Below are 57,093 nucleotides of genomic sequence, written 5' to 3'. Positions count from 1 at the left end.
CGGCGGCGTGCTGGGCTTTTCGATCATGCTGGCCGTAATGGTCGCCATCGTCTGCGTGCTCATCGCGTTTCCGTTCACGTGGATGCTGACGCGCGCGTCGCGTCGCGTGCAAGTGGTGTGGCTGGTCGCGATCCTGTCGGTCCTCTCGCTGTCGGAAGTCATCATCGGCTTCGCGTGGTCGACGCTGTTTTCGCGCACCGCGGGCATCACGAACCTGCTCGTCGCGGTCGGGCTGATGAGCGAGGCGCGCGCGCTTCTGCCGGGCTTCGGTGCGGTCTTGACGGGCATGGTCTATCAGGCGCTGCCCTATACGATCCTCGTGCTCTACCCCGCCATCGTGCGGCTCGACCCGACCCTGATCGAGGCCGCGCGGACACTGGGCGCGTCGCCGGTGCGGGCCTTCGCAAATGTGGTCGTGCCCGCACTGCGCAATACGATCGTCGCGACGCTGATCATGGTCTTCGTCTTCGCGCTGGGGTCGTATCTCCTGCCGCAAATCCTCGGGCGGCCGCAGCACTGGACGCTGTCGGTGCTGATCACCGACCAGGCGATCTACCAGTCGAACATGCCGTTCGCGGCTGCGATGGCGGTGTTCCTGGTGCTGATGTCGCTGGCGCTGGTCGGGCTGACGCTGCTCGTCGGCGGCAGGCGGGAGGCGCAGGCATGAGCGGCACGGTGTTCCGGCGCGTCCTGTTTACCGTGGTGGGGATATTCCTGGCCGCGCCGCTCGTCGTCGTGGCGGGTGTTTCGGTCAATGAGAGGCAGTCGCTGACGTTTCCGCCGCAGGGCTTTTCGCTGTCCTGGTACGCGCAGATCTTCACCGATCAGAGCTGGCGGGCGGCGCTGGTGAATTCGCTGACGCTGGCCGCGACGTCGGCAGCGCTCGCCGTCATCATCGCGCTTCCGCTGGCGTGGTTCCTGTGGCGGCGGATCGCGCCATGGGCGAATATCTTTCAGCTTCTGGGCGTTGCGCCGTTCATCCTTCCGCCGGTCATCACGGCGCTGGGCTTCCTGACCTTCTGGGCGACCGTCGGCGCCTACGGGCAGGCATGGACGGCGGCGATCAGCCACGCGATCTTCTTCGTCACGCTGCCGTTGGTGACCCTGTCGCTGGGCTTCAACTCGATCGACCGGAGCCTCGTCGAGGCGGCCTCGACCATGGGCGCGAACGACCGGACCGTGCTGCGCACGGTCGTGCTGCCGCTGATCCTGCCTTATCTCGTCTCGGGCTACGCCTTCGTCTTCGTGCTGTCGCTCAACGAGTACATCGTCGCCTACATGACCGTCGGATTCACGATGGAGACGCTGCCGATCAAAATCTTCAACGCGCTGCGCTACGGCTATACGCCGACGATGGCGTCGGTGACGATCTTCTTCGTCGCGGTCGCAGCACTGGTGTTCGGGCTGATCGCGCGGTTCGGCGATCTGCCGAAGCTGCTTGGCGCGCTGTCTGGAGACGAAAAATGAAGATCGCAGCACTCCAGATGCAGGCCGTGGCGGGCGACGTCGCTGCCAATCTGGCGCGGATCGAAGACGCCGCAGGCGAAGCATCGCGGCTGGGCGCGCGGCTGCTGGTCGCGCCGGAGCTGGCGGTGACGGGTTACGGCGCCGGCGACGCGATGACGGCGCTGGCCGAGCCTGCCGATGGACCGATCGTGCAAAGGCTTCAGTCGATCTCCGCGCAAACCGGTGTCGCCATCGTCGCCGGTTTCGCGGAGGCGGGCAGTGGTGCCGTCTGGAACAGCGCGGTCTTGGTGGACGGGCAGGACGCGCCGCTGGTCTATCGCAAATCGCATCTCTACGGCCCTTACGAGCGCGGCTTGTTCAGGCCGGAGCGGCCCGCCGCCGTGACCTTCGATCTCGACGGTATCTCGTGCGGCATGCTGATCTGCTACGATGTCGAGTTTCCTGAAAACGTGCGCCGCCTCGCGCAGGCCGGCTGTTCGTTGGTGCTGGTGCCGACCGCGCTACCCGCAAGCGACCATGCGGCCTTCATCGCGCGCCAGATGGTGCCTGTGCGCGCCTTCGAGAACCAGGTGTTCGTGGCGTATGTGAACCATTGCGGCGCGGATCCGTGCTACGTCTATGCGGGATTGTCGACGGTTGCCGCGCCCGATGGCAGCGTGCTTGCCGCAGCGGGCGACACGGACGAAGCGCTGCTGATCGCGGAGATCGATCCGACCGCTTATGCGGCATCCGTCGGGCAGAATCCGTATCTGCGCGATCTCGTCATCTGAAACGCGCGGTTTCTTCGGCCGTCACCACACCCATCTTCAGGATCAAATTGGCGTAGAGCGCCTGTTCGCCGGTCGCGACGATGAAGGCCGCCTTGGCCGCACGCTCGTAGAAGGCGAAGCGCTCCAGTTGCGCGATGGCGAAGTTGCCGGCGCGGCGCGTCACGATCTCCTGAAAGGATTGGCAGATCGGCGGCACGATGTCGGGCGTGTCCACCATCGCCATACGCCATGCGGAGACCGGCGCGAACGTATCGAGCGGCATGTGGGTCAGGATCGCCTCGGCGATGGCTTCGGCGCCCATGCCGTCGGCGCGGATGACCTCCGGCCCGAGCGTCGATGCGGGAAAGTTCGCGTCGGCAATGACGATCTCGTCGCCGTGGCCCATCGTGCGCAGCGCGAACAGGAGATCGGGGCCGAGCAGGGGATGGATGTGGCGCAGCATGTCGTTCCTCCGGATGCCCCACCGGCGGTTTTCGCATGCGGCGGGCTTGGTCGATGCGCGCAAAGTGGCTTATCTGGGGCCTGAGGACAATCGCGCTGGGAGGACAGCTTGCCGGAAACAGCCATCATCGACACCCACGTCCATCTGTGGGACCCCGCACGCCCGCATTATCCCTGGCTGGCCGGCAACGAAATCCTGGACAGGTCCTATCTGCCGGGGGACTACCACGAGGCTGCCGGGGGCAACGAGGTCGATGGGTTCGTGTTCGTCGAGTGCAACGCGGTGCCTTCGGCGTCGCTTCTGGAAGCCGAATGGGTATCCGGGCTTGCGTCGAGCGAGCCGCGGATCAAGGCGATCGTCGCGGCGGCGCAGCTCGAAAAGGGTGGTACCGTCGAGGCCGATCTTGCGGCGCTTGCGAAACTGCCGCTGGTTCGTGGCGTGCGGCGCATCCTGCAGGCCGAAGAGCCGGATTTCTGCCTGCGGCCGGACTTCATCGACGGGGTGCGGCGGCTTGCCGATTTCGGTTTCTCCTTCGACATCTGCGTCAACTATCGCCAGATGGCGAGTGTGCTGAAGCTTGTCGAGGCGGTGCCGGATGTGCCGATGATCCTCGACCATATCGGCAAGCCCGCGATCGCGGATGGCATGATGGAACCGTGGGCGAGCCAGATGCGGGCGCTTGCCGCGTTCCCGAACGTCTCTTGCAAGATTTCGGGCGTGGCGAACGAGGCGGGGCCGGACTGGAAGCCCGACGATCTGATACCGTATCTCGACGTCGCCTTCGATGCGTTCGGGTTCGGTCGCACAATGTTCGGCGGCGACTGGCCGGTCGCCCTTCTGGCGACGCGGCTGGGCGACTGGATCGCGCTGCTCGATGAGCGGCTGGAGGGTGTTCCGGCGGCCGATCGACAGCGCTTCTGGCGCGACAATGCGATCCGGGTCTATCGGCTCTAGAGCGGTTCCGGATGAGGTGGAATCGCTTTTCGCGAAACACCCCCTCCACCACTTCGTGGTCCCCCTCCCTCATGAAAATGGGGGAGGATCCAGGTCGCGATTGTCGGCGGCCTCGGTGGAGGGGGTGTTTCGGTGAAAACCTGAAACGCTCTAATCGGGTGCCTTGAGCCTGGCCGCACGCGCAGCCTTCTGCTCCCGCACGAAGATGAACAGGCCGGCCGCGACGATGATCGCGGCGCCGGCGAGCATTGCGGGGCGTGGAACATCGCCGAAGACCAGCCAGCCGAAGATGACCGCCCAGAACAGGAGCGTGTACTGGAACGGCGCGACGGTCGCGGCATCGGCGAGCTTGAGCGCACGGTTGACCAGCATGTGCGCGGCCATCGCGACGACGCCGAGCGTGGCGAGCAGCGCGAAGTCGAACGGGGTTGGCGTGACCCAGCCGAAGGGCGCGGTGACGAGGCCGATGAGGCCGGCGCCGACGATCTGCCAGAAGACGAGCGTGCGATCGGGCGTGCCACGCAGGGCGCGGCCGGACAGCATCATGAAGGCGAAGCAGAACGAGCCGCCGATCGAGATGAGGGCGGGAAGCGTCAGGGTCGCGGCAGACGGTTCGAGTGCGATGACGACGCCGGCGAAGCCGATGAAGATCGCCGTCCAGCGCCGCCATCCGACGTGCTCCCCGAGCAGGAACGGTGATAGAGCCGCGACGTAGATCGGCGCTGCGAGCCAATAGGTCATGACATCGGCCAGCGGCATCGAGATCACGGCGAAATAGAAGCAGTAGACCTCCACCGACGACAGGACGACGCGCAGGATTTGCATGCCCGGCCGCTCGACCGCGATCAGCGGGCGGATGCCGCCGCGCCACAGGAACGGCGCGAGGATGACGAGGGCCGCCACGCTGCGGATCAGCAGAACCTGCCCGACCGAATAGGTCGCGACCAGCCATTTGCCCATCACGTCGTTGAGCGTGAACATGAAGATGGCGAGCAGCATCACGAGGATGCCCAGACGGTTGGCCGAACTGCTTGCGGTGAAGCGGGACGCCATTGTCGCGACCGTCATGGCAATTTCCTATGTCGTGTCAGTCTGGCGGCCGACCGCGGTTGCGCGATCTAGAGGCCGATACTAGCTCCAAGCGCAGACGGCACGCGCGGGCAAGGCTTATCTCGCCGATCGGGAGCTGTGGCAGAGCGGTTAGCGGCTCCGTGTACCAGCACGACCACACAGCCGCCGCGTTCCCACCGTCTGGCTTATGGATAACATGATGTTACGGATTCAGGGTCCTTTGGTAATTGCGTTATGAAGTGCTTTGCGCATTGTGCCCGTTGCGCGCATGGCATCTGATCGATTTCTTCGCATGATGTATGCAGAACAAGGATTGCCGACATGAAGACGTCCATCGCCACCGTTTCGATCAGCGGTGATCTGCGCGAAAAGCTGGCGGCGATCGCGGCGGCCGGGTTCGACGGCGTCGAAATCTTCGAAAATGATTTCCTCGCTTTCGACGGCAGTCCGGCCGAGGTCGGCCAGATGGTGCGCGACCACGGGCTGGAGATCACGCTGTTCCAGCCGTTCCGCGATTTCGAAGGCATGCCGGAGCCGCAGCGGGCGCGCGGCTTCGACCGGGCCGAACGCAAGTTCGATGTCATGGCGGAACTCGGCACCGACCTGATGCTGGTGTGCTCGAACGTCTCGCCGATTTCGCTCGGCGGCATCGACCGGGCAGCCGCCGATTTTCGCGAGCTCGGCGAGCGGGCGGCCAAGCGGGGCATTCGCGTCGGCTACGAGGCGCTCGCATGGGGACGGCATATCAACGACCATCGCGACGCCTGGGAGATCGTGCGCCGCGCCGATCATGACAATATCGGCCTGATCCTCGACTCGTTCCACACGCTGGCGCGCAAGACCGACGTGGACACCATTCGCTCGATACCGGGCGACCGCATCTTCATCGTGCAACTGGCCGATGCGCCGCAGATCGACATGGATCTCCTCTATTGGAGCCGCCACTTTCGGAACATGCCGGGCGAAGGCGACCTGCCGGTCGTCGATTTCATGCGCGCGGTGGCGGCAACCGGCTATGCAGGGCCGCTCTCGCTCGAAATCTTCAACGACCAGTTTCGCGGCGGTTCGCCGAAGTCGATCTCGATCGACGGGCGCCGGTCGCTGGTCAATCTGATGGATCAGGTCTCGCGCTCCGAGCCGGGGATTGCGATCGACGTTCCGCCCATGCCGGACCGGATCGCCGTCAGCGGCGTCGAGTTCGTCGAGTTCGCCGCCGACGAGACGGAGGCCGACGACCTCTCGGCCATGCTCGCCTCGATGGGGTTCGGGCTAGCCGCGCGCCACAAGACCAAGGACGTGACGCTCTATCGCCAGGGCGGCATCAACATCGTGGTCAATACGGAGAAGGAGGGTTTCGCGCACTCGTCCTATCTGGTGCACGGCATCTCGGCCTATGCGATCGGTCTGCGCGTGGACGACGCGAAGGCGACGGTCGAGCGCGCCAAGGCGCTGGGAGCGGAGGTCTTCGAGCAGCGCCACGGACCGGGCGAGCTCGCGGTGCCGGCCATTCGCGGCGTCGGCGGCGGGGTGATCTATTTCATCGACGGCCGGAGCGAATTGTCCCGGGTCTGGGAGATCGAGTTCGACCAGCTTGAGAGCGTGTCGTCAGGTGGGGCGGGACTGGTGTCGATCGATCACGTCGCGCAGACGATGAACTATGAGGAGATGCTCACATGGCTTCTCTTCTACACCTCGATTTTCCGGGCGCGGAAATCGCCGATGGTGGACGTGATCGATCCGGCGGGTATCGTGCGCAGCCAGGTGATCGAGAGCGAGGATGGAGGCCTGCGCCTGACGCTGAACGGCGCCGAAAACCGCAAGACGCTGGCCGGACACTTCATCGCCGAGAGTTTCGGCTCGTCGGTGCAGCATCTGGCCTTTGCGAGCTCGGACATCTTCGCCACGGTGGCCGCTCTCAAGGCGCGTGGGTTCCAGACACTGGAGATATCGCGGAACTACTACGACGATCTGGAAGCGCGGTTTGGATTGGAACCGGACTTCGCGGATCGATTGCGCGAGGCGCACATCCTCTACGATCGCGACGGCGACGGGGAGTATTTCCAGCTCTACAGCCCGAATTTCGGCGAGGGCTTCTTCTTCGAGATCGTCGAGCGGCGCGGCGGCTATAAGGGATATGGCGCGCCGAACGCGCAGTTCCGCATCGCGGCCCAGAAGCGCACGATCCGCCCGACGGGCATGCCGCGCCACTGATGGCGTCGCGCTATCGCGTCGCGATGTCGTCCCCGACCGCAGGTTTCCACGGCAGGCCTTCGAGACTGCACGGCTGTGCCGCCAGGATCGCCCAGACCGGCTCCTCCGCGGCGCGGATGCCGAGATAGCGCATCAGGCGGAAGTGGAAGAAGGCCAGCGACGTCTCCAGCACGTCCTGCTGCGGGGTCAGTTCGTCGCGAAATGCGTATGACAGGGTCTGGTTGGCGGATTCATAACGCTCGAACAGGCTGCGGTGCCAGCCGAGCGGCGAGGCGCGGGCGACGAGCAGACGACAGTCGTCGCGTGTGGCCGGGACGAGGGGCGGATCGGTATCTGCCAGCGACGCTTCGACATCGAAGCCAGCTTCGGCAAGCGCTCGCCCGAGGGCCAGCGACGGGTCGGTATCGATCTGGGACGCGCTGGCGGTCGCTGCCCACAGCTTGACGGACAGCGTCGCCATGAGGGCAAGCGCGAGCGTCCATTCAAGCCGCCGAGACATCGTGCCGTCCCCTCGCGGTGGTGCGCTGCGCGCTCTTCATGCCGGCGAACAGGATGCCGACCATGGCGGCGAGCGTGACGACATCGAAGACGACATTTCCCAACGCGCCGTGGACCAGTTCGTAATGCGCGCGCGAAATGCCGGTCAGGGCCATGCGGCCGACATTGATCGCGATCACCGCCAGCACGGCTGCGATGCAATACCGGAACTTGACGGGTCTTTGCGGCGCACCGGTCTGCGTGACGATGACCCAGCACAGCAGCGCAAGCGATATGTTGGCGAGCGACGAGCATTCGGGGGCGATCCAGAAATATCCCCAGCCATCCGCGAAGGCGATGGTGTTGCCCACCCGGTCGGCGGTCAGGATCGCACTGACGAGGATCGCGTCCACCGTGAGGATCAGATCGCTCATGGTGGACATCAGAATACGGCTCCAGAACATGGGGACAGTCAGCGCGACCAGGACGATGCCGCCTCTGCGGGACGACGAGCCGGGTGTTTCGCCCAGCGCCAGATAGGCGCCGAGAAGCGTCAGTCCCAGCCAACTGGCAGGGGCCGCGGGAAACAGGAACAGCAGGAACAATGCACCGGCCACCGCGAGATCGGCGCGCGTCGCGGGGCGTGCAGGCGAACGTCCGACGAGGGCGAACGCCACCGCCAGGGCCACCCACGCCACGATGCTGACGCCCAGCATCCGGCCGAGCGCGGAGCCTGCGTCCTGAATCGCAAGCTGGATCGCGCGGTTGATCGACCCATTCGCGAACCCGATCGCGATCAGGCCCGCAAACAGCACGTTTCGCGGAACGGCGACTGCGTTGCCGGCGCCTCGGACGGAGATGTGATCGGCCACGTGTGTGGGCTCTGCTGATGTGGATGACAGACGGACCTCACGCTGCCTGTTCGGCGGGCGTGAGTCGCGTTCGTCTAGCGCTGTCTGAAGCGCCGAACGAGCATATAAATGCCGCCGACCGCGACCACACCCAGCCACACGATTCCGCCGCCGGCGATCGGGCCGGGAGTGGGCGCCGAACCGGGACCGCCCGGAGGCGTCGGGAACGAGCCGAGTGCGAATGCATGGTTCAGCAGCGATCCCTCGATGCATGCCAAAGCGATCAGTATGAGTGCGAAGCCGGTTGCTCTGTTCATGACACACCCCTTGCCCAGTTGAAGCGGGCGATTGCCCGGATACCAAACAGTACGCGCGCCGCTTTTTTTCCCAACTCGGCGGAATGGTCGCCGCATTCGCCTATTTGGCTAAGGGGCGTACGTCCTTGCGGGCGACGCAATGCGATATAGGTTGGTGAGCACGTTCAGGCAGGCAGCATTCGGATGATGGTCACGATGCCATATCGGCCGCCGACAGGGGATTGCCCGACGTTGCCGACCGACAAGATTATGCCGCGGTCCGAGTGTCCAATCGATGCCGGTATGCCGCAACGTTGGAGGATGGCGCAGCTTATCCAAGCTTCGCCACCAAAAACTTGTTGGTTCACCATGAGATCAAGAAGACGATGCGCGTTCGTTATATGTTCAAAGATGACTGATATAAGAGTGGATAGAAAAGCGAATTGCTCGTGGCGACAGCCATTTGAGGTTTTTCGTCCGCGAAGAGAGCAATCGTTTCTCTGCTTCGTTACATCGGAGATGATGGCATTTTTTCAACCACGAGATGCATAATTTGTGTAGTATAGCTCGTAGAGGAAGTGGGGGCTTAGTCGAATGATCGCGAGCGCTCATCTGCATGGCTTGCTGTTGGAGAATCCGCTGTTTGCGGGTTTGACGTTGAAGGAAAGCGACAAGGCGGCACTGCAGTCACTGGGCTTCATACCGAAGCGATTTCAAGCACGAACGGAGCTTACCCGCGAACTCGATACCGGCGGTCACCGCACGCTGATCATCCATTCGGGCTGGACATGCGTGCAACGCTTCATGGCCGACGGCGAACGCCAGATCATCGACTTCCCCATTGCGGGCGACATCCTCGGCCTGGGACATGGCGGCCATGCGCCCCCGCTTCCCGTGACGGCGGTCACCGAGGTCGTGATTTTCGAATCCACGTCCATGGTGGGTGCGGGTGGCGCAACGCTGACGCCAACCCTGTCGCAGATTTTTATGGGGGCCTTCGGTCGGCGAGAGGCTATCGCCGGCGAGCGATTGACGAGCCTCGGCCGGCGAAGCGCGCTCGCGCGCACGGCGCATCTGCTGCTCGAATTGGGCGCGCGCCAGAGCCTGTCAAACGGCCGTATCGAGGATTTCGAGTGCCCGCTGACGCAATACGATCTCGCCGACGCGCTCGGCCTGACGCCGATCCATGTCAATCGCATGCTGCGCGAATTGCGCGAGGACAGCCTTCTGTCATTTCGGCAGGGCGAAGTCGAGTTCCTCGATCTGCCTGGCCTGATCGGCCTCGCGGACTTCGACGACGGGTATCTGTCACGTCGCTGACATGCCCCTGGAAACACCCGATCGTGGTGCCATTCCTCCCGCATCAAAAAAGTTAAGAACGATTAACCCAGATTAGGGACGGCGTTACATTTGCCCGATTATCCTTGGCACAGTCGATTTCAACGTTCGGGGGAATACAATACATCTGTGAGCGTCCATATTGCATAACCGTGCAACAAAACGCGTTTGCCTGGCGGTTCAATTTCCATAAGCACGGGGAAATTGCCAGTCTACCCTCGTAGGGCCTTCATTCAATCGGGAGTCAAGTCTATGCGTGCCGGCTTTGGTGAAGTGGAAAGACGTGGAATGATCGTCCTCAATGGGGCCGACGGTTTCACGAAACCTATAAATGACGAAAGAAACTCTATCCAGAATAATGAGACGACACTAATCGTCGTCGATTCTCGTGTCCTCGACCGTGAATGTCTTGCTCATGGTCTTAGCTCACGCGACATGGAGATGGACGTCGTTTCCTGCGCTTCCATAGCGGAATGGCGGATCATGAAAGATCGCTATCCACCTCTTGCAGCTATTCTCTACAGCATCGGCGGCCAGCGTCCGACCGATCCGGGCGTCGGCGTCGAAATCAGCCGTCTGGTCTCCGAATTCGACGGCATTCCGGTGGTGATCCTGGCGGATACCGACGATCTGGTCCAGATCCTGAAGGCGCTCGAACTCGGCGCCAAGGGCTACATCCCGACATCGGTGCACATCGACGTCTGCGTCGAGGCGATCAATCTCGCTCTCGCCGGCGGCGTCTTTCTCCCTGCGAGCAGCGTCGTGGCGATGCGCAAGGCGATGGACACCGGCGGAGACGTGACGCGGCCGATGGCAAGCATGTTCACGCAGCGCCAGGAAGAAGTGGTGCATGCGCTGCGCAGGGGCAAGGCGAACAAGATCATCGCCTATGAGCTCAATCTGCGCGAAAGCACCGTGAAGGTGCACATCCGGAACATCATGAAGAAGCTGAAGGCAACCAACCGCACAGAGGTGGCCTACAAGATCAACGAGATGTTTCCTGGCGACATGGGCGTCAGCGGGTAAGCAAACCACCCTCTGACATACCGTCCGCGACAAACGGGAGCGTGTCGCCATGATCGTCAATGATGCAAGGGGAGACATCGCCACCCCGGCGATGCCTAACCTGCTGGAAGTCGCCAAGCGCCGGCGCTACACGATAGCGCTGGCGATGGTTCTCGGGGTGGGGACCTCACTTCTGGGTTACATGCAGACGCCACCGACATTCGTGTCGGAGGCGGTGCTTGTGCTCGATGTGAGACGCGTACAGATCAACGATGCCGTCGTTACGCCAATGCCGCAGGACAGTCCCGTCCTGCGCACCCAACTGGACATCATCAGCTCGCGCATGATGGCGGCGCAGGTGCTGTCCAGATTGCAGGACGACGGCGTGGTCCTTCACGCCCACCGGCCCAGCGACAGTGCGATGACGACCATCGTCAAGCAGGCGTCCCGCGTCATCGGGCGCACGGAACCCGTGTCCGGCGACACGGGCGGAATGCCCGGCCCGAGCAGTGCCGACCAGGCCTCGGACATCAATATCCTTCTGTCCAACCTGACCGTGAGCAATGACGGCCGGTCCTATACGATCTTCATTTCCTATCGCGCGGCCGACCCGGAACTGGCGGCGCTCGTCGCCAACACCTTCGCGCAGACTTACCTCGATCATCAGATCGAGGTGCAGCGGTCAGCCGGCCGCAGCGTGAACGACTGGCTCGGTGAAACGATCGTGAGCCTTCACGGGCAACTCCAGCAATCCGAGAAGGCGCTGGAGGCTTTCCGCCAGAAGGCCGGGCTGGTCGAGACCAACGGCGTGTCGCTGCAGGCGCAGGCTGTCGCCGACGGCAACTCGGAACTGATCGCGGTGCGTGCGGCTCTCGCGGGTGCACAGGCGCGGCTCGAGACCGTGCGGCGGCTGGCATCCGAAAAAGACACGCCGGCGCTTGCCGAATTCCTGGCTTCGCCTTCTATCCAGGCGTTGCGCGCCGAGCAGGCGAAGCTCGAACGCGAACTCGACGCGCTGACGCGCAGCGGTGCGGTCAAGAACCGGCAGGTCGGCGTGCTCACGTCGGAACTCGCGTCCCTGCGTGAGCAGATCGCCAGCGAGGTGGACCAGATCCTGCAAAGCCTTGCCAACGAGACCGAGATCACGCGGCAGAAAATGCAGAAGCTGGAGGAAACGCTCCAGGCCGCACAGGCCGATCTGGCGCAGGCAAACGAGTCGCAACTGACCGCCGCGCAACTGGAGCGCGAGGCGAATGCGAACCGCACGATCTACGAAAGCTATCTCGTGCGCTACAAGCAGACCATCGAGCAGGACGGCTTCGTCCTTCCCGAGGCGCAGATGATCTCGAAGGCGGAGCCGGCCGGCGCGCGCGCCGCGCCGCGCCTGTCGAGCTGGCTGCTGCTCGGCCTTGTCGGCGGGTTCGGACTTGCCATGGCGGGGACGGTCCTTCGGGAGCTGACCGACAGGCGCATGCGTCTTCCGGGCCAGCTCGAAGCCGCGACGGGAATTCCGGTCATCGGTGCCGTTCCCGTGGTCACACGCGGGCTTGCGCGACTGACCGCCGATGCCGGCAACACCGCAACGCCGTTCGGGAAGGCGCTCTCGACATTGCGCATGATGCTGCGGTCCAGCAAGAAGGCGGTCGTTTCCATCACGTCGGCGTCGAAGGGGCAGGGCAAGTCCACGATCGCGTTGGGGCTGGCGCGCTCGGCGTCGGCGGCCGGCCTTCGAACGGTGCTGGTCGATGCCAATCTGCGCGACCCCGCGATCGCGAAGCTGGCGGGGTTCTATCCGTCAGGCTTCATGCAGGAGGTTCTCGATGGAGAGCGGCGCATCGATGCCGTTCTGCAGAAGGATTCTGCCTCGGACGTCCGCATCGTTGCGGCGCGTGCCGGCGCGTCGGGGTCGGAACGGGTGCTCGACAGTGCTGGATTCCAGACGCTGATCGCTGATCTCAAATCAAGCTTCGATCTCGTGATCATCGATACGCCGGGTGTCGAACAGGCGCTCGACGCGGCCATCGTCGGCGGTCTTTGCAACCGCAATCTCTTCGTGGTGAGCGGAGACGCCGACAGGGTCGATGCCGTCGCGGGGGCGATCCGGCGTTTGTCTGCTGCCGGCTGTCGCCCGGATGGACTCATCCTCAACCGCCGCGACGACGCTCTCGCAGCCGAGATACTGCCGGATATTCGATCCGCCATGAAGCCGCAGCGCACGCTTCACAGTGTCGATGATCCGGGGCGGATGACGGGGCCGGTACAGGTCGTACGCTAGATCGCCGGGCGTCCAGTCGGACGCCCAGAGGACGATCTATCTTTTTGAACGCGCATCGGAGTTATCCGAAAACCGGATTCCACTTTTCGGTCCGATGCTCAAGAGTTGGAAGAAAACATGCGTGTCTTGGTTCATCGGGTAAAGTTGGCGGCGCTTCTTGCAAGCACCCTCTCGCTATCGCTCCTGCCGGCAGCGGCGCAGACACCGGGCCCCTACCGGATCGGCGCCGGAGATGTCATCGGGGTCACCACCTACGGCGACGCCGGGCTGTCCGGCGAATTCGTCGTCTCCCCCGACGGGACGATCGGATATCCCATCATCGGGCAGATCGACGTGGCGGGCATGACGGTCGGCGAACTCGGAACCAGGCTCGAAACCGATCTGGCAGAGCATGTCGCGGGGCTGGCGGTGTCGGCGACGATCATTCGATATGCGCCGGTGTTCGTGTTCGGCGACGTCCAGACGCCGGGCAAGTACGAGTACCGGCCCGGCATGACCGCGCTCGAACTGATGGTGCTGGGTGGCGGGCTGAGCCGCGTGCAGGCGACGGTCGAGAGCACGCAGATCCAGCTCATCGGGGCGCGGCAGGAATATGCGGATATCTCGCTGCAACTGATCGCGCTCGAGGCGGGACGCGCGCGCTTGCAGGCAGAGTATGGCGGCACGGACTTCGTGCCTCCGGCCATCGAAGAGCCCGATCCGTCGCTGCGCGGTTTGCGGCAATCGATCATCGACGGCGAGGCGACGCTGTTTGCGACACGCAAGGCTGCCCTCGAAGGAGAGCAGGCGGCGTTGACGGCTCAGGAAAAGACCTATGCGGATGAGATCGACAGCATCACCGAGAGCATACGGCTTCACAACGAGGAGATCGGGCTGTTGAACGAGGATGTCGCGGCGACCACGCAACTGGTCGAGCGCGGGCTGACGTCGAAGTCGAATCTGCGCGAGGCGGAACGCCGCCTGTCATCGACACGGCGGGATGCCCTCGAACTCGGCTCCTATCTGGCGCGTGCGCAACAGGCGCTGCTCGCCCTGCAGCAGAAGCACGATGCACTCTTGCCGACGAGGCGCAGCGAGGCTGCGTCAGCCCTCCAAGCCGCCGAAATCGAGCTGGCGCGGAAACGGTCGAGGCAGGAAGCCGTGATGGACACGATGAGCGAACTTGCCCTGAGCGCCGGGGCGGCCGCCGGTCGCCAAGTCCAGCGGAAACTGTCCTTCACGATCACGCGGACTGTCGACGGCGAATCCCGTCAGATTGCGGCGAGCGAGCAGGAAACCATCCTGCCGGGCGACATCCTGCGCGCGGAACTGGCCGTTGATGCGCTGACGAGCGCCGCCACGCTGGACTGATCGCGACGGCTTCCAGAGAATGGTGTTTCAGCTTGCGCGCGCGAGCGGACGTTCGGCGACGTCCAACTGCTGCCGCCACAGGGCATAAAGCTGCGCGATGCCGTCTTCGAGGCGGATCGATGGTTTCCAGCCAAGCCGTTCCATCTTGCTCGTCTCCAGCCCCTTGCGCGGCGTGCCGTCCGGCTTCGACGTGTCGAACACGAAGTTGCCCTCGAAGCCGACGGCACGTGCGACCAGTGCCGCGAGCTCTCCGATCGAGACCTCCCGGCCGGAGCCGATATTGACGTGTTCGCGGCCATCGTAGTTGCGCGTCAGGAACACGGCCGCGTCGGCGAGATCGTCCACGTGCAGGAATTCGCGGATGGGGCGACCGGTGCCCCAGATTGTCACGGTGCTTGAACCGGACATTTTCGCGTCGTGAATCTTGCGGATCAATGCCGGCATGACGTGCGACGTGTTGAGGTCGAAATTGTCGTTCGGGCCATAGAGATTGGTCGGCATGGCCGTGATGAAGGATTTTCCGTGCTGGCGCGAATAGGCTTCCGCGAGCTTGAGGCCGGCGATCTTGGCGATCGCATAGGCTTCGTTCGTGGGCTCAAGCGGGCCGGTCAGCAGCGCGTCCTCGGTGATGGGCTGGGCCGCCTCGCGCGGATAGATGCAGCTCGATGCGAGCCAGAGCAGGCGCTCGACGCCGACATCGTGACAGGCCTTCATCGTGTTGAGGCCGATCATCAGATTGTCGTAGAGAAAATCGACGGGGTATTGCGCGTTCGCCATGATGCCGCCGACGCGTGCCGCGGCGATGATCGCCACGTCTGGCCGATTGCGCCGTATCCAGCGTGTCGTCGCAGCCTGTTCGCGCAGATCGAGTTCATCGCGCCGTGCCGTGAGGATCGTGCACTCTTCCCGCTGCAATCGGCGGACCACGGCCGAACCCACCATCCCGCGATGGCCAGCCACCCACACGCGCTTGCCACGCAAATCGAGCGTCGCCGTCCGCGCAGTCTCTTCGATCGCCATGCCGTTCCCGCCTCCGACTTCACTTCTGGGCCAGTTTTCGCCGGCACGCATGCGAAGGGAAGACGGCAAATGGACCAGCCCTCCGAGGGGGTAAGGCGTCCTCCAAAGGGGTAGCCAGCATCCGGGCTGATGCGTGGACGGCGGCATGCAGGCTCGTTCCACACCGGAAGGCTTAGAGGGTTCGTGCACGGCGCGAGCCCTTACGCCGTTTGCCCAAATTGATGGGTCACACGCATACCGGCGAAGCTCTCCCGACACGGGCGAACAATGAACACGGGGGTGCGCATGAAGATCGTTCTGGCGAATCGGTATTTCTATCCTGACCAGTCGGCGACGAGCAGGATGGTTTCCAGCCTGGCATTCTCCCTTGCCAGACAGGGCTTCCAGGTGACGGCTCTGGCCAGCCGTCACTACCACAACAAGGGAGACGAAATCCTGCCGCAACAGGAGACGATCAACGGCGTCTCGGTGCACCGTCTCGCTACGACAGGGTTCGGGCGCAAGCGGCTCATCGGCCGCATGCTCGACTATGCCTCGTTCCATGTGCGCGCTGCGGCGTGGTGGCTGAAGAACACGCGGCGCGACGACATCTGCGTGCTGTGCACCGATCCGCCCTTCCTGTCGGCGACGGCTTCCCTGCCGCTGGCGTTGCGCGGCGCGCATCCGGTCAACTGGGTGATGGATCTCTTTCCCGAAACCGCGCTCGAACTGGGCGTCGTGCCCGATGTGTGGCCGATCCGGCCCATCGCCGTGGGCATCCGCAACTGGTCGCATCGCAGGGCGTCGCTGACGATCTGCCCGACATCCTCGATGGCCCGCTTTCTGGCACGTCAGGGAACAGGTGCGGAGCGGATTGCCGTGGTCAATCACTGGTCGGACGGCGATGAAATCCATCCTGTCGCACGCGAGGACAATCCGCTGCGCCGCGAATGGGGGCTGAACGATGTCTTCGTCGTCGGCTATTCGGGTAATTTCGGACGGGCGCACGAGTTCGATACGCTGCTTGCCGCGGCGGAGCGGCTTCGCGAGGAAGACGATGTGCGCTTCCTGCTGATCGGCGACGGGCAGCGGCGGGCGGCGGTCGAGGCGGAGGTCAAGCGACGGCAACTGACCAACGTGCTCTTCAAGCCGTTCCAGCCGAGCGCGGTGCTGTCCGAAAGCCTTGGCGCCTCCGACGTCCACCTCGTTTCCCTCCTGCCTTCGCTCGAGCACTGCATCGTGCCGAGCAAGTTTTATGGCGTGCTCGCCGCAGGCCGCCCGACGCTCTTCGTCGGTGCGACGGATGGCGAGGTCGCCATGGCGGTGCGCAGCCATGCATGCGGCGAGGCCGTCGTGCCGGGAGACGTGGACGGTCTGGTGACCGCGATCCTGCGCCTGTCCTCCGACACGGCCCTGCGCATGTCGATGGGCGCGAATGCGCGCAGGCTGATGGAGAGCGGCTATGCGCGGCAGATCGGCGTCGCGGCGTGGCTTTCGGCCATCTCGCCGCTCATTCCAGCGAGAGCGCCATCCGCGGCAATCGCGATCGGTGACAAGGTCACGACATGACAGACAGTTTCGTCGTGAGCCAACTCGGCGCGCGGATGCATTATGCCGTGCCGCGCATCTTCAACCAGGCGGGCCGCCTCGAGCGGCTCTACACCGACATATGCGGCGCGAAGGGCTGGCCGCGCATTCTGGAATTGGTACCGAATGCCGCCTTGCCGCGCCCGCTTCGGCGGCTGTCGGGACGCATCCCGCACGGCATCCCGCCCGAGAAGCTGACCTGCTTCGAGGGGATCGGCATCAACGCCACGGTGAAGCGCATGATGGTGCCGACGCGCGCGCAGGACACCCGCGTTTCGCTGGAGGCTGCGAAGCAGTTTTCGCGCGCGGTCATCGCCAGCGGCTTCGGCTCCGCGACCGGCTTCTACGGCATTGCGGGCGAATGCCTCGATCAACTGCGCGAAGCGCGGCGTCGCGGCCTGCGCACCGTCGTCGAGCAGATCGTCGCGCCGCGCTCGATCCTCGACAGGCTCGTCACCGAGGAGGCCGACAAGCATCGCGGATGGGAACCGCCGGTCGGTGACGATCCGCTTGCCTCGATGTTGATCGAAAACGAACACGCGGAGTGGGCGTCCGCAGACGTTATCGTCTGTCCGTCGCAATTCGTGCGAGACGGTGTTGCGGCTGCCGGAGGACCTTCCGAGCGCTGCGTCGTGGTTCCGTATGGCGTCGACGCGAGGGGGCCATCGGGAGGCGGACGCATCCGTGCGCCGGGGCCGCTTCGTGTGTTGACGGTCGGCGCGCTCGGCCTGCGCAAGGGCACGCCCTATGTGGCCGCGGCTGCAGAAACGCTCGGCGACCGCGCGGAGTTCAGGATGGTCGGGCCGATCGCGATTTCGGATGGCAGACGGCGCGAGATCGAGGCGTTCGTCCAACTGACCGGACCCGTCCCGCGATCCGAGATCGCGGCGCACTATGCCTGGGCGGACGTGTTCCTGTTGCCGTCCGTATGCGAGGGATCGGCGACGGTCGTCTACGAGGCGCTCGCCGCCGGCGTGCCCGTGGTGACGACCGAGAATGCCGGCAGCGTGGTGCGGCACGGCATTGACGGGTTCATCGTTCCGCTCGGCGACGTCGAGGCGATCTGCGATTATCTGAACGATCTGGCTGGCGACGACGCGCTTCTCCACGCGATGTCGGCGCAGGCGTTGCAGCAGGCGGCACGGCACACCGTCGCGTTCTACGGGGAGCGGCTGCTTGCCGCGATCGATCGGCCGGAGACAGGGATGTTGCCGCAAGCCGGGGTCATCGCGGCATGACCGAAGTTCTGCACACCGGGTTGCGCGTGGCCTGCAACACCAACCGCCAACTGCGCGTCGCGATGCTGGTGGGCAGCGTGTCGGTCAACGGGGGTGGCGTCAGCGAGGCAGTCCTGTCGCTGACCAAGGCTTTGCAGGCGCGGCGGGGCGTATCCGTGGACATCCTCAGCATCGAGGACGATCCCGCAATCCTGCGCGAGGCGGGCGATCTGCGCTTGAAGCTTTCCAGGCGGGTAGGCCCGGCAGCGTTCGGTTATGCGCCCGGCCTCGTCGGCGAGCTCGTCCGGGGCGATTTCGACGTCGTCCACGTGCACGGTCTGTGGATGTACATCTCGGTCGCGGCGATGCGTTGGGCGCAGAGAACCGGCAGGCCCTATATCGTCAGCCCGCATGGCATGCTCGATCCGTGGGCGCTCAAGAACAGCGCCGCCAAGAAATGGGTCGCGCGAAAGCTTTTCGAGGACGCGCATCTTCGCGGGGCCGCGCGCATCCATGCGCTGTGCGCCGAGGAGGCGAGGGCGATGCGCAGCGCCGGGCTGACCGGACGCCTTGCGATCGTGCCCAACGGCGTCGGCCGGCCTGTCGACCATGTGGAGCAGCCTGCCTGGCGCACGCGGATGCGACGAAATGCAAAGGTGCTCCTGTTCCTCGGCCGCGTCACCCCGAAAAAACAGGCACTGGAACTCATCCAGGCCTGGTCGGGTGCGCGCGGGCGCGGCCCATGGCAACTCGTGATCGTCGGGCCGGTCGAGCGCGGTTATGAGGAGCAGTTGCGTCGGGCGATCGAGATGTCTGGTTGTGCTGACAACATTCACCTCACAGGTCCGGCCTATGGCGATGCGCGGAGCGCGGCATATGCGGCTTCGGATGCGTTCATTTTGCCGTCGCTGAGCGAGGGCCTGCCGATGGCGGCGCTGGAGGCATTTTCTCACTCGCTTCCCGCGCTTCTGACACAGCATTGCAATCTGCCGGAGAGTTTCGATGCGGGTGCAGCACTTCGGATCGGGACCGACCCCTCGGCGATCACGGTGGGTTTGACGCGGCTGTTCTCGCTGAAGGATGCGGAACTCGCGGCGATGGGGCAACACGCCGGCCGGCTTGCCTCGCAGCGCTTCGACTGGGGTGTGGTGGCCGAGCAGTTCGTGAAGCTCTATCGGGAACTCGACTGAACTATTTGCTGCGGTTTCCGGTTTCGAACGGGCTTTGCCGGATTGCCGGCGTACACTGTCCATGGATCGAGATTGCGCGAGGCGACGCCGCGCGCGCCGAGAACCGCGCCTTCGCCGACAGCCACGCCGGGGCCGACGAAGCTTTCCGCAGCAACCCACGCCTTCTTCCCGATTTGGATCGGGCGTGCCCGCAGCGGGAACTCGGGATCGTCGATGTCATGCGACGCGGTGCACAGATGCGCGCGCTGCGAGACGATCGCGTGGTCGTCGATCGTGACCGGCGCGACGTTGTAGCAGATGGCGCCGGGCCCCAGCGACGCATGTGCGCCCATGGTGAGGTTGGCCGGCCACCAGATCGTCGCGCTGCTGCGCACGATCGCCGTTTTGTGGATCGAGGCGCCGAACAGGCGAAGAAGGCCGCGCCGCAATGGATGGAGAGGTGAGGGGCTCCACCGCGCCAGCGTGAACCACGCAACCTGCCAGACCGCGCGCGTCAGGCGATGCGACAGCGGGAAGGTCGCGCCGCCCACGAGGGGTGATCGATTGGCGCCCGACGCGGGAATGCGGTTCAGCGAATGGTCGAGCCCTTGGGGTTTTTGGCGCGGCAGATGGACATTCATATGCGTTCGCCGTTCGCGCGCCGCCGAAGCTCCTCGGTCTTCAGCACTATCATGAATTCGTAATTCGCGATGAGCTTGCAATAGGCGTAGCCGGGCCAGCCATCGAGAAACCCGCGGCGAAGGACGTACATGTAGAGGAAGCGAAGGGTCGAGCGAAACGGCATTCCGGCCGACAGGGACTTGAGTGCGCGTCGCCTGATGTCGCCCTTCGCGCTCAACAAATCCGCGATGCGCACCTTGCTGCGCGGGCGCTCGGCGGCGAGCTGGGCTTCCACCGTGGAGTAGCGGTTGTGCTTGGCGTACCAGGCGTCCATGCCGTTGTTGAAGCTGTAGTGGATGAAGTGCGCGTCGAGTTCGCCGGCACCGCCTTCGGCCACGCAGACGGAGTGGACTTCGCGCTCGAAGCGGACGCGATCCGGCCTGACGAGCCGCGTTATCCAGGTTGGATAGAGGCTCGCATGGCGAATCCACCTGCCCATGAACATGTTCTTGAAGCGGGCCTTGAAGAACGCTTCCGTGCGCGTCGGATCGGCGGCGATGGCGAGCATCTCGTCACGCAGATCGTCCGGCGTGATCTCGTCGGCATCCGGCGTGTAGACCCACGCATTCACGAACGGGATCTGCGTCAGGCCGAACATGCGCTGGCCGTTCTCGGTCTCGTATGCGTGCTGGACGATGCGGGCACCTGCAGTGCGCGCGATCTCGACGGTGCGGTCGGTGCTGTAGGAATCCAGCACGACCACGTCGTCGCTCCAGGCGACCGATGCGAGGCAGGCCGCGATGTTCGCTTCTTCGTTCTTCGTCATGATGAGAACCGAGACGCCACACCGGGTGCGGGATCCAGCCTGGCGCTCGCGGTCCCGCGTCTGCGGTAGCGTCATCGTGGTCATCGCTTTTCACCGAGGATCGACGGAAACGTTTGCGGCTGCTGTCCGACACGGCCGCGCGTGGCCGGTACGATGTGTCCGTTGGCGAAGATCACGAAAGCCGTGTGCGCGAAGAAGGGAACCAGAAGTCCGAACGCCATGACCCCATCCCGGACGCCGGCGATCAGGCCGATATAGCCGACGCCGCCGCAGACCACCGTCGCCGCGGTGAGCACGCCGGCCGCACGCGCGTGAGACACGCCCATATCCACGAGCAAATGATGCAGATGCTGGCGATCGGCGGAAAAGGGGCTGCGCCGCGCCATCGTCCGACGTGCGATCAGGCTGAGCGTATCGACGATCGGCACTGCGAGCACCCAGAGCAATGTGGCGAAGGGTATTCCGTTCTCGCCGTTCGCGAGACGAATGACCGCAATGGCAAGAACCGCGCCGAGCATGACGCTGCCGGCATCGCCCATGAAGACGCTGGCGCGGGGGCGCCATGGATGGCGCATGTTGAAGACGAGGAACCCGATCACGGCGGCCAGGACGGTGAGTTCCTGGAGCGCCAACGCGCCGTCTCCCGAATGGACAGAGAAGAGCGCCAGCCAGAACAAAGCGGCGGCGGCACTCGCACCCGCCAGACCGTCGATGCCGTCGAGCATGTTGAAGGCGTTGACGGTGCCGACAAGGAAGAAGACGGACAGGATCGCGCCCGCGAGCGACGAGAGGAGCCAGGGATTTTCGGTGATGATCGTTCCCAGATTGATTTGGGAGTTGCTGGCGAACGCCACCAGGATGATGGCGGCGGCGAGTTCCGCGCACAGCCTCGACCGCGCCGACAGCCGCCACCGGTCATCGGCCGCGCCGACGAGCACCAGCAGGACGAGACCCACTTCCATATTCCAGGGTATGCGCATCTCGTCGCTGAACCCGATCGCGGTCAGCATGAAGGCGGTGAAGATCGAAAGCCCGCCGCACAGCGGCACCGCTCCTTCGTGCTGCTTGCGCGGATCGGGCAAATCCACGAGCCGAAGCTCGGGCGCGACCCGGCGCAAGAACATGATGAAGACGATGGTCAGCAGGAATGCGTTCAACAGATGCGCGTACAAATTCGACAATTCCACCCCCGACATACATGGCCAGCGCCTCGAATCCGCTGCACCGCCCGCGATCCGACTGCATGCTACGGTTCGCGCATGGCGTGTTCGACTTGGGAAAAGAGGGGGTGGCTCCTACGCCTAAGGAGGAATGGGCTGCGCTATCGCGCTTCGACACCTCCCGCTGGCGTAGGGGTGAATGACGGCAATGCCGATTGCGTATCCCGGGCTTCTCCCCATGGCTGTCTCGATGACCGCCGCTTGCCGCCTGTGATCGACATGCGGCGTGCGTATTCGCCATTCACGCGATTGGAGGTGTGGCGGGCAAGGAAGGACTAGGCCTCCACTGATATGTCAGCGCGAATTCCCTCCGCGAAAGTGCGAGACTCGATCCGTTGGACCCAGCGGTGGAACGAGCTTTGCGATTCAAGGGACGGACGTGATGCGTGTCCGGCATGGTCCCTGCGCGATTGCTGGATGTCTGTTCAGAAACGAGGAAGACATGTCTCGCTTCCATATTGATGACGACGATCTCACTGTACGCCCGCGACGCACCGTGAGCGGCTCGGAGCACGTGGACACCATGGAAACCATCATTCGAAACGCCAGTTCGAAAGCTGTTGCGCTTGCGGCCTTGTATATCAGCCAGTCGATGCTCCTCGAGCTCGAGGCGCGTGGCAAGATGACCGACAAAGATGTGCAGGGGCTGTTGAACGACGCACTCAAAACTCTCAGTCAATCAAGCGGGTTCAGCCGCATTTCGGATACCGAGGTTGCGAGCCGGATCGTCGAGGCGATCAGGGTCAACCACGAACGACTGACGTTCTGAGGCCATCTACCACTTTCGAAGCCGGGCGATGACCGAAAGCGCACGTTTTGCCTGCCCGCATTCAACCTATGCTGGCGAATGGGCCAGACAGTATTCGCGGCGACGTTTCGCCGCCTGCTTGCAGGGGAGCGGCTGGACGCATGAGCCGTGTACGTCGCGCATTCATGATGGCGTCGGTCGAGCAATATCTCGCCCTTCTCGTCAATTTCGGCATGGTGGCCGCGCTGGCGCGCATCCTGTCGCCCGCGGAAATCGGGACCGCCGTGGTGGGGCTCGGCATCTGCGTCATCGTCTTCTCGTTCCGTGAATTCGCCACCGCCGAATTTCTGATCCAGCGACCCACGGTCGAGGCGATCGACATCCGCACATCGGCGACGATCCTTCTCGGCGTGACGCTGATCCTGGCCATTCTCGTGTTTCTGGGCGCACCGCTCCTCGCTGGATTCTACGGCCAGGCCGGACTGATACCGTTCATCTGGGTGCTGATCGCGGCGTCGATCGTGGAGGCGCTCGCCTTTCCGGCCGTCGCGCTGCTGCGCCGCGACATGCGCTTCGGTGCGCTTGCGCGGTTGCGCACCGCAAGTCTCTGCGCCTCGGCCACCGTCACGATCGGACTTGCCGCATTCGGGCATGGCTTCATGAGCTACGCATGGGGAAGCCTCGCGTCGTCATGCGTCATGCTGGCGGTGGCCGCGGTCGCCACCCCCGACGCATTCGGCTTCAAGCCGTCGCTCAAATCCTGGCGTTTCGTCTACGAGTTCGGGCGGTATCGCGGCGCGGTGGGACTGGTCGACCGGGTCTACGACGCGATCCCGCAATTGGTGCTCGGGCGCGTGATGCCGATGTCGGATGTCGGTCTCTACAACCGAACCAGCGCCGTGTGCGCGATACCCGATCGCATGCTGCTCGGCGCGATCTTCGCGATTGCGTTCCCGGTACTCGCGGAGCGCGCCCGCGAAGGCAGGGATATCGGCGATACCTATCTGCGCGCGCTCGGGCTGATCACCGTGATCTACTGGCCGGCACTTCTCATGATGGCGTTGCTGGCCGACAGCGTGGTGCGCGTCCTGCTCGGCCAGGCCTGGATGGAGATCGTCCCTCTGGTGCGCATCGTGGCCGTCGCGAGCCTGTTCTTCTTTCCCGTCATCCTGACGCATCCGATCCTGATGGCGACGGGACACAACAAGGCGGCGTTCCTCTCGAACCTCTTCTCCCGCGCCTTTGCCGCCATCGTGCTGTGCCTGGCGAGCCTCGGCGGCATCAAGGCGATGGCGCTCGGGCAGTTCGTTGCGATTCCGGTCGAGATGCTGATCGCGCTGTACTTCGTCCGCAAGGCCGTGCCGTTCGAGTGGCGCGCATTTGGTGGGATGCTCATGCAAAGTGGAACGGTCACGCTTGGAACGATGGCGGGGCCGCTGGCTGTCGCCGCGCTGTCCGGCTGGCACTTCGAATTCACGCCGCTGGAGGCTCTGTCGATCGTCGCTCTGGCGGGCATGGGTTGGCTGGCTGGCATCCATCTCACGCGGCACCCCGTGTGCCACGAATTGGTCCGGCTGCCGGTCCTCGGGCCGCTCGTCGCAAAAGTCGGCGATCGTCTTCGGTTCTCCGCCGCGCCACGGACGGAACCGGCGGAATGAGCGATGTGCGCCAGCCATTCCACAACGTTGAGGGAGCATGACTTGCCGGGTATCGACATCGTCATTCCAAGCTACAATTACGGTCGCTATCTCGCCGACTGCGTCGAGAGCGTGCGCGCGCAGGGGATCGACGATCTTCGCATCCTGATCATCGACAATGCGTCGACCGATGACAGCCGCGAGGTTGCACGGCGGCTTGCCGCCATGGACAGGCGGATCGAACTGCGATTGCGCGACGTCAATCTCGGCCCGCATGCCTCGTTCAACGAGGGCGTGGACTGGGCGGCGTCGGACTACTTCGCAATCCTGTGTGCCGACGACCTGCTTGCACCCAAGGCTCTGCGCCGCGCAATGCGTGCGATGGAGGCGAATGGCAACGTGCATCTGGCATTCGGCAGGACCCAATTTCTTGCCGGCGAGCGGCAGCCGGTCGAGGAAAGGTCTTCCGTGTTCCTGCATCCGCAGATCATTGCCGGGCTCGATCTCCTGAATGAATTTTGTGCAACGGGCCGCAGCCCGATCGGAGGACCGACGGCGGTGGTGCGGACGCGCGTCCAGAAACAGGCGGGGCATTATCGGCGCGAACTCGCCCACACCGACGATGTTGAGATGTGGATGCGGTTCTGCGCGCTTGGAGACGCGGCCAGGATAGACGCGGTGCAGGTGCAGGCACGCATCCATCCCGTCAACCAGTCCGCCGTGGTCAGCAATGTGCACAAGTGGAATCTGGAGATGGAAAAGGCGTTCGACGCATTCTTCAAGAGCTGCGATCCCAACGTACCGGATCCCGAGCAGTTGCATCGCATCGCGCGGCACAGCTTGGCGAACCGAGCATATTGGTGCGCGCTGTCGCACGCGGTTCGGGGCGAGCCGGGTGTTCTCGATCTCCTGAAATTCGCGATTTCACGCCGGCCATCTCTGGCTGTGTTTCCACCGCTCGTTTCGCTGTTGAAGCGCGACGATGTTTCGAAGCGGGTCGCGGCAACGCTTTCGGCGATGCGCGCACGCCTGAACGTGCGCGAAGCCTGATTGCCTTCAGGTCGGGAAGCCGGAGGGCTGGGTATCGCCCGAGCGCTCGCCTGATCGCCGCGGCGAGAGAATGCGCAGCAGCGCGCGCTCCTGCTCGGCGAGCCTGGACGCGTAGAGCGTCGTGCACCCTCTGATCTGGTCGGAGATGATCGTCCTGTCTCGAAGCACACGGGCGAACTGCGTCTTCAGGAGATCGAGGTCCAGATTCTCGATGGGCTGGGACATATCGTGCAGGCCCATATCCTCCAGCAGAACTTCGTTCTTCCTGGCATAGCCCAGCGAGACGACGGGTCGGGCCATCTTCAAGGCGCCGATAACATTGTGAAACCGTGTCGCAACTACGATGTCAGTGAGGGCGATCTGCTCCATGAGTTCCTGCAGCGTGCGGGTCGGCTGAAGCGTCACGGTTGCCGAAATGTCAGGGGGCGTATGCGCCTTCAGTCGTTCGAGCACATCCGACACGGCCTGCTTGTCCTGCTTGTCGCCCGTCAGCAAACGAACATCGTGGCCCTGCCCGAGAAGCCAGGCAATGAAGGCGACGATCCGACCCGTGTAGCGATCGTAGATCGCTTCGCTGTCGGCGTGCTGCCTGACCCAGCCTGCATAGGCCATGACGCCCACGCCCACCGTCACCCTCTCGCCGCCGGGCGCTCTGCCATTCGGGGCGATCAACGAAAAGGCAAGGTCGGGATAGACGCGATCGGCGTCGCTGCCGCAGCCCAGCGCGATCATGAAATCCTTCGAGATCTGGTCGCGATACGATCGATAGTGACAGAGGCGGGCCGCCGCGACCATGAACCGCCTGCTCATCGCGTGGCGAATGGGGCCCGCGCCGATGCTGACGAAGGCGAGTTTCGCGCCACGAAGACGAGCCGCCAGGCTCCAGCGCATGATCATGAACGGCCATCCGAACGGCACCTCCTGAAAGTCGTCCAGGAAGCCCGTTCCCGGAACGATGAGTGCATCCAGGAGGCCGGCCGCAGCAAACGGATAGACGAGATTGCGCATGCGACCGACCAAGCGGGCGATCGCTCCCGTGGAAAGTCTGCCCTTGGGATCGGCGCGGCCGCTTGAAATGGCCTTGATCCCGAAATCGGCTGTTACCTGCGCGGGATTCGGACAGATGCAGATGAGCTCCGCGTCCGGGCGGTGCGTGCGAAGGAGGCGGATCATCGCTTCGAGCGACGAGTCATTTCCAGAATTGCCGGTGCCGAATTGTCCGAAGAGACCAAGTCGCATGTTTCGCCTCGCCGATGATCGCCCATCCGTATCCGCCTGCCGTGAGGGGGCGAGCAAGGCTGACCTTTGGCTGCTTGGAAGCGACCTCGCCTCCGAAGGGGAGTGGTCCGGAAATTCGGAGGCATTAGCGCGCGCGGCGCGTTCACCCGAAAGGCTTACCCCACCGCTCCATTGCAGGTCTTACAGCGCGAACGGGCCGACATAGCATGGCTCAGGGTTATTGCCGGGATCGTGCCCGGCACTCGGCAACGAAGCAGGTCCACTTTGAGATTTGCCTATTTCGTCAAACCGCATATGGGCGGGACGTTCACCCTCTTCAGCCATCTGCGAAAGGGGCTGGCGGCGCATGGAATCGAGGTCGAATGGATCGCGCTCGAGGATGCTGGCGCCAGGCCCGGCCTGTTGCCGGACGATGATGCGCGGGCGGGAGCCTTCGTCGCTTGTGCCTCTACGAACGACGGGTTTCGCGCGGCCGCGATGATGGATGCGCTTGCGCAGCGCAGGTATGACGGGGTGTTCGTCAACGTGCTCGCAGACCGGGTCGACATGAACCTCGCGCGGTATCTTCCGGCCAGCATGACGCGCATCATGATCGTCCACAACATCACGCCCGGCACCTATGGGGCGGCGCGCGCGATCCGCGAGCATGTTCACGCCACGGTCGGCGTGTCGGAGCGGTGTCGCCGCGACCTCGTCAGCGCATACGGATTCGATGCGAAGCGGACGGTGGCGATACCGAATGCGGTCGATGTCGAGGCGGTGGCGATGCGCGCGCGACCGCCGCGAAGCCGCGACGACGGACTGCGCCTCCTGTATCTCGGGCGCATCGAGGACGCATCCAAGGGCGTGTTCTGGCTCCCCGACATCCTGTCGAAGACTGCCGAACCCATGACCCTGACGGTGGCGGGCGACGGGCCTGATCTGACGAAGCTGAAGGCGCGCATGACGCGCTTCGGCGATCGCGCGCGCTTTGCGGGCTCCGTCGCGCAGGCGGACGTGCCCGATCTTCTTCTCGCCCACGACGTTATGATCATGCCATCCCGGTTCGAAGGGTTCGGGTTGACGATCGTCGAGGCCATGGCGGCAGGATGCGTTCCCGTCGTCTCGCACCTCGCGGGCGTGACCGATACGATCGTGCAGAACGGCGTCACGGGGCTGCTTTTCCCGATCGGCGAACGGGGCATCGCGGCGGCGTGCATCGACGAGCTCGCGCGCGACCCGGCGCTTCTGGACGCGATGTCGGTGCGCAGCAGGGAGCGCGCGCGCCGCTGTTTCGGCCTTGAGCAGATGGCGGATTCCTATGCAGCGCTGATGCGGGACGTCGTGACGCGCAAACCGCCCGTGCCGGCCGCGCTGCCGCTATCGCAGTGGGCCTATCCGTCAGGCTTGCGCACGGGTTTGCGCACCTATCTGCCGCAAAACGTCAAGAACTGGCTCCGGGGTGCGCGTGAGCGCGTGCAGCCCCGCAGCGACGAAACCAGGAGGCGGGCATGATCGACCATGGCTTTGGCAAATCGGACGCGCTGCGCGCGCGCGCTCATGCGATGATTCCAGGCGGTGCGCACACCTACGCCAAGGGCGACGACCAGTATCCGGTTCTTTCGCCAGGGTTCATCGCGCGCGGCAGCGGCTCGCACGTCTGGGATGTCGATGGCAACGAGTACATCGAATACGGCATGGGCAACCGCGCCGTCGGACTGGGTCACGCCTATCCCGAGATCGTCGAGGCCGCGATGCGGGCGATGCAGGACGGAAGCAACTTCACGCGCCCGCATATGCTCGAACCGGCCTGCGCGGAGGCGTTTCTCGAAACCATTCCGTGCGCCGAGATGGTGAAGTTCTGCAAGGATGGGTCGGATGCGACGTCCGGCGCGGTCAGGCTGGCGCGGGCCTATACAGGGCGCGATATGATCGCGTGTTGCGCCGACCATCCGTTCTTCTCGACCGACGACTGGTTCATCGGGACGACGCCGATGAATTCGGGCATTCCCGAAGCGACGCGTCGCCTGACGACTACGTTTCGCTACAGCGATCCGGACAGCCTGCGCGACCTCTTCTCGCAGCACCACGGCAAGATCGCCGCCGTGATCATGGAGGCGTCGCGTGGCGACGATCCGCCTGCGAACTATCTGCAAAGCGTGCAGCGCATCTGCCACGAGAACGGCGCGCTCCTGATCTTCGACGAAATGATCACTGGGTTTCGCTGGCATGTCGGCGGGGCGCAGCAGCTCTATGGCGTGACGCCGGATTTGTCCTGTTTCGGCAAGGCGCTCGGCAATGGCTTCTCGGTGTCCGCGCTGGCCGGCAGACGCGAGATCATGCGGCTCGGCGGGCTCGATCACACCGACCGCCCGCGCGTGTTCCTGCTTTCCACGACGCATGGCGCGGAGACGCACGCGCTTGCGGCCGCCATCGCCACGATGCGCGTCTACAGAAATGAGCCGGTGATCGAGCACCTTTACCGGCAGGGATCGAACCTTCGAGCCGGCATCGAGGCGGCGGTTCGGGCGCGTGGACTGGAAGGCGTCTTCAAGGTGGCGGGACGCGACTGCTGTCTTGCCTTCGCGACGCTCGATCGGGAAGGGCAGGCCTCGCAGCCATTCCGCACGCTGTTCCTGCAAGAGACGATAAAGCGGGGCATCCTCATGCCGTCGCTGGTGGTGAGCTACGCTCACAGCGACGAGGATGTGAACCTCACGATCGAGGCGATGGACGGCGCGCTGGGCGTCTATGCGCGCGCGCTGGAAGATGGCGTGGAGCGGCATCTGGTGGGGCGTCCGTCGCAGGTCGTGTTCCGGCGCTTCAACCATGCCGATGCGAGCGAGGCGAGCGCGAGGCTCGCGGTCGTGCGGTGATCAACCGGCGCGCCTTGCTGGTCGGCGTGCCGCTGCTGATGGCGGTGAGACCGCTTACCGCGCAGCACCTGCCGAGCGGCCGGTTTCCGCTCGCGGTCTCGCCGGACAAGCGCCATGTCATCGACGGAACCGGAACGCCGTTCATGATCCATGGGGACACCGCGTGGTCGTTGATCGCGGACCTGACGCGCGAGGAGACGCTGCTTTATCTCGACGACCGCAGCAAGCGCGGCTTCAACACGATCCTCGTCTCGCTGATCGAGCGCAAGTTCACGACGGACGCGCCGCGCAACGCGTATGGCGAAGATCCGTTTCTGGCGCGGGGGGATTTCTCGCAGCCGAACCCGCTCTATTTCGACCAGGCCGAATGGGTCATCAACCAGGCGCTGCAACGCGGCCTGCTGGTGCTTCTGACGCCCGTCTATCTGGGGTTCGGTGGCGGCGACGAAGGCTGGTATCAGGAGATGGTTACCGCGGGGCCGGAGGTTATGAGGGCCTATGGCGGGTTTGTCGGCCGGCGCTTTGCGCATCTGCCGAACATCATGTGGCTGCATGGCGGCGACTACGATCCGCCGGATCGCGGGCTCGTCCGCGCCGTGGCCGACGGACTGGCGGATGCCGGGGCTGCCGGCATCGCGACGGCGCACTGCGCGCCTGACTCGATCACCGGGCAAGTCTGGAAGGGCGAACCCTGGCTGGCGATGGATACCGTCTATACCTATGGCGACGTGCATGGGCAGGTTCTGGAGCGATATCAGCAATCCGCCATGCCTGTCCTGATGCTCGAGACCGCTTATGAAAACGAGCATGGCTCGACCGAGGAGACACTGCGCATAGCAGCCTATGGCGCGCTTCTGGGCGGTGCTGCCGGCCACCTGTTCGGCAACAATCCGATCTGGCATTTCAGCGGCCCCGGCATCTACGATACCGGCGGGATCGGTTGGCGGGAGGCGCTTGCAAGCCGTGGCACGCAGAGCATGACGCATCTCAAGACGTTGTTCGACACAATCGACTGGTGGCTGCTCAAGCCTGCTCCTGCGGACAGGCCCGTCCACGGAATCGGCGTGCAGCGCATTTTTACCGCGGCGTCTTCGGATGGGTCGCTGTCGGTGTCCTATCTGCTCGATGCTCAGGCAGTCGTCGTTCATCACGCAAGTTTGGCCGTTGCCGGGGCCAGCGCCCAGTGGTTCGATCCGTCGACCGGTGTGCTGACGGACGCCGGCGTCTTGCAGGTTGACGATAGCGGCGCGGTTCGCATGACGCCGCCCGCACGTCTCAACGGCAGCGGGTTTCACGATTGGGTGCTGGTCCTCAAAGCTGACGCATAGCGCGACGACGAGATCGCTCAGGCGTGATCGCGCTTGCGCGCCAGCGCCATCAACGTCCAGCCGAGGCCGAGCCTCTCCTTCAGCCGCTCGACCTGATTGCCGAAGACGGCACGCACCGGCGCATTCAGCTTGCGTGAGTTGACGTACCGCATGATGCCCTTGTTGGCGCGCGGGGTCACCGAGCCGATCTCGATGATGTCGAACGCATCGCTGAGCAGTTCGGTGAGTTCGTCCCTGTCGACCCAGCGTCGCAACTGGCCGGGTTGCGGCGGATCGATCCGGTTGTGACGCTCGAGCACGGTGCGGTTCTGCGTCGCCATCATGAGCGTGCCGCCGGGCCGGAGCAGGTCCGCGATCTTCCGGATGAAGTGTCGCTGGTTTGCCATGTGCGACAGCACTTCGAGCGTGACCACGACATCGTAGCCGCCCCCCTCAAGGTCGAGCGTCATGAAGTCGCCGGCGAGAAAGCGCGCGGCAGGGGTCCGCTGGCGCGCGCGTTCAAGCACTTCGTCTGAGAGATCCGTGCCGGTGACCGAACCGTAGGCCGAGAGTTCGTCGCAGAACCACCCTGCGCCGCAGCCGACTTCCAGAATGTCGAGGTCTGTCCTGCCGGACGCTTCCAGCCAGCGCCGGACGGTTTGCGCCTGCCTGCGGGAAATCTCCTCGATACCCTTCTCGCGCGTTTCCGTGTTCCAGCGGTTCCAGAACTCGCGCTGCTGCGCGATCGGCGTGACGAGACTCATCCAGGGTCCTCCGTGGAAGCGGTAGACCGGAGCCTAGATGATCAGGCCACCTTGAGGCGAACCTGCATTTCGACGGTTTCGGCACACGCTTGCGTCGACCGATGGTCACCTTCTACCCCAATCGGATGAGGGCGCAGCGAGATTGCCACCGCCGTGTCACCCCATCGGTCGGCTCGCAGGCGCGGGTCGCTATGGATAGGCTCTGCCAACACTCACGGGGATCATGGGCATGCGGGTACTGGTTACGGGCCACAAGGGCTATCTCGGTTCGGTGATGGTGCCGATGCTTCTCAATGCGGGGCATCAGGTCACCGGATATGATTGCGACCTCTATGAGCGCTGCACCTACGATCGGGGCGGCGCGCAAATTCTGGTGCCGTCGTTGCGCAAGGACGTCCGCGACGTGGAGCCGGAGGATCTGGACGGCCAGGATGTGGTCATCCACCTCGCGGCGCTGTCGAACGACCCGCTGAGCAATCTCAATCCCGAGATCACCTACGACATCAACCATCGCGGCAGCGTCCGCATGGCGAAAGCGGCGAAGGCGGCCGGCGTGAAGCGCTTCCTGTTTGCGTCGTCGTGCAGCAATTACGGCATATCGAGCGCCGGCCTGATCGACGAGACGGGCGAGCTCAAACCGCTCACGCCCTATGGCTGGTCCAAGGTCATGGCCGAGCGCGATATCGTACCGCTGGCGGATGACGATTTCTGCCCGGTCTACTTCCGGCCTGCCACGGCTTACGGGCTGTCGCCGCGCATCCGGTTCGACATCGTTCTCAACAATCTCGTCGCCTGGGGCGTGGCGGAAGGGCTGATCTTCATGAAATCCGACGGCACGCCATGGCGTCCGATCGTGCACGCCCAGGATATCGCGCGGGCCTTCATCGCGGGGCTTTCCGCGCCGACCGACAAGGTCTGGAACGAGGCGTTCAATGTCGGCACGACGGCGCACAATTACCGCATCAGCGAGATCGCCGAGATCGTTGCGGGCGTGGTGCCGGGATGCCGCGTCGAGTTCGCCAGCGATGCCGGTCCAGACCCGCGCTCCTACCGCGTCAGCTTCGAGAAGCTCGCCCGGGTCCTGCCCGACGCGCGGCCGCAATGGGATGCGCTGGCGGGTGCGAAGCAGCTCTACGGCGCGTTCAAGGCGTCGGGTCTGTCCAAGGCCGAGTTCGAGGGCACACGCTATCAGCGTATCGCGCATATCAGGCAGTTGATCGCCAGCGGCATCCTGTCCGACGATCTGCGCCATACCAGCGTGACGCGTTACTCTCGCGAAATGTCGATGGCTGTCTAGGTCGATAGTTTTCATGGATGCGAGCGTCTATCCAGTCCCATCGGTCGCCGCGGTTCGGATTGGAGATGAAATCCACGCGCTTGCGGCGGAAATCTATCCGATCTGCCGCAGCATCACCGGCGCCGGCGTGCGGGAGACGCTGCGGCTGCTTGGCCGCCACATCGATCTGGAGCAGCACGCGGTGCCGACCGGGACGCGGGTGTTCGACTGGAGGATACCGCGCGAATGGACGATCCGGGACGCATTTATCCGCTCGGCGGATGGTCGCCGCGTGCTCGATTTCAAGGCGTCGAACCTGCATGTCGTGAACTATTCCATGCCGATCCGCCGCTATATCTCGACGGTCGATCTCAAGCGCCACGTCTTCACGCTGCCGGATCAGCCGGATTTGATCCCGTATCGCACATCATACTACGAGCCGGACTGGGGTTTCTGCATGAGCCAGCGTGCGCTCGATGCGATGACGGACGATACCTACGAGATCTGCATCGATTCCGAACTGGCAGACGGGCACCTGACCTATGGCGAGTATGTCCATGCAGGAGAGACCGAACGCGAGTTCCTGCTGACGGCGCATATCTGCCACCCGTCGCTTGCCAACGACAATTGTTCGGGCTTGGCGCTCCTCACGCTCCTGGCGCGCAATCTGGTCGCCCGCCGGACGCGTCACACCTACAGGTTCCTGTTCGCGCCGGGCACGATCGGGTCGCTCGCTTGGCTGGCCGCCAATGAAGAGCGCGTGCCGCTCGTCGATCACGGCCTCGTCGTCTCCTGCGTCGGCGACGCGGGCGGGCCGACCTACAAGCAGAGCAGGCGGGGGAACGCGCTCATCGACCGCGCGATGGCGCATCTGGTGTCGCACCTGCCACCGAACGGCAAGGCGATACCGTTCTCGCCCTACGGTTACGACGAGCGGCAGTTCTGCTCGCCGGGGTTCGATATGCCGGTCGGCCTGTTGCAGAACAGCGCCTTCGGCACGTTTCCCGAATATCATACGTCGGCCGACGATCTGGACTTCATCAGGCCGGAACATCTTGAGCGCAGCTACCGCCTGATCATGGATGCGATCGAGATCGTGGAAACCGACCGCCGACCGGTCAACCTCCTGCCGAAGGGGGAACCCCAGCTTGGCAGGCGCGGGCTTTATTCAAAGCTCGGCGGATCGGGGCCGGGTGCGGCGATGCCGATGCTCTGGGTGCTCAATCTTTCCGACGGTGCGCATTCGCTGCTCGACATGGCGGAGCGTTCGGGGTTGCACTACCGGCTGATCCTTGATGCTGCCGATGTGCTGGAAGCGGAAGGCCTGCTGAGTTCAGGCGAGTGACGCTTCGAGCCAGGTCCAGCCTTGATCGCGTTCGGAGATCACGGTGGGCGTCTCGCGCCAGTCGATACCAAGCGTGGGGTCGTCGTAGCGCAGGCCGCTCGCGGCACCGGGCGTGTAGAACTCCGAGATCAGGTAGGACACCACGCTGTCGTCATCGAGCGTGATGAAGCCGTGCGCGAAGCCTTTGGGGATATAAATCTGGCGGCGGTTCTGCGGCGTGAGCTCGACCGATATCCATCGCCGTCGCGTGGGCGAGCCTGGGCGCATGTCGACGATGACGTCGAGGATCGCGCCCCGGATGCAACTGACCACCTTCACCTCCGCATGCGGCTCGTGCTGGAAATGCAGGCCGCGCAGCGTGCCGCGGTTTACCGAATGCGAGACGCTGTGCTGGACGAAATTGCTCTCCAGCCCATGATCGGCGAATTCGCGCGTGCAGAAGGTTCTGGCGAACGAGCCGCGTTCATCCGCGACCGGCTCCGGTTCGATCAGCCACGCCCCATCAAGTCCGGCTTCCACAAAACGCAAGGCGACACACTCCCGAGCCCTGGCAAGCATGATGCTGCCCTGATGCTCGCGGATGCAAAACCTGCCTTAGGCGTAGACCCTGCGATGGCCTGCATCGAAGGGCGTAGGCAGGCAGCCACGGTGCTGTGCGGGCACCGATGCGTCGCTTCGACGTAGCCTCAACCGTTCGGGTGACCATGTTGCCCGTTCTGCCATATCGGCTCGCCACGACACGGGTCGTATCGTTGCAATACCACGACTGCCGCCGTTTGCCTCGGCGTATCGTGCCGACCTGCGGGGGTTCGCAATGTTTCAGTTCGGGTTTGAGTGTGTTGCGTGTGTCACCCCCGTGGCGGCGGCCGTGGACCATCTTTCAGGAGCGGGTGAATGAATTTCCAGGCAGTCGAAATCGCGCGCGATCTTGTGTCGCCGCGATCCACGGGCACGTGCCGCCTCTGCGCGTCGCCGCTCACGCACACATTCGTGGACCTCGGCATGTCGCCGCCATGCGAGGACTTTCGGACGCCGCAGCAGCTCGACATGCCGGAGGTCTATTATCCGCTGCATGCGCTGGTCTGCGAGACGTGTTTCCTCGTGCAGCTCAAGGAATATGTCAGCCCGGACAGTATCTTCACCGAGTACGCGTATTTCTCGTCCTACTCCACGAGCTGGGTCGCTCACGCGAAGGCCTATTGCGAGGCGATCACCAAACGGCTTGGTATAAGCAGCGACAGTCTTGCGATCGAGCTCGCCAGCAATGACGGCTATTTGCTGCAGCATTTCGGGCCGCTCGGCGTGCCGGTGCTCGGCATCGAACCGGCGGCCAATGTCGCGCAGGTGGCGATCGACAAGGGGATCGAGACGCGGGTCGAGTTCTTTGGTGTCGCACTTGCCGAGCAATTGGTGTCCGAGGGCGTTCGCCCGGACCTGATCATCGGCAACAACGTGCTCGCGCAGGTTCCGGACCTGAACGATTTCGTCGCGGGCATGGCGATCATCCTCAAGCCGGACGGCATCATCACGCTGGAGTTCCCGCATCTCGAACGGTTGATGGCCGAGAACCAGTTCGACACGATCTATCACGAGCACTTTTCGTATTTCTCGCTCATGACCATCATGACCATGGCGAAGCGCCATGCGCTCAAGGTCATCGATGTCGAGGAGTTGCCGACGCATGGCGGCTCGCTGCGGGTCTATCTCGCCCACGTGGCGTCCAGCCATTCGGTCGCGGACGCCGTCGGGACGCTGCTCGATCATGAGCGTGCGTTGGGTTTCGACCGGATCGAGACCTATGGCGCGTTTGGCGAGCGGGCGACGAAGGTCAAGCGCGATCTGCTCGCGTTCCTGATAGCGGCAAAGAACGACGGCAAGCGCGTCTGCGGGTATGGCGCGCCGGGCAAGGGCAACACGATGCTCAACTATTGCGGCATCGGCACGGATCTCATCGACTTCACGGTCGATCGCAATCCTTACAAGCATGGCCGCTACACGCCGGGCATGCACATTCCGATCCACGGACCGGAGGCGATCGCGCGCGCGCGGCCGGACTATATCCTCATCCTGCCATGGAACCTGCGGCATGAGATTGCGGCACAACTCCACTTCGTATCCGCATGGGGCGCGAAGCTGGTCGTTCCGATCCCGCATGTCGAGGTGTTCGAACCCGGGGAGACGCCGTCATGAAAGTCGTCCTGTTCTGCGGGGGTCTTGGAACGCGCATCCGCGAGTACAAGGAAGGCGTTCCCAAGCCGATGATCCCGCTCGGCCATCAGCCGATCCTGCACCATGTGATGCAGTACTATTCCGATCACGGTCACGACGATTTCGTGCTGTGCCTCGGTTACAAGGCCAACGTCATCAAGGATTTCTTCCTGAATTTCCGGCCGCAGAGCTTCGCCGATTGCGTCGTCTCGGAAGGCGGCCGGCAAGTGCAGATTCTGGGCGAGATCGGCCACGACTGGCGCATCACGCTGATCGACACCGGCGTCTGGCGCAATATCGGCCAGCGCCTCTGGGCCGTTCGCGACCAGGTGCGTGGCGAGAAGGTTTTTCTGGCCAACTACAGCGACGGCCTGACCGACGTCGACCTCGACGACATGATCGAGCGCTTCGAGAAGAGCGGAAAGGTGGGTTGCTTCCTCGCGGTGCGCCCGCCGCTGACCTATCATCTCGCCGACATCGCCGAGGATGGTCGCGTGCGCGAATTCCGCACGTCGGACCGTTCGGACATCTGGATCAATGGCGGCTATTTCCTCTTCCGCAGCGAAATCTTCGACTACATGCGCGACGGCGAGGAGTTGGTCATCGAGCCGTTCACGCGGCTGATCGCCGAGGACAGACTGATGGCCTACAAGCATGAGGGCTTCTGGCGGTCAATGGACACGCTGCGCGACTGGCAGGCGCTGGAGGAGATGGTCGAGCGCGGCGAGATGCCGTGGAAGCCGCACGCGGGCACGCGATCCTCGGCGCTGAACCTGACAATGGCGATGCCATGAAAGGGTTGCAGTTCGCGGGCGGAAACCGGCCACTCTCTATCCTCTGCTTCGGCGCGCATTCCGACGACATCGAAATCGGTCTCGGCGGCACCATCCTGACGCTGATCGAGACCAATGCCGATCTCGAGGTGTATTGGTGCGTGTGCAGCGCCAGCGGCAAGCGTGCCGACGAAGCCGAAGCGTCCGCGAATGCCTTCATCGGCAATGGCGCGCGGCAGCATCTCGAATTCGGCAATTTCGAGGACAGCTATTTCCCGTCGCAGAGCCCGCAGATCAAGCAGTGGATGGTCGACATCCGTGCGCGTACGACGCCGGACGTGGTCTTCACCCATACACGCGACGATGCGCATCAGGATCACCGCGAGGTCTGCGAGCTTACCTGGAACGTGTTTCGCGACCAGTTGATCCTCGAATACGAGATTCCCAAATGGGACGGCGATGTCGGGCGTCCGAACATGTATTCGCCGATCAGCCGCGAGCACATGGACCGCAAGATCGATCTCCTGGAGACGCATTTCGGCTCGCAACGGTCCAAGGACTGGTTCGACGACGAGCTTTTCCGTGGCCTCGCACGAATCCGCGGCATGGAATGCCGGGCGCCCGACCGTTACGCGGAAGGGTTCTACATGCGAAAGGGTATGCTTGCCTTCTGACGCATGGCAATGCGTCACGCGTGATGCCTGTGGAAGCAGCCCTTTCGGGACGGTGTCGGTGGCAGATCGGCTGGCCGCCGGAAAATACGGGCACAAGCACTCAGCCGGCGGCCCCATCAGGAGACAGCGCGCCGACCGCATAGATCGGCGTGGCCTCCGATCGGCCCTTGACGGCGATGCGATCGAGCTCGGTCAGGGCAAACCGCCCCGCAACGAGGCCGGCTGTTTCCGGGCCGACGATGACCGGTACGCCATAGTCACGGGTCTTGCTTTCGAGACGTGCCGCGAGATTGACGGCGTCTCCCAGCGCGGAATAGTCGAAGCGCAGTCTTGAGCCCATATTGCCGACGATGCAGTCGCCGGTGTTGATCCCGACGCCGATACCGAGGCGGATCACGTCGTCGCCGGGCTGCGCTTCGGCGGCCAGTTCCTCGTTGAGCGCCACAAGCACGCCTTCCATGCGCAGCCCCGCCGCCACGGCCTTCGCGGCATGATCGGGTTCGTCCAGGGGCGCGTTCCAGAACGCCATGATGCAGTCGCCGATATATTTGTCGATCGTACCGCCTTCTTCGAGAACGATGCGCGACAGCGGGTCCAGAAGCCGGTTGACGATGTTCGTCAGCCGTTCGGGATCGTCCTTCATGCGCTCGGCGAGTGTGGTGAAGCCGCGCACATCGGCAAACAGAACCGAGAGCGTCCGCCGCTCGCCGCCCAGCTTGAGCTGTGTCGGATCGCTTGCGAGGCGATCGACAAGGATCGGCGACAGATATTGCGAGAAGGCACGCACGATTTCGCGCCGTTGCCTGCTTTCCGCGGCGTAGTCCCAGGCGCTTTGCGCCGATGCGACCAGAATGAAGGCGAGGGCAGGGGCGACCGGCGGCATGTAGAAGCGCGCGCCGTGCAGGAGCAGAAAGCTGCCGGTGACGAGCAGGGCGAGAGCGCCGAGCCCGATGACGAGGGTCTTTCTGCCGCTGCCCCGCCAGACTGCGAATGCGGCGAGCGCAATTGCGACGACTACGCCCAACAGGCGGATCGGCTCAGGCGCCGGCTGGATCAGCACCCCGGGACGCAGATTGTCATAAAGCGTCGCTTGGATTTCCGCGCCGGCGACGAGCCTGCCGGTGCTCCAGGTGTGGGACGTCGCATAGGCGTCCGCGCCACCTGCCGCGATCGTCGGTGCGTTCTGGAGGCTCAACCCGACAATCACGATCCGGTCGCGAAAGGTGTCGGGCGGCAGGAATTCCGGGGGATCGAGCGCCTGATAATAGCTGACGGTTTGGTATGTCCGGGCCGGGCCGTAGACCTGAACCAGGCCGGACGCCGCTTCGCCCGCTTCTCCGCTTGCAATGCCGCGCAACCGGCGCGCAAAGCTGTCGGGATAGGCCGGCATGCGGCGCAGCGTGCCGTCGCCGTCGAGCGAGATCGACGCGATGCCGGGGACGGCGCCGGCGTCCGTGAGGGCCGCCAGCGGTTCCACGCGGATGAGTTGCGAGGATTGCGGGGTCTCCACGAAGGTCTCGTCGGCGGCCAGAACGATTTCTGGTCCCATGACTGCTGCGAGGGCGGCATCGGCCTGCGGCCGCGTCGGGTCGGCGAAGATGATGTCCATGCCGATCGCGCGCGCGCCAGCCGCCCGCAGGCTTTCGATCAGGCGCGCGTGAAGCTCGCGCGGCCACGGCCATTGCAGCCCGATTTCCGCCAGCGAGGATTCGTCGATGGCGACGATGATCGGCGCGTCATCGGGCAGAGCGGGCATGCGGAGCGTGGAGAGAATGTCGAAGGCCTGGGCCTCCACCATCCGCCACGGAGGCGTCCGGGTGAGAGGTAGCAGCACAAGCATCGCAACACAGCAGAGGAAGGCCATCACAACCCGGCGATTGCCGAAGCTGCGCCGCCACGGCACGGGAACCGGCATTAGAAACGAACCTTGAGCGATCCCGTGAAGGTGCGGCCCCAGCCGGGGATCTGCGTCTCGACCTCGAAGGTTTCATCGAGCAGATTGTATGCGCCGAGTTCCAGGGCGAACCGCTTGTCGAAGGGTTCCCAGGTCGCGAAGGCATCGACGGTCCAGTAGGACGGCAATGCCTCCGTTTCCGATCCAAGCCGCTCGCCGATATAGGTTCCGGCTAGCGTCAGTTTCACGTTCGACGGGTGGACGAAGGTGGCGCCGATGCGTGCCGAGGTTTCGGGAACGAACGGCAATGCGAGGCCAAAGCCGGCGCTCGTCGGATCGAGATTGCGCGATTGCGCGATTGCGATCGTGCCGAAGACCCCAAGGCCGTAGCCCAGCCGAACGTTGGCCGTGGCGCTGACCCGGTCGATCCGGCCCTCCGACAGGGAATAGGATGCAAGCCCGGCCGGCGTGGATATCGAGAGGCCGTCGAGTTCCTGATGCTGGTAGTCGAGCGAGGTGAAGATGCGGTCCGTCCACTCGGCATTCCAGCGCGCGGCGAAGGTGTCGGTCAGGCCGCCGATATCCATCGGCGCCTGGTTGGGTTGCAGACCTGCAATGCCTATGGGCGACAGCGTCGTCTCGTTGATGCCGTTGGTTTCGCGCATGAAGCCGGTGGTCAGCCAATGGCCGTCGAGCGGAGACCATGAGAGGCCCACACGCGGCTCCAGGCGCTGGATGTCGAGGTCGCCCGCAAGGTATGTGCCGAAAAGTGCGGCCTCCGCCCGGAGATCGGGGCGGATCTCCCATATGCCGTCGAGGTAGGCGCGCGCGAAGCGTGCATCGACGGCCTGCGCGTCCGTGGTCGTCGTTATGCCTCCGCCGGTGATCACGAGTTCGGTGGTGGCCTGGGTCTGCGTGAGCGAACCCGCCTCGACACCGTAGCGCCATGCCATGTCGCCGGTCGAAACCGTGTGGTTCAGTGCCGCCAGATAGGTGCTTTGCGTGAATTCGCGATCCGTATCCAGAAGGGCAATCGGCACGGAAGCCAGGTTGAAGAGGATGCGGCGCTCGGCACTGGACTGATCGACATCGGACGCGAAGACGGCCGCGTTGAGGACGTTCTCGTGGCCGAAGGTGTGGCTCCATCCAAGACCGCCGCGGATGCTTTGTCCGGCGATATCGCGGTTGTAGCTGACGGGAAGGATGGAGAGTTCCACGCCGTTTGACAGCGACGGTTTCGCCCGGTCGATGTCGGCATAGGCAACGACACGATCGTTGGGCGTCGGACGCGCCGTGAGATAGCCGATACCGCTGACGAGATCGGACGACAGGTCGAAGGCGGTGTAGGGAATGGGGGTGCCCGGCTCGATGCGCTCGCGGAATTCGTCGCTTCGGCGCGTGGTCAGATTGCCATACAGGCTCCACGGTATCGGGCTCGTCGCAAAGGCCTGAACCTCGGCGTTTGCAGTCCATCCCTTGCCATTGTCGGAGCTGATGAAGCCGCCGCCGAGCGCGCCCTCGACGAAGGGCCGGCTGAAGAGATTTGCGCTGCGCGCGCGGCCGGAAATCAGCTCCGGCGAGAACATCAAACCCTGGAAGAGCGAGGAAAAGCCGTTCGAGGTCGTGCCGGGGTCCACCGGCTGCACGCCGGGTTCAAGGCTCGTCGCGAACGGATCCGGGCTTCCCGAAACGGCCTGGTCCACGAGTGCCGACCCCGAGAACGGGCTGAAGACCACGTCGCCATAGAAGCGGCCCCACGCGTCCAGCCCTTGCAGACGAAACGCGCTGCCAAGGAGCGAGCCGGCTTCGCGGTTGGCGCTGAGCCCCGCATAATCGCCGCCGCGCGCACGCGAGCGCCGCACCGTCTCCTGGGCGTTGTCGATCGCCGCTTCCGCGTCGTAGTCGTCGATCGCGATCGCAGCCCGCATCGACGCGGTGACGGGATCGTTCGGATCGAGCCGTTCCGCGTTGCGGATCGCCTGATCGGCGGGCTCGCGATCGCCGGATTCGTAGTGGGCTGACCCGAGGAGCAGGACGCCCTGCGCATAAGCGGGGTTCGCCGTCGTTCCGGCAAGGAGGTCGGCGCGTGCCTTGTCCATCTCGCTGGTCTGCAGATGATAGCGGCCGCGCGCGATCAGCGCGAGGTCGAAGGTCGGGTCGACCTCCATCGCGCGATCGATCATCGCCTTGGCTTCCTTTATGCGATCCTGATCGAGGTAGAGAATCGCCAGATTCGCATAGGAAACCGGATCGGCGGGGTCGAGCGCGATGGAGCGTTTCAGAGCCGCTTCGGCTTCCCGGTTCGCGTCGCGCGCGCTTTGCAGGAGCCCAAGCGCATTCCAGATCGAGGTGGAGCCGGGCGCGAGAGCCGCCGCGCGGTTCAGGTCGTCGAGCGCGCCGTCCAGATCGCCTTCGACGTCCGCGCGGTAATTCGCGCGCGCCTCAAGCGCGGTCGGATTTTCGGGATCGAGCCGCAATGCGCGCTCGATCGCTTCGCGGACCTGAGCGCGATCGTCCATGAGAAGCGCGAACTGCGCCCGGACGGCGGGAAGGGACGGATCGTCCGGATATCGTGCCTCGGCGCGTATCAGCACATCGATGGCGGCAGTGATGTCGCGCAGAAACCCTGCCGCGTAGGCATCGGCCAGCGCGCCATAGGGGCCGTCCACGGCGGCAGGCGGGTCTTCGGCGTGCTTTGGGTCAGCCAGCGCGCGCGCGAAATATCCGCCATAGGTCGCGATCGAGCGACGTTGCGAATCGAGCGCGGGAAGGGCGCGGGCGAACAACGCCGCCGCGTCCCGATAGCGCTGCTGGCTTCCCGCGATCATCGCTTCGACCAGATCGAGGCGTGCGCTTTGGGTCTCCGACAGGCGCTGCCGGCGCGCTGCCGTCACGGCGATTTGCGCCTCTTGCCATCCCTTGATCGACAGCGACGTTTCCGCCAGCGAGACCCAGTCCTCGGCGCTGCGCGCGGATTCATCCAGTGTCTCGACACGCGTTTGCGCGCCGCGCATGTCGCCGATGCGAAGCGTGGAGGCGGGCAGGAAGGTGAAAGCGTTGCGTAGCGTCAGGTAGTAGAGCATCTGCTCGCGGTCGTCGGGATTGACGATCACCACCTTCGTCGGTGCCTGTCCGATGCGGGCGACGGCGGACTCGCCGGCGGACACACTGACCGAGCCGAATTCGTTTGCAAGGTCCACATTGCCGTCCAGCACGATCAAAGACGTGCGGTCGCCGTCAACGTTGAGCGAAAAATCGGTGCCGCGAATGGCAGCCGCAGCGGCGGGGGTCTCGACCGTCAGGCCGATGCCGCCGGTTTCGGCCCGGCCCCAGACCGAGCCGCCTTCCAGGCCGAAGACGCTGTCCGACGTGTCGCCGACCCTCTTGACCAGAAGTGTGGTGTTGCGACCCAGCCGCAATTGGGTTCGGTCGGAGAACAACACCGCAAGATGGCCGATCGCGTTGGTGCGCAGCACATCGCCGGCCAGCAGGTCCTGCGAGACATCGACGGTGCGCCAGTCCCCGACATCGATGAAGCGCACTTCCTCGCCGGATTTGCGCGCGATGACGGAGCCGGCCGCCTGCGTACCGCGCGGCAGGATATCGGCGAACGCCATCGACGTCCCAAAAGGCACGAGTACCGCAAGAAGGGCCGCGAGTGGCACACGCATTACAATGCCCAGAAAGAAAAGCCGGAAACGGAACTAGAGCGAAGCAATATCGCGAGTCAAGATGCACTTGATAGAGGGTCTGCGTTGTATCATTACTGTTGCACGCCGATCATAAAATACCGCTCGGGACTCCTATATCCGTGACAGAAAAAGCAGTTGATCATCTTATTTCGGCAAGCGTTTCAGATGGCTCTCTCGAAGCCATTGTGGAGAGGGGTCACTATCTGGATCACCTCAAGAAGGTGAACGACGTCTACTACGACCAGATCAAGATCGCCGATCAGAAGGCGGCCTATATATTCACCTTCATGCTTGCGTTTTTGATCTCTTCAGCGGAAGGCAGGGGCGTCTTCAGCATCAAGCGCTATATGAACGAGGCATGGCTGCCCGTTTTCATGTCCGGCCTGATGGCGATCGCCGTGCTCTGTTCGCTCATCGCCGCGGTGCTGGTCGTGCTTCCGCGAAAGGCGTCCGCTGGAACGTCGCTCTATTGGGGCGCATGGCCCGCGAACCGCGCGCGCTTCATCGAAGCCGACCGAACCGGCGATCCCGAGTTTCTGACACGCGAATATCTCGGCAATGTCGATGCGCTGGCTGCCATCGCCCGCAAGAAATTCCGCTTCGTCGCCCTGGCGTTTCGCGGATTGCTGGCTACCGTCGTCGCGTACGTCCTGCTTCTGACGTTCGGATAGGCGTTTGCCCGTCAGATGCGGCGCAGATGGTTGTCCCATGCGGGGGCCGACGCGCTTTCCGGCCTGATCTGTCGTTCGGCGGTCGCTTCGAGATCGCTGATCGCGCCGCGTCCGCTCGTTGCCAGTACGTGACTTGGGGCGAGCGGCGCAACGCCGCAGCCATCGGCGAGATGACGGTCGCCGAGGTGGCGCCCGGTGGCGGCATCCCAGAACGCGATGATGCCGCCGCGCGGCGATGAGGTTGCGATGATCTCGCCGGCGTGGTCGATTGCCAGCGACCCGACATAGTTCTCGAGTGCCCGCAGCGTCTCGCGCGGGCCGGGGAACAGCTCGGGCGGCGCGCCGCGCCGATGCCGGCCCACAAGCGGCGGCCGATCGGACGGATCACCCTCGAACTGGCAGCCGAACCACACCGCGCCGGCTGCGTCGATCGTCAGGTGGCGGATGGAAAGCTGGTGCAGCTCCGGGGCGAGCGTCACAGTTTCCGCGATTTCGTCGCTCGCAAGGTCGATGTAGGTCAGGCTCGGCTTCATCGTGCCGAGATTGAGTTTCACGCGGTCGTAGTCCGGGTGGGTCAGGATGCCGCCATTCGCGACGCAGGCGGTGCGGCCATCGGGCATCAGGACGATCTCGTGCGGGCCGATGCCGCCCGTCTCGAACTCGCCGATGCGGCGATAGCCGTCGCCGACGACATAGACGCCGGTCACGCCGTGGCCTGCCTCGTAGGCGCTTTCGCTTGCGAACATCAGGCGGCCGTCCGGCGAGAATATGCCATGGCCGAAGAAGTGGCGGCCTTCCGCAGCAATAATCGGCACGGGTTTGCTTTTGCCGTCGATGTCGAACGCGACGGCGTAGCGGCCCGGCGATCGGGCGAACGCGACTGCGCGGCGCCGGGGCGCGTCGATGGCGAAGGAATGGCCGCGCTCCTCGACCGGGAGAACCAGCCGGTCCTGTCCCGCTGCGTCGATGACTGCGACCTCGTAGCCGCCCCCGTTCATTCGCGCGCCGAGGAACAGGGCGTCGTCGGCAAAGGCAGCGCCGGGTGCGAGTGCGGCGGCGCCGGCAAGCGTCAGGAAGGTTCGGCGATCAATCTCCATCGAGCGCGTTGAACCCCATTGTCAGACCCAGTGCGGCGGCGAGTTCCTCGGATACGAGATGGCCCGCATGATCGATCGCGATGTCCGCAAATCCGATGCGCGCGCGCTCGCTGCCGAAGGCGGTTTCCGCAGGTTCCGCGATCTCCCCCAGAACCCGGATCGTGCTGTCGAGTTCGAAGCGGATGGAATCCGCGATGAAGCGCGTGTCCTGGGGCAATGTCTGCGCGTAATTGGCGGCCGCGAGCAGGTCGCGCGCGCCCTCAAGTTGCGCGGCGACGAGGCCGAAACTCAGATCGCTGCGCCACAAGGGCGCGCGGCGGCCATTGGCGGCATCCACATCTTTTCCGAGTGCGGGCTGGAGTTCGGCCGCGCGGACGAACTGGAAGATGGTCGCGAGTGCCTTGACGATCTCGCCATCGACTTCGCCTGCGGTGCGATAGGGCTCGGTGTCGGCGGATGGCATCTCGAAGGCGCGGCTGAACGCGGTGTCGGCAGCCCAGCCCTGCATTGCATCCGTGCTCATCGTCGCGATGTTGACCGCGATCGCATGAGCGAAGGTGCAGCGGACGTCATGCCCGGTGCGCGCAAGGTCATCGGAACTAGTGCCGAAAAGCACGAACTCCAGCGCGGGCAACCCCTGAAGCGCGACGCTTTTGCCGGCGATGTCTTCAGGCGTCGTTCCGCCATCATCCGCTGCCAGCGCTGCCTGCACTTGCTTCAGCGCGGTGCCGCGCGGATCCGGCCAGAAGAACAGCCGTTCGAAGCGGTTGTCGGCGGCCAGCGGCCCGAACCGCAGCACGCTTGCGCGACCGAATGCGCGAACGAGGTCTCCAAATTCGGCGCGCGTCTCATCGAGATTCGTCTGTGCCGGTGCGACGCACAGCGCTTCGACGCTGGAGGCTGTCTCCTGAGCCGTCGTCGCCAAGGCCTCAAGAGCTGGACGGGCGAATGTTTCGGCAACGGCCGTGCCGGGCCCAACTTGAGCGAAGGCGGGAAGGGCGGTGATCGCCGCGATCAGAAACACGGTCAGTCGAACCATCAGAGCGACTCCAGAAATCGAAGAAGGGCGTCGCGCTCGGCCTTCGGCGACGCCGCGAAAATATCGCGGGCGCGCTGTGCCTCGCCGCCGTGCCACAAAATGGCTTCGGTCAGGCTACGCGCTCTGCCGTCATGCAGGAAGCCCGCTTCCGCGCTGACCCGGGACGCGAGGCCGATCCCCCAGAGAGGCGGCGTCCGCCACTCGTTTCCGTCGGCCAGGCCTTCGGGTCGTCCGTCGCTCAACCCGTCGCCCATGTCGTGAAGCAACAGGTCGGTGTATGGCCAGATCAACTGGAAACGCTGTGCTTCGTGGCCGGCCGCGCGGCTGGTGACGAATTTCGGGATGTGGCAGGCAACACAGCCGCTTTCGTAGAAGACCTGCTTGCCCGCGAGCACTTCCGCGTCGTCATGATTCCTGCGTGCAGGCGGCGCGAGGTTGCGCGAATAGAAGACCACGAAGTCGAGCAGGTCGCGCGGCACTTCCTCGTCGCCCATCGCGGCTTGCGCGCCGTGCGGCATCGCCCGGCATTCCGTCTGCGCCTGCGTGCACTCGCCCCAATGGTCCGGCGCTACCGGGCTCGACAGGCCCATGTCGCCGGAAAAGGCATGCGCGGTCTGTTGCTCGACGTTGGGTTCGACCGCCTTCCAGCCGAAGCGGCCGATGGTCAACCCGCCCTTGCCGTCACCGACCATGTTGGGCCGGCCAGATATTCCGTCGCCGTCGGAATCCTTCGGGTCGGAAAGCGCAAGAATGTCCGCCTCGTGAATCGCTTCGAGCAAGCCCATGCCGGCCATCGCGGGAGCGACGCGCGCCGAGGTCATCAACTCGGGCGGCAATGCGCCGTAGCCCGGATTGGCGATCTGGAGCGTCGGCTTGCGCAAGGTGAAGACCTCGCCGCCGGCCAGCGTGACGGGAATGTCCTCATAGGTGATGTGGACCTTGCCTTCCGGTTTAAGGCCGGCGGCCGCGTTGTCCTGCAATTGCAGCCCATAGACCGGGTGCGGCGCGGCGGGGAGGCGGCCGGCGGCGATCGCGGCAGCCTGTTCGTCGTTGGACGGAACGGACAACCGGACGAGGAGCGAGGTCGCGTCAGCACCCGTCGCGAGCGGCGCGTGGCCCCTTCCATCCTTGATGTGGCAGCCCTGGCAGGAGCGCGCGTTGAAGAGCGGCCCGAGCCCGTCCGATGCCTGGGTCGAAGAGGGTGCCGTCACCCAGTCCTTGCGAAACAGGCCGTTGCCGACCAGAAAACGCTGCTGGTCGTCGAAGCTCAGATTCTGCGAGGGGTGGGACAGGGCGTTGGCATCGCCCACCTTTCCAGTGGTCGCGGCCCCGCCCTGCTTTGCCTCGAAGCGCTCGGGCGCGGTGAAATCGTCCGTCGGGTGCGTGACCTTCTCAACGCGCGCGCTATCCTCAGGCGAGAGATCGTCGCGCGCAGGAGCGACCATCGCGACAGCACCGGTCGCGACAATGCAGAGAGCCAGTAGGGCCAGTCTTGGCTGCATTCGTCAGTGCGCTCGCCAGATCGATCCGCCGAGGCGCCCGCCCATCCCTTACTTGAAGACTTCGTCGGGGTTGTCGAGACTGTCCGAACCCTCGATCGTGACGTCGCTGACGCTCAGGGCCGCGATCACCCGTTCCAGCGAGCGCGTCTGCGCGACCAGCCCGTCGATGACTGCCTGGACGACTGCATTGCCCTCGGTATTGCCTTCGCCGATCATCTGGTCGTAGGCCTCGCCGCCTTCGGCACGCGCCTTCAACGCCTCGGCAGCCTTGACGGTCTCTGCAAGCTTCGCTTCCATCTCGTCGGCGAGTGCCGCGTCCTTCTCGCGAACCAGGCTGGCCACGCTGTCGCCTTCGACTTTCGATCCGTCAATGCGCGTGTAGCTGGCGTTGTAGACGTTCCGGATGCCGAGAACGTCGTAATAGTGCGAATTGTGCGTGTTGTCGGAGAAGCAGTCGTGCTCTTCCTCCGGGTCGTGAAGCATGAGGCCGAGCTTCATGCGTTCGCCCGCAAGCTCGCCATAGGAGAGAGAGCCGAGGCCGGTGAGGATGGCCGACAGGCCCGCCGCTGGCTCGCCATCGGTGAGTGCCTTGCGCGCCGCGCCGTCGTCCTGCCAGTTGGCGACCATTTCCTCGAGGTCTGTGACGAGCAGTTCGGAGGCCGCCGCGAGATATTGCGCCCTGCGATCGCAATTGCCGCCCGTGCAGGCGTCGACGCTGAAGTCGGTTGCCGGCCGGTTGCCGGCGCCTGCGTCGGTGCCGTTCAGGTCCTGTCCCCAGAGCAGGAACTCGATCGCGTGATAACCGGTCGCGACATTGGCCTCGATGCCGCCCACTTCCTGAAGGGACTGAATGGTCTCGGGCGTGATGGTGGAGGCGTCGATCGTCTCGCCGCCGGCGCTGATGCTGGCATTGGCGATGACGTTGACGACGTAGAAACCGTTGGTGTCGGACTCGGTGCCATAGCTGGCATCGACATAGTCGATCAGGCCCTCGTCGAGCGGCCAGGCGTTCACGCGGCCTTCCCATTCGTCGACGATCGGATTGCCGAAGCGGAACGCTTCCGTCTGCTGATAGGGAACGCGGGCCGCAAGCCATGCATCGCGCGCCGCCTTGAGCGTGGCGTCGGTCGGGCCGGCGATAAGAGCATCGATCGCAGTATCCAGCGCCTTGGCGGTCGTGAGGCTGTCCTCATAGCCGGCAAGCGCGATATCCGCATAGGTCTCGAGGATGGAAGCAGGCTCCGCGGCTTGCGCGTGGGAGACGAAGCCAGCGACGATAAAGCCGGCAAGCATGCCGGCTGATGCGACTTTCATGGGAGTATCCTCGGCCTATCGTGGGTCGCGGGCCGCCGCTTCGCGGCTCCGGATCGTCCACATCTAAGCCGGATAGATTGCACCATTAAAGAAGATAATCAATGTCAACTTTCATGGTGGGGATCGTCACGTTTCGTGATGATGTTGGGATATCACCCGGACCGGGTATCGCCGTAGTCGCTGCCCGATCCGGTCCCGCCGATGGCTTTCAGGACCTCGTCGCACGTCGTCACGGCCGCGACATTCTGCATCGCGTAGTCGATCGAGGCGCGGTGCCAGTCGGCATTCATGGTCGAGCAGCAATCCTCCGGGATGATCATGATGTAGCCCTTGTCCGCGCCGGTGCGCGCGGTGTGCTCGATCGACATGTTCGTCCAGGCGCCGGTCTCGATGATGATGTCGCGGCCTTCCGCCTTGAGGATCGTCTCCAGCGTCGTGCCTTCCCACGCGCTCATGCGCATCTTGGAGACGACGTGATCGCCGGGTTTCGCCTCCAGTCCGGGCACGGGTTCGGCACCCCACGTGCCTTTCATCAGCGCGTTGGAATCGATCACGCCCTCGAAGAGGGGGGCGTTGAGCGTCAGGCCTTTCGCGCCGTTCGGCACCTCGAACCAGACATGGATGATGGGAACGCCCGCTGCGCGACAGCCTTCGGCAAGCTTCCTGATGTTCTCGATCGCGTTCTGCTCGCGGCAATGTTGCGGCGAACCGGAACTGGCGAATGCGCCGTTTTCCATCACCACGTCGTTTTGCATGTCCTGGATGACAAGCACGCATCGGCTGGGGTCGAGCGGCATCGAACCGTCTCCGCTTGAGTGGTTTGAGGGTGCGCGCGCCGAGGACGCCTGCGCGCGGGTGCGCATGAAGGGTTCATTCCGCGGACCGATCTTCACGTCAACGGCATAGACCGAGGTCGACGCGCAGACGAAGAGCGTGCGCCAGTCGTCGCCGCCCCAATGCAGGTTCGCTGGCAGTTCCGGGATGGAAACCTTGCCCATCAGCTCGCCCGCAGGCGTATAGACCCAGACACCGCCGGGTGCGGTGACCCAGACATTGCCCTCGGCATCGCATTTCATGCCGTCGGGCACGCCCGGCCGCATGCTGTCGCGCAGGCCGGACGCGAACATGCGCGGGTTTGCAAGACTGCCGTCTGCCTTCACGTCGAAGACGCGGATGTTGCACTGGTCGGTGTCGTTTACGTAGAGCAATGTCTCGTCGGGCGAGAAGCAGAGGCCGTTCGGCTGCGTGAACAGATAGCGGTCCACGAGAAGCTGAGGCTCCGCATCGCGGCTGCCCGGCGCGATGCGATAGACGCCCTGAAAGCCGAGTTGCCGCGGCCGCTCGACGCCGAAACGCGGCATGCGCCCGTACCACGGGTCGGAAAAGTAGATCGAGCCGTCGGAACGCACGCACAGATCGTTCGGGCTGTTGAGCTCGCGGCCCTCAAAATGCGAAGCCAGCACCTCACGGCTGCCATCCGGCCGGAAAAGCACCACGCAGGACGTCGCGTGTTCGCAGGCGAGCAGGTTCAGCTCGGCATCGTAGGTCAGGCCGTTGGCCTTGTTGGTCGGCCGCAGAGCCTCGCGCACGCCGCTTTTGTCCCAACGCCGGCGCACGTCGCCCGGCATGTCGGAGAACAGCAGGTGCTTCTCGACCGGATGCCAGATCGGGCCTTCGGTGAACCCAAAGCCCGATCCGACCTGCCTGACCGGAGCATGCTCGTCGACCAGCTTGCGAAACTCAGGCCTCACCGCCTCATGCGCCATGGCCGTGTCCTAAACCGGAAACCAGTTGCGCTGCGGCACGGTCTGGCTGATCGGCCCCGGCACCGCCATGTCGAGACGCCCGACGATGCGGCCGTTCTCGACCTTGGCAGGCTTGTCATGCACCGGCAGCAGGAATTTCGACCCGTTGAGCAGCTTCTTGATCGCGGCCTTTTCGGCCCGTTTGGAGCCGGAATGGTTGCCGGTCACCTGCGGTTCGTTCAGCGAAATCTGGTGAAATGGGTCCACGATCTGGTTCTGGATATCGTAGATGACGTCGCCGCAGATGGTGGCGCGGCCCTCGGCCGTCTCGACATGCACGTTCATCGAGCCTTCCGTGTGTGCGTTGGCGGCCTCCAACACGACGCCGGGAATGAGTTCGACCGGACCGGACAATTCGAGATCCTCGAATTGCAGCGCGTTCGGCGTATGCAGCCGCTCGATCAGGTGCATGATGTCGGGCTTGGGGTATTGCGGATGCATCAGGCCGGAGACCGAACATTCCATCTCGCGGCGATTGACCACGACCGTCGTGTTCATCGGGAAGTGATCGTCCTTTCCGGCATGATCGATGTGCAGATGCGTGTGGCAGATGTAGCGGACGTCGCCGGGCTTCACGCCGTGGCGCGCAAGCTGGTTCTCGATCATCTGCTCGTGGAATTGCAGTCCGCGCATGCCAAGGATTTCCATGATCGCGTTGTCGCGGAAGCCGGTGTCGACCACGACCGGGTACTGCCCGCCGAGGATCAGGAAGCCGTAGGTGTAGACGCGCGCGGTGCGCCCGCAATTGCGGCCGAGAACGAGAAAACTCGATTCCAGCTCGATGTCGCCATAGTCGAGAACCTTGATCTCCAAAGCCATTTCGCGTCTCCTTCCTGTGTTCCCCGGTTCGTTTCGACTGGCTGCTAGAGCCGGTAGACCCGCTTTGCCGTGTCGTAGAAAATCGCCTTTTGCCGGCCCGCGCTCAGATCGTTCGCAGCCCGGAGAAACGCCTTCGTCAGTTCGCCATAGGTCGTCCAGAGCTTCTCGATCGGGAAGTTCGAGCCGAACAGGCAGCGCTTCGCGCCGAAGATCGCGACCGTGTCGTGCAGGATGCGCTCGATGTGCGCGGCATCGTTGCGGTGGATGAACGTGCCGAAGCCCGACAGCTTGGAAACCACGTTGTCGCGCTTCGCCAGCAGCTTCATCTGCTTCTTCCAGTAGGCGCGGCCGTCGTCGGACAAATCCTCCGGCATGCCCGCATGCTGGAGGATGAACGTCACTTTCGGGCAGGCATCGATCAGTTCGCAGGCGCTTTCCATCTGGCTTGCGAAGACCTGCAGGTCGAACGCCCAGCCATAGTCGGCGAGGTAGCCCACATTGCGCTGAAGGTCCTTGTCGCGGCAGATGTCGTGCGTCTTGGCGAAGCGGTATTGCGGGTTCTGGTGATAGTGCAGTTGCTGGCGGATGCCGCGCATCAGCGGATGCTTCGCAAGCTGGTCGAGGGCCGGGCGCGCATCGCGCACCATCATGTCGCAATAGCCGACGATCGCGTGCGGCCAGCCTGTGCGCCCGGCGGTCTCCTGCACCCACGCGACTTCGTCCGCCGCCCAGTTCGGTGCCCAGTTGGTCTGGACATAGACCGATTTCTCGACATTCGAGCCCGAAATGTCGTGGAGGAATTCCTCGATCGGGTAGTCGCGCTTGATCGCGTCATACTCGCCGAAGATGCGCGGCTGTGTCGGTCCGAGCAGCCAGGGAAGATCGGCCTGCCGCCAGATGTGATGGTGGGAATCGATGATCTTCATGCACGCAGTCTCCGTTCAAAGCCAAGCACCTCGCCGCAGACGCTCGCAACGCTCGATCCGTCTCCCAGGCGATCGATATGCGGCAGCACGGATTTGAGCGCGGCCGTCTCCACCGCGTATCCGTCCTCGCCGGCGAGGGGGGACAACCACAGCACCGCCCAGGCGTGGCGATCGAGGCGTTCCATGGCGTCGGTCATGGCCGTGTGGTCGCCGCGTTCCAGGCCGTCGGACATCACGATGCACAGCGCGCCGCGTGCCGCGCCGGCGAACCGTGGCACGGACAGGAACGCCTGCAACGCATCGCCGAGGCGCGTGCCGCCGTCCCAGTCCGCCACCAGCGTTGACGCCAGAGCGAGCGCCTGATCGGGGCTGCGGCGGCGCAGCGCGCGCGTGATGCGCGTCAACCGCGTGCCGAGCGTGAAGACCTCCAGCCTGTCGGTCGCCTGCGCGAGCGTGTGTGCAAAACGGAGATAGAGATCGGTCTGGTTCTTCATGGAGCCGGAGACATCGATCAGCAGCAGGATACGCCTGCGCCGGTCCCTGCGCTGAAGCACCGGCAGGCGAACCAGCTCGCCATCGCGCCGCACCGCCTCGCGCAGTGCGCGCCGCATATCGAGCCTGCCGCGTCCCTTGGACGGCGCGAGCCGGCGCGACTTGCGCCGCGGAAGGGCATTGGGCGCCTGGCGACGAAAGCGCCGAAGCGCTTCGTTTTCGGAGAGGCCACCGAACTGCCGTGCGAATAGCCGCTCCGCACCGGTGGGAGCGCCGCCGGATTCTTCCATTTCGTCGGTCTCGGGAGGCTCCTGGCCTCCGTCGCGATCGTCGAAGGCCTCCAACTCCTCCTCATCATCCATGTCGCTCGTGGTGGACGCCGCGACCGTCTGGCCCAGGAAGACGAGGCGGAAGATCGCGTCGAATTCCTCGCGGCGCTCGGGCGCGGGGCCGATCGTGGCGAGGGCCGCGCGGTGGATGTCCTCCATCGAGCGCGGACCGAGCAGGCCCACGGCGGCGACGAAGGATTGCGTCTGTTCGGGTGCCACCGAAAAATCGTTAGCGCGCAGGAGAGCTGAGAACTGCATGAAGGGCAGGAGCGGGCGGGGTAGGGCGTCGGTCATGCCACGCGCTCCCGGACGATATCGATCCCCGTCCGTGCCAGGCTTGCCTGTGCGACGCGAACGTAGTGGAAGTTCGGCATCTTTCCATACCCCCACCCCTTACCCCTCCCCACAAGGGGGAGGGAGTCGTCAGCGTGAGCACCCCGCGTCCCGACATCGCACTTGGCGCAATCGATGCAGAATATCCCTCCCCTTTGTGGGGAGGGGTAAGGGGTGGGGGTATCTGCGGATACCGATAGACAGCCGGACGAGCACCTCATGCCGCGACCCCGCGCAGGATTTCGTCCAGCCGGGGCTCCATGAACATCATGTCGTCCTGGTCCTTCAGCGCGACGCCGATGGCGCGGCGGAAGGCGCTTGGCCATGGCGCGCCCTGCTCGTGGAGCAGCGTCGCCGCCTCCGCCCATTCCACCGTTTCGGCCACGCCGGGCGGCTTGGCGAGCGGTTCGCGGCGCAGCGCGCCGACCGCCTCGACCACGCGACGCGCCGTGTCATGCGCGACCTGGCTCGCCCGCATCATGACGATCTCGGCCTCGCGGGCGGGCTCCGGGTAAGAAATCCAGTGGTAGACGCAGCGGCGGCGCAGCGCCTCGTGAAGCTCTCGCGTCCGGTTGGAGGTCAGCACCACGACCGGATGCTCCTCGGCGCGGATCGTGCCACGCTCGGGAATCGAGATCGAAAAATCGGACAGGAATTCGAGCAGGAACGCTTCGAACTCGTGGTCGGCGCGGTCGATTTCGTCGATCAGCAGCACCGTGTCGCGCGGGTGGCGCAAGGCCTCCAGCATCGGGCGCTCGATGAGGAAGTCGTCGCCGTAGATGTTCACATATTCCGCGCCGGCCTGCCGGATCGCCAGCATCTGGCGCGGGTAGTTCCACTCGTAGAGCGCATGGGCGGAATCGATGCCCTCGTAGCATTGCAGGCGCACGAGCTGGCGCCCGAGGATCGAGGCGATCGCCTTCGCGCCCTCCGTCTTGCCGACGCCCGGCGCGCCTTCCAGCAACAGCGGCTTGGCCAGCGCCAGCGCCAGATAGGCCGTCGTCGCAAGGCTGTCGTCGGCAAGGTACTGCGCGTCGCGCAGCGCGATGGATAGCCTGTCGGGGCTGTCTATGCCGACGATGGAGCGCCTTATCGGCATGGGGGGCTCCCTTCCTTCTCCCCGTTTACGGGGAGAAGGTGCCCAAAGGGCGGGTGAGGGGCAGCGCCGACATTGCGAGGGTCGCGCTGCCCCTCACCTGCCTGCCGGCACCCTCTCCCCGTAAACGGGGAGAGGGGACCTCTCGTCACAGCCTGTGCTCGCCTTTTCGACATCCTTCAATTCCGCTTCGCCTGCGGCCGCGCGCCGCCATTCGCCCGTATCCCGCGCAGGATTTTTTCCGGCGTGATCGGCAGGTCGTCGATGCGCACGCCGACGGCGTTGAACACGGCGTTGGCCATGGCGGGCAGCACCGGGTTGGCGCACATTTCGCCCGGACCTTTGCCACCGTAGGGGCCATCGGGTGCAGGGCGCTCGAGGATCGCGATGTTGTGGGGCGCGATGTCACCGGGGCCGGGCATCAGGTAGTGGTTGAAATCGAGCGGGCCGTGGTCGCGTTGCGGGTAATAGGGCTCCGTCGTCTCCCACGCGGCATGGCTCATGCCCATCCAGGCGCCGCCGATCAACTGCTGCTCGACAAGGCGCGGGTTGAGCGCGCGGCCGAGTTCGTAAGCGCTGTTCATCTCGACGACGGCGATCTCGCCGGTCTCGTCATCGACGTCGATATCGACGATCAGGGCCGCGTGGGCGAAGCACGACACGGGCGTCATCTCGCCGGTGTCCGCATCCACCTCCGACAGAGGGATCAGGAAGATGCCGCGGCCGGAGACTGTCCGCCCCTGCTTGAACTGCGCCGCGCCGCAGGCTTCGGCGGTGGTGATCGTCTTCGACGGCGCGCCCTTCACGTGGATGTTGCCCTTGCCGTCGGTGACGAGGTCGGCGGGATCGACTTCCAGCTCCTCGGCGGCTGCTTCCAGCATGACCGCGCGGGCTTCCTGCGCCGCCTGGATGACGGCGTTACCGACGCGGTGGGTGCCGCGCGAGGCGAACGAACCCATGCAGTGCGGGCCGGTGTCGGAATCGGCGGTGTCGACATACACGTCCTCGACCGGCACGCCGAGCGTTTCGGCCGCGATCTGACGGGTGACGGACTTCATGCCCTGTCCGAGGTCGATGGAGGACAGCGCCACCATGAACTTGCCGCCGGGATTGGAATGAACCAGCGCCTGGCTGGGGTCGCCACCGAGATTCATGCCGATCGGGTAGTTGATGGAGGCAAAGCCGCGTCCGCGATGAAGCGTCATGTCAGCGTCTCCTGAAGCCGGAGATGGAGGAAAAGCGCGTCGTTCGCCGCTGCTCGGCAGGTGCGGCTGGCGGCGGCGAGGCACTGGGCGGCGGGGTGTATGTCGAAGCAGGTTGCGGCTGCGGGCGAGGTGGCTGCTCGTAGCGCGGCGTCACAGGCGCCTGGTCATGACGCGGCATGGAGGGCTGCGGCTGCGCAGGCGACTGCGATTTCTTGTTGCCCTGCGCATAGCTGCCGGCGGAATAGCCGGTGACCATGCCCTTCTGGTCGAGCACCGTGTGCGCCGGCATCTTCGCCCGCTCGCCCCCGCCATCGCGCAGCGACGATGCCTGCCTTGCCTGCTGGCTCAGCGGCCATTTGGACTTCTCGGCGGCCACGTGGCAGCACTCGATCAGCGCCGTGTTCTTGGCGAGCCTGCGATGCGCCTTCATGTCGCCGTCGCGATAGGCGTTGAGGATGCGCAGTTCGATCGGGTCCATGCCGACCGCGATCGCCACCTTGTCCATATGCGCCTCGATGGCGAAATCGACGCCGGTGATGCCGAAGCCGCGCATTGCGGTCGCGGGCGTGCGGTTGGTGAAGACGCAGTAGACGTCGGCATAGACGTTGGGGATCGTGTAGGGGCCGGGCAGGTGGCCGACGCCCTTGATGATCGCGTAGCTGGAGAGGCGGGTGTATGCGCCGGAATCGAAGTAGCCGGTGAATTTGCGGGCGACGATGCGCCCGTCATTCATCACGCCGTCCTTGAGATACCAGCGTTCCGCGCCGCGCGGCGCGCCGACCTGCATCTCCTCGGCGCGGTCGAACATATATTTGCACGGCCGTCCGGTCAGCATCGTGCCGAGTACCGCGAGCGGT

Annotated in this window: 49 protein-coding genes (2 of these 49 running past the window's edge); 24 read left to right on the top strand and 25 right to left on the bottom strand. The window is 64.5% G+C overall.

The annotated features are described in order from the left end of the window. The 3 genes in view from AAFN55_RS22950 to AAFN55_RS22940 are tightly spaced (each overlapping or abutting the next) and all read left to right on the top strand, a layout consistent with a single transcriptional unit that may run on beyond the window. Positions 1-667, top strand: partial view of an ABC transporter permease gene (locus tag AAFN55_RS22950; RefSeq protein ID WP_347801306.1) — the 3' portion only. The gene continues 191 nt to the left of window position 1, outside the view; the window shows 667 of its 858 coding nt (coding positions 192-858); its start codon lies beyond the left edge, outside the window; the stop codon is at positions 665-667. Continuing rightward, on the top strand, positions 664-1,467 hold the full coding sequence (locus tag AAFN55_RS22945; RefSeq protein WP_347801305.1) for an ABC transporter permease: 804 nt from the start codon (positions 664-666) through the stop codon (positions 1,465-1,467). The genes AAFN55_RS22950 and AAFN55_RS22945 overlap by 4 nt, the downstream gene beginning before the upstream one ends. Beyond that, positions 1,464-2,237, top strand: coding sequence for a carbon-nitrogen hydrolase family protein (locus tag AAFN55_RS22940; protein WP_347801304.1), 774 nt, complete (start codon positions 1,464-1,466; stop codon positions 2,235-2,237). The genes AAFN55_RS22945 and AAFN55_RS22940 overlap by 4 nt, the downstream gene beginning before the upstream one ends. Here AAFN55_RS22940 and AAFN55_RS22935 read toward each other — a convergent pair. Next, positions 2,230-2,679, bottom strand: coding sequence for an RbsD/FucU domain-containing protein (locus AAFN55_RS22935; RefSeq protein ID WP_347801303.1), 450 nt, complete (start codon positions 2,677-2,679; stop codon positions 2,230-2,232). The genes AAFN55_RS22940 and AAFN55_RS22935 overlap by 8 nt on opposite strands. Positions 2,680-2,787: 108 nt before the next feature. On the opposite strand from AAFN55_RS22935, the gene AAFN55_RS22930 reads away from it, so the two are divergent. Beyond that, a complete protein-coding gene (locus AAFN55_RS22930) occupies positions 2,788-3,633 on the top strand; it encodes an amidohydrolase family protein (protein ID WP_347801302.1) in 846 nt (281 codons plus the stop codon). 150 nt (positions 3,634-3,783) lie between these two features. Here the strand turns inward: AAFN55_RS22930 and AAFN55_RS22925 are convergent, their stop codons facing one another. Beyond that, positions 3,784-4,701: a DMT family transporter gene (locus AAFN55_RS22925; protein WP_347801301.1), complete on the bottom strand. Its 918-nt coding sequence runs from the start codon at positions 4,699-4,701 to the stop codon at positions 3,784-3,786. Between the two features lie 324 nt (positions 4,702-5,025). Here AAFN55_RS22925 and AAFN55_RS22920 point away from each other — a divergent pair, with 324 nt between their 5' ends. Continuing rightward, positions 5,026-6,915 (top strand): bifunctional sugar phosphate isomerase/epimerase/4-hydroxyphenylpyruvate dioxygenase family protein, encoded by a 1,890-nt coding sequence (locus tag AAFN55_RS22920; RefSeq protein ID WP_347801300.1) that lies wholly within the window; start codon positions 5,026-5,028, stop codon positions 6,913-6,915. A 10-nt stretch (positions 6,916-6,925) separates the two neighbouring features. On the opposite strand, the gene AAFN55_RS22915 is transcribed toward AAFN55_RS22920, so the two are convergent. The 3 genes from AAFN55_RS22915 to AAFN55_RS22905 form a co-directional block, all read right to left on the bottom strand. Further along, positions 6,926-7,414, bottom strand: a complete 489-nt coding sequence (locus AAFN55_RS22915; RefSeq protein ID WP_347801299.1) for a hypothetical protein — start codon at positions 7,412-7,414, stop codon at positions 6,926-6,928. Beyond that, a complete protein-coding gene (locus AAFN55_RS22910; protein ID WP_347801298.1) occupies positions 7,398-8,264 on the bottom strand; it encodes a hypothetical protein in 867 nt (288 codons plus the stop codon). Before AAFN55_RS22910 ends, AAFN55_RS22915 begins: the two co-directional genes overlap by 17 nt. 74 nt (positions 8,265-8,338) lie before the next feature. After that, entirely contained in the window at positions 8,339-8,560 is a 222-nt protein-coding gene (locus AAFN55_RS22905) for a hypothetical protein (RefSeq protein ID WP_347801297.1), read from the bottom strand. Positions 8,561-9,133: 573 nt separating this feature from the next. Here AAFN55_RS22905 and AAFN55_RS22900 point away from each other — a divergent pair. The 4 genes from AAFN55_RS22900 to AAFN55_RS22885 all read left to right on the top strand — a co-directional run bounded on the left by AAFN55_RS22900 (position 9,134) and on the right by AAFN55_RS22885 (position 14,507). Then, positions 9,134-9,859: a Crp/Fnr family transcriptional regulator gene (locus tag AAFN55_RS22900; protein ID WP_347801296.1), complete on the top strand. Its 726-nt coding sequence runs from the start codon at positions 9,134-9,136 to the stop codon at positions 9,857-9,859. Between the two features lie 306 nt (positions 9,860-10,165). Continuing rightward, the gene (locus AAFN55_RS22895) at positions 10,166-10,903 is read left to right on the top strand and encodes a response regulator transcription factor (RefSeq protein WP_347801477.1); all 738 of its coding nucleotides are present in this window, start codon (positions 10,166-10,168) and stop codon (positions 10,901-10,903) included. A gap of 49 nt (positions 10,904-10,952) precedes the next feature. After that, positions 10,953-13,157, top strand: coding sequence for a polysaccharide biosynthesis tyrosine autokinase (locus tag AAFN55_RS22890; RefSeq protein WP_347801295.1), 2,205 nt, complete (start codon positions 10,953-10,955; stop codon positions 13,155-13,157). Between the two features lie 117 nt (positions 13,158-13,274). Continuing rightward, positions 13,275-14,507: a polysaccharide biosynthesis/export family protein gene (locus AAFN55_RS22885; RefSeq protein ID WP_347801294.1), complete on the top strand. Its 1,233-nt coding sequence runs from the start codon at positions 13,275-13,277 to the stop codon at positions 14,505-14,507. 27 nt (positions 14,508-14,534) lie between these two features. Here AAFN55_RS22885 and AAFN55_RS22880 read toward each other — a convergent pair whose 3' ends face one another. Next, complete coding sequence (locus AAFN55_RS22880; RefSeq protein WP_347801293.1) at positions 14,535-15,527, bottom strand: GDP-L-fucose synthase; 993 nt, start codon at positions 15,525-15,527, stop codon at positions 14,535-14,537. A 285-nt stretch (positions 15,528-15,812) separates the two neighbouring features. On the opposite strand from AAFN55_RS22880, the gene AAFN55_RS22875 reads away from it, so the two are divergent. Genes AAFN55_RS22875 through AAFN55_RS22865 form a run of 3 tightly spaced genes read left to right on the top strand, consistent with a single transcriptional unit; the run spans position 15,813 to position 19,500 of the window. Continuing rightward, positions 15,813-17,075 (top strand): glycosyltransferase family 4 protein, encoded by a 1,263-nt coding sequence (locus tag AAFN55_RS22875; protein ID WP_347801292.1) that lies wholly within the window; start codon positions 15,813-15,815, stop codon positions 17,073-17,075. After that, positions 17,072-18,331: a glycosyltransferase family 4 protein gene (locus AAFN55_RS22870; protein ID WP_347801291.1), complete on the top strand. Its 1,260-nt coding sequence runs from the start codon at positions 17,072-17,074 to the stop codon at positions 18,329-18,331. Before AAFN55_RS22875 ends, AAFN55_RS22870 begins: the two co-directional genes overlap by 4 nt. Beyond that, complete coding sequence (locus tag AAFN55_RS22865) at positions 18,328-19,500, top strand: glycosyltransferase (protein WP_347801290.1); 1,173 nt, start codon at positions 18,328-18,330, stop codon at positions 19,498-19,500. Before AAFN55_RS22870 ends, AAFN55_RS22865 begins: the two co-directional genes overlap by 4 nt. Here the strand turns inward: AAFN55_RS22865 and AAFN55_RS22860 are convergent. The 3 genes from AAFN55_RS22860 to AAFN55_RS22850 all read right to left on the bottom strand — a co-directional run bounded on the left by AAFN55_RS22860 (position 19,482) and on the right by AAFN55_RS22850 (position 22,107). Then, positions 19,482-20,120, bottom strand: a complete 639-nt coding sequence (locus tag AAFN55_RS22860; RefSeq protein ID WP_347801289.1) for a putative colanic acid biosynthesis acetyltransferase — start codon at positions 20,118-20,120, stop codon at positions 19,482-19,484. The two genes, AAFN55_RS22865 and AAFN55_RS22860, sit on opposite strands and share 19 nt — an antisense overlap. Then, on the bottom strand, positions 20,117-20,926 hold the full coding sequence (locus AAFN55_RS22855) for a glycosyltransferase family 2 protein (protein WP_347801288.1): 810 nt from the start codon (positions 20,924-20,926) through the stop codon (positions 20,117-20,119). Before AAFN55_RS22855 ends, AAFN55_RS22860 begins: the two co-directional genes overlap by 4 nt. Positions 20,927-21,006: 80 nt before the next feature. Continuing rightward, positions 21,007-22,107 carry an MraY family glycosyltransferase gene (locus tag AAFN55_RS22850; protein WP_347801287.1) on the bottom strand — a complete coding sequence of 367 codons (1,101 nt, stop codon included), beginning with the start codon at positions 22,105-22,107 and terminating at the stop codon, positions 21,007-21,009. 481 nt (positions 22,108-22,588) lie between these two features. Between AAFN55_RS22850 and AAFN55_RS22845 the strand changes: the two genes are divergently transcribed. The 3 genes from AAFN55_RS22845 to AAFN55_RS22835 all read left to right on the top strand — a co-directional run bounded on the left by AAFN55_RS22845 (position 22,589) and on the right by AAFN55_RS22835 (position 25,581). Beyond that, positions 22,589-22,915, top strand: coding sequence for a hypothetical protein (locus AAFN55_RS22845; RefSeq protein ID WP_347801286.1), 327 nt, complete (start codon positions 22,589-22,591; stop codon positions 22,913-22,915). A 140-nt stretch (positions 22,916-23,055) separates the two neighbouring features. Then, a complete protein-coding gene (locus AAFN55_RS22840) occupies positions 23,056-24,552 on the top strand; it encodes an oligosaccharide flippase family protein (RefSeq protein WP_347801285.1) in 1,497 nt (498 codons plus the stop codon). Between the two features lie 42 nt (positions 24,553-24,594). Further along, positions 24,595-25,581, top strand: coding sequence for a glycosyltransferase family A protein (locus AAFN55_RS22835; protein ID WP_347801284.1), 987 nt, complete (start codon positions 24,595-24,597; stop codon positions 25,579-25,581). Between the two features lie 6 nt (positions 25,582-25,587). Here AAFN55_RS22835 and AAFN55_RS22830 read toward each other — a convergent pair whose 3' ends face one another. Continuing rightward, a complete protein-coding gene (locus AAFN55_RS22830) occupies positions 25,588-26,820 on the bottom strand; it encodes a polysaccharide pyruvyl transferase family protein (protein WP_347801283.1) in 1,233 nt (410 codons plus the stop codon). A gap of 264 nt (positions 26,821-27,084) precedes the next feature. On the opposite strand from AAFN55_RS22830, the gene AAFN55_RS22825 reads away from it, so the two are divergent. Genes AAFN55_RS22825 through AAFN55_RS22815 form a run of 3 tightly spaced genes read left to right on the top strand, consistent with a single transcriptional unit; the run spans position 27,085 to position 31,003 of the window. Further along, a complete protein-coding gene (locus tag AAFN55_RS22825) occupies positions 27,085-28,314 on the top strand; it encodes a glycosyltransferase family 4 protein (protein WP_347801282.1) in 1,230 nt (409 codons plus the stop codon). Further along, positions 28,311-29,675, top strand: coding sequence for a glutamate-1-semialdehyde 2,1-aminomutase (locus AAFN55_RS22820; protein ID WP_347801281.1), 1,365 nt, complete (start codon positions 28,311-28,313; stop codon positions 29,673-29,675). The genes AAFN55_RS22825 and AAFN55_RS22820 overlap by 4 nt, the downstream gene beginning before the upstream one ends. Continuing rightward, on the top strand, positions 29,672-31,003 hold the full coding sequence (locus AAFN55_RS22815) for a DUF4038 domain-containing protein (RefSeq protein ID WP_347801280.1): 1,332 nt from the start codon (positions 29,672-29,674) through the stop codon (positions 31,001-31,003). Before AAFN55_RS22820 ends, AAFN55_RS22815 begins: the two co-directional genes overlap by 4 nt. Positions 31,004-31,020: 17 nt before the next feature. On the opposite strand, the gene AAFN55_RS22810 is transcribed toward AAFN55_RS22815, so the two are convergent. Beyond that, positions 31,021-31,746 (bottom strand): class I SAM-dependent methyltransferase, encoded by a 726-nt coding sequence (locus AAFN55_RS22810; protein ID WP_347801279.1) that lies wholly within the window; start codon positions 31,744-31,746, stop codon positions 31,021-31,023. 229 nt (positions 31,747-31,975) lie between these two features. Between AAFN55_RS22810 and AAFN55_RS22805 the strand changes: the two genes are divergently transcribed. Continuing rightward, the gene (locus AAFN55_RS22805) at positions 31,976-33,043 is read left to right on the top strand and encodes an NAD(P)-dependent oxidoreductase (protein WP_347801278.1); all 1,068 of its coding nucleotides are present in this window, start codon (positions 31,976-31,978) and stop codon (positions 33,041-33,043) included. A 13-nt stretch (positions 33,044-33,056) separates the two neighbouring features. Beyond that, positions 33,057-34,367, top strand: a complete 1,311-nt coding sequence (locus tag AAFN55_RS22800) for a DUF4910 domain-containing protein (RefSeq protein ID WP_347801277.1) — start codon at positions 33,057-33,059, stop codon at positions 34,365-34,367. On the opposite strand, the gene rfbC is transcribed toward AAFN55_RS22800, so the two are convergent. Further along, positions 34,356-34,895, bottom strand: coding sequence for a dTDP-4-dehydrorhamnose 3,5-epimerase (rfbC, locus tag AAFN55_RS22795; RefSeq protein ID WP_347801276.1), 540 nt, complete (start codon positions 34,893-34,895; stop codon positions 34,356-34,358). The genes AAFN55_RS22800 and rfbC overlap by 12 nt on opposite strands. Before the next feature lie 366 nt (positions 34,896-35,261). On the opposite strand from rfbC, the gene AAFN55_RS22790 reads away from it, so the two are divergent. The 3 genes from AAFN55_RS22790 to AAFN55_RS22780 are packed head-to-tail and all read left to right on the top strand — an operon-like array spanning position 35,262 to position 38,022. Beyond that, positions 35,262-36,557 carry a class I SAM-dependent methyltransferase gene (locus tag AAFN55_RS22790; protein WP_347801275.1) on the top strand — a complete coding sequence of 432 codons (1,296 nt, stop codon included), beginning with the start codon at positions 35,262-35,264 and terminating at the stop codon, positions 36,555-36,557. Beyond that, a complete protein-coding gene (locus AAFN55_RS22785; RefSeq protein WP_347801274.1) occupies positions 36,554-37,369 on the top strand; it encodes a sugar phosphate nucleotidyltransferase in 816 nt (271 codons plus the stop codon). The genes AAFN55_RS22790 and AAFN55_RS22785 overlap by 4 nt, the downstream gene beginning before the upstream one ends. Further along, positions 37,366-38,022: a PIG-L deacetylase family protein gene (locus tag AAFN55_RS22780; RefSeq protein ID WP_347801273.1), complete on the top strand. Its 657-nt coding sequence runs from the start codon at positions 37,366-37,368 to the stop codon at positions 38,020-38,022. Before AAFN55_RS22785 ends, AAFN55_RS22780 begins: the two co-directional genes overlap by 4 nt. A gap of 100 nt (positions 38,023-38,122) precedes the next feature. Here the strand turns inward: AAFN55_RS22780 and AAFN55_RS22775 are convergent, their stop codons facing one another. Continuing rightward, positions 38,123-39,937, bottom strand: a complete 1,815-nt coding sequence (locus AAFN55_RS22775; protein WP_347801272.1) for an adenylate/guanylate cyclase domain-containing protein — start codon at positions 39,935-39,937, stop codon at positions 38,123-38,125. Further along, positions 39,937-43,587: a FecR domain-containing protein gene (locus AAFN55_RS22770; RefSeq protein ID WP_347801271.1), complete on the bottom strand. Its 3,651-nt coding sequence runs from the start codon at positions 43,585-43,587 to the stop codon at positions 39,937-39,939. The genes AAFN55_RS22775 and AAFN55_RS22770 overlap by 1 nt, the downstream gene beginning before the upstream one ends. A gap of 140 nt (positions 43,588-43,727) precedes the next feature. On the opposite strand from AAFN55_RS22770, the gene AAFN55_RS22765 reads away from it, so the two are divergent. Then, the gene (locus AAFN55_RS22765) at positions 43,728-44,279 is read left to right on the top strand and encodes a Pycsar system effector family protein (protein WP_347801270.1); all 552 of its coding nucleotides are present in this window, start codon (positions 43,728-43,730) and stop codon (positions 44,277-44,279) included. An 11-nt stretch (positions 44,280-44,290) separates the two neighbouring features. Here AAFN55_RS22765 and AAFN55_RS22760 read toward each other — a convergent pair whose 3' ends face one another. From AAFN55_RS22760 to AAFN55_RS22710, 11 genes are all read right to left on the bottom strand, one after another. After that, entirely contained in the window at positions 44,291-45,376 is a 1,086-nt protein-coding gene (locus AAFN55_RS22760; protein WP_347801269.1) for a DUF1513 domain-containing protein, read from the bottom strand. Then, positions 45,366-46,415: an imelysin family protein gene (locus AAFN55_RS22755; RefSeq protein ID WP_347801268.1), complete on the bottom strand. Its 1,050-nt coding sequence runs from the start codon at positions 46,413-46,415 to the stop codon at positions 45,366-45,368. Before AAFN55_RS22755 ends, AAFN55_RS22760 begins: the two co-directional genes overlap by 11 nt. Further along, positions 46,415-47,860, bottom strand: a complete 1,446-nt coding sequence (locus AAFN55_RS22750; protein WP_347801476.1) for a di-heme oxidoredictase family protein — start codon at positions 47,858-47,860, stop codon at positions 46,415-46,417. The genes AAFN55_RS22755 and AAFN55_RS22750 overlap by 1 nt, the downstream gene beginning before the upstream one ends. A 105-nt stretch (positions 47,861-47,965) precedes the next feature. Next, on the bottom strand, positions 47,966-49,210 hold the full coding sequence (locus AAFN55_RS22745; protein ID WP_347801475.1) for an imelysin family protein: 1,245 nt from the start codon (positions 49,208-49,210) through the stop codon (positions 47,966-47,968). Between the two features lie 173 nt (positions 49,211-49,383). Beyond that, on the bottom strand, positions 49,384-50,997 hold the full coding sequence (locus AAFN55_RS22740) for an isochorismatase family protein (protein ID WP_347801267.1): 1,614 nt from the start codon (positions 50,995-50,997) through the stop codon (positions 49,384-49,386). A gap of 9 nt (positions 50,998-51,006) precedes the next feature. Continuing rightward, on the bottom strand, positions 51,007-51,855 hold the full coding sequence (locus tag AAFN55_RS22735; RefSeq protein ID WP_347801266.1) for an N-acyl homoserine lactonase family protein: 849 nt from the start codon (positions 51,853-51,855) through the stop codon (positions 51,007-51,009). Positions 51,856-51,899: 44 nt separating this feature from the next. Next, positions 51,900-52,781 (bottom strand): amidohydrolase family protein, encoded by an 882-nt coding sequence (locus AAFN55_RS22730; protein WP_347801265.1) that lies wholly within the window; start codon positions 52,779-52,781, stop codon positions 51,900-51,902. Next, the gene (locus AAFN55_RS22725) at positions 52,778-53,896 is read right to left on the bottom strand and encodes a VWA domain-containing protein (protein ID WP_347801264.1); all 1,119 of its coding nucleotides are present in this window, start codon (positions 53,894-53,896) and stop codon (positions 52,778-52,780) included. Before AAFN55_RS22725 ends, AAFN55_RS22730 begins: the two co-directional genes overlap by 4 nt. 256 nt (positions 53,897-54,152) lie before the next feature. Then, entirely contained in the window at positions 54,153-55,034 is an 882-nt protein-coding gene (locus AAFN55_RS22720) for a MoxR family ATPase (RefSeq protein ID WP_347801263.1), read from the bottom strand. 176 nt (positions 55,035-55,210) lie between these two features. Continuing rightward, the gene (locus AAFN55_RS22715; protein WP_347801262.1) at positions 55,211-56,236 is read right to left on the bottom strand and encodes a molybdopterin cofactor-binding domain-containing protein; all 1,026 of its coding nucleotides are present in this window, start codon (positions 56,234-56,236) and stop codon (positions 55,211-55,213) included. Position 56,237: 1 nt separating this feature from the next. After that, positions 56,238-57,093, bottom strand: partial view of a molybdopterin cofactor-binding domain-containing protein gene (locus AAFN55_RS22710; protein WP_347801261.1) — the 3' portion only. It continues 821 nt past the right edge of the window; 856 of the gene's 1,677 nt are visible here — the last part of the coding sequence; its start codon lies off the right edge, out of view; the stop codon is at positions 56,238-56,240.

Source organism: Mesorhizobium sp. CAU 1732, assembly GCF_039888675.1.
Classification (GTDB): domain Bacteria; phylum Pseudomonadota; class Alphaproteobacteria; order Rhizobiales; family Rhizobiaceae; genus Aerobium.
The sequence above is the reverse complement of the archived record's forward strand: the minus strand, read 5'-3'. Positions and strand labels throughout refer to the sequence as shown.

Excerpts from the sequence above, each read along its gene's own strand:
- AAFN55_RS22730 (WP_347801265.1), bottom strand. The coding sequence starts at position 52,781 with ATGAAGATCATCGATTCCCACCATCACATCTGGCGGCAGGCCGATCTT.
- AAFN55_RS22715 (WP_347801262.1), bottom strand. The coding sequence starts at position 56,236 with ATGACGCTTCATCGCGGACGCGGCTTTGCCTCCATCAACTACCCGATC.
- AAFN55_RS22725 (WP_347801264.1), bottom strand. The coding sequence starts at position 53,896 with ATGACCGACGCCCTACCCCGCCCGCTCCTGCCCTTCATGCAGTTCTCA.
- AAFN55_RS22915 (WP_347801299.1), bottom strand. The coding sequence starts at position 7,414 with ATGTCTCGGCGGCTTGAATGGACGCTCGCGCTTGCCCTCATGGCGACG.
- AAFN55_RS22745 (WP_347801475.1), bottom strand. The coding sequence starts at position 49,210 with ATGCTTGCCGGCTTTATCGTCGCTGGCTTCGTCTCCCACGCGCAAGCC.
- AAFN55_RS22845 (WP_347801286.1), top strand. The coding sequence starts at position 22,589 with ATGTCTCGCTTCCATATTGATGACGACGATCTCACTGTACGCCCGCGA.
- AAFN55_RS22735 (WP_347801266.1), bottom strand. The coding sequence starts at position 51,855 with ATGGCTTTGGAGATCAAGGTTCTCGACTATGGCGACATCGAGCTGGAA.
- AAFN55_RS22720 (WP_347801263.1), bottom strand. The coding sequence starts at position 55,034 with ATGCCGATAAGGCGCTCCATCGTCGGCATAGACAGCCCCGACAGGCTA.
- AAFN55_RS22855 (WP_347801288.1), bottom strand. The coding sequence starts at position 20,926 with ATGACGAAGAACGAAGAAGCGAACATCGCGGCCTGCCTCGCATCGGTC.
- AAFN55_RS22760 (WP_347801269.1), bottom strand. The coding sequence starts at position 45,376 with ATGGAGATTGATCGCCGAACCTTCCTGACGCTTGCCGGCGCCGCCGCA.
- AAFN55_RS22820 (WP_347801281.1), top strand. The coding sequence starts at position 28,311 with ATGATCGACCATGGCTTTGGCAAATCGGACGCGCTGCGCGCGCGCGCT.
- AAFN55_RS22895 (WP_347801477.1), top strand. The coding sequence starts at position 10,166 with ATGATCGTCCTCAATGGGGCCGACGGTTTCACGAAACCTATAAATGAC.
- AAFN55_RS22750 (WP_347801476.1), bottom strand. The coding sequence starts at position 47,860 with ATGGTCGCTCCTGCGCGCGACGATCTCTCGCCTGAGGATAGCGCGCGC.
- AAFN55_RS22865 (WP_347801290.1), top strand. The coding sequence starts at position 18,328 with ATGACCGAAGTTCTGCACACCGGGTTGCGCGTGGCCTGCAACACCAAC.
- AAFN55_RS22790 (WP_347801275.1), top strand. The coding sequence starts at position 35,262 with ATGAATTTCCAGGCAGTCGAAATCGCGCGCGATCTTGTGTCGCCGCGA.
- AAFN55_RS22740 (WP_347801267.1), bottom strand. The coding sequence starts at position 50,997 with ATGGCGCATGAGGCGGTGAGGCCTGAGTTTCGCAAGCTGGTCGACGAG.
- AAFN55_RS22830 (WP_347801283.1), bottom strand. The coding sequence starts at position 26,820 with ATGCGACTTGGTCTCTTCGGACAATTCGGCACCGGCAATTCTGGAAAT.
- AAFN55_RS22805 (WP_347801278.1), top strand. The coding sequence starts at position 31,976 with ATGCGGGTACTGGTTACGGGCCACAAGGGCTATCTCGGTTCGGTGATG.
- AAFN55_RS22885 (WP_347801294.1), top strand. The coding sequence starts at position 13,275 with ATGCGTGTCTTGGTTCATCGGGTAAAGTTGGCGGCGCTTCTTGCAAGC.
- AAFN55_RS22875 (WP_347801292.1), top strand. The coding sequence starts at position 15,813 with ATGAAGATCGTTCTGGCGAATCGGTATTTCTATCCTGACCAGTCGGCG.
- AAFN55_RS22880 (WP_347801293.1), bottom strand. The coding sequence starts at position 15,527 with ATGGCGATCGAAGAGACTGCGCGGACGGCGACGCTCGATTTGCGTGGC.
- AAFN55_RS22770 (WP_347801271.1), bottom strand. The coding sequence starts at position 43,587 with ATGCGTGTGCCACTCGCGGCCCTTCTTGCGGTACTCGTGCCTTTTGGG.
- AAFN55_RS22905 (WP_347801297.1), bottom strand. The coding sequence starts at position 8,560 with ATGAACAGAGCAACCGGCTTCGCACTCATACTGATCGCTTTGGCATGC.
- AAFN55_RS22780 (WP_347801273.1), top strand. The coding sequence starts at position 37,366 with ATGAAAGGGTTGCAGTTCGCGGGCGGAAACCGGCCACTCTCTATCCTC.
- AAFN55_RS22860 (WP_347801289.1), bottom strand. The coding sequence starts at position 20,120 with ATGAATGTCCATCTGCCGCGCCAAAAACCCCAAGGGCTCGACCATTCG.
- AAFN55_RS22840 (WP_347801285.1), top strand. The coding sequence starts at position 23,056 with ATGAGCCGTGTACGTCGCGCATTCATGATGGCGTCGGTCGAGCAATAT.
- AAFN55_RS22810 (WP_347801279.1), bottom strand. The coding sequence starts at position 31,746 with ATGAGTCTCGTCACGCCGATCGCGCAGCAGCGCGAGTTCTGGAACCGC.
- AAFN55_RS22755 (WP_347801268.1), bottom strand. The coding sequence starts at position 46,415 with ATGGTTCGACTGACCGTGTTTCTGATCGCGGCGATCACCGCCCTTCCC.
- AAFN55_RS22920 (WP_347801300.1), top strand. The coding sequence starts at position 5,026 with ATGAAGACGTCCATCGCCACCGTTTCGATCAGCGGTGATCTGCGCGAA.
- AAFN55_RS22870 (WP_347801291.1), top strand. The coding sequence starts at position 17,072 with ATGACAGACAGTTTCGTCGTGAGCCAACTCGGCGCGCGGATGCATTAT.
- AAFN55_RS22800 (WP_347801277.1), top strand. The coding sequence starts at position 33,057 with ATGGATGCGAGCGTCTATCCAGTCCCATCGGTCGCCGCGGTTCGGATT.
- AAFN55_RS22890 (WP_347801295.1), top strand. The coding sequence starts at position 10,953 with ATGATCGTCAATGATGCAAGGGGAGACATCGCCACCCCGGCGATGCCT.
- AAFN55_RS22775 (WP_347801272.1), bottom strand. The coding sequence starts at position 39,937 with ATGCCGGTTCCCGTGCCGTGGCGGCGCAGCTTCGGCAATCGCCGGGTT.
- AAFN55_RS22940 (WP_347801304.1), top strand. The coding sequence starts at position 1,464 with ATGAAGATCGCAGCACTCCAGATGCAGGCCGTGGCGGGCGACGTCGCT.
- AAFN55_RS22925 (WP_347801301.1), bottom strand. The coding sequence starts at position 4,701 with ATGACGGTCGCGACAATGGCGTCCCGCTTCACCGCAAGCAGTTCGGCC.
- AAFN55_RS22900 (WP_347801296.1), top strand. The coding sequence starts at position 9,134 with ATGATCGCGAGCGCTCATCTGCATGGCTTGCTGTTGGAGAATCCGCTG.
- AAFN55_RS22945 (WP_347801305.1), top strand. The coding sequence starts at position 664 with ATGAGCGGCACGGTGTTCCGGCGCGTCCTGTTTACCGTGGTGGGGATA.
- AAFN55_RS22935 (WP_347801303.1), bottom strand. The coding sequence starts at position 2,679 with ATGCTGCGCCACATCCATCCCCTGCTCGGCCCCGATCTCCTGTTCGCG.
- AAFN55_RS22785 (WP_347801274.1), top strand. The coding sequence starts at position 36,554 with ATGAAAGTCGTCCTGTTCTGCGGGGGTCTTGGAACGCGCATCCGCGAG.